The 56676-nt window shown below is 68.8% G+C and carries 55 protein-coding genes and 1 pseudogene (1 of these 56 running past the window's edge); 33 read left to right on the top strand and 23 right to left on the bottom strand.

All coding sequences use genetic code 11. From position 1 onward, the window contains the following. Window positions 1-709, top strand: partial view of an FKBP-type peptidyl-prolyl cis-trans isomerase gene (locus tag DDQ50_RS13600; protein WP_116757227.1) — the 3' portion only. It extends 266 nt beyond the left edge of the window; only the last 709 of its 975 coding nucleotides appear in the window; its start codon lies beyond the left edge, outside the window; the stop codon is at window positions 707-709. Between the two features lie 40 nt (window positions 710-749). On the opposite strand, the gene ybaK is transcribed toward DDQ50_RS13600, so the two are convergent. Both ybaK and DDQ50_RS13610 read right to left on the bottom strand, forming a co-directional pair. After that, window positions 750-1268: a Cys-tRNA(Pro) deacylase gene (gene ybaK / locus DDQ50_RS13605; protein ID WP_116757228.1), complete on the bottom strand. Its 519-nt coding sequence runs from the start codon at window positions 1266-1268 to the stop codon at window positions 750-752. Beyond that, window positions 1265-2977, bottom strand: a complete 1713-nt coding sequence (locus DDQ50_RS13610; RefSeq protein ID WP_116757229.1) for a long-chain-fatty-acid--CoA ligase — start codon at window positions 2975-2977, stop codon at window positions 1265-1267. The genes ybaK and DDQ50_RS13610 overlap by 4 nt, the downstream gene beginning before the upstream one ends. An 84-nt stretch (window positions 2978-3061) precedes the next feature. On the opposite strand from DDQ50_RS13610, the gene DDQ50_RS13615 reads away from it, so the two are divergent. From DDQ50_RS13615 to DDQ50_RS13640, 6 genes are all read left to right on the top strand, one after another. Beyond that, entirely contained in the window at window positions 3062-5602 is a 2541-nt protein-coding gene (locus tag DDQ50_RS13615; protein WP_165829822.1) for a carboxylate--amine ligase/circularly permuted type 2 ATP-grasp protein, read from the top strand. Between the two features lies 1 nt (window position 5603). Continuing rightward, entirely contained in the window at window positions 5604-7388 is a 1785-nt protein-coding gene (locus tag DDQ50_RS13620; protein ID WP_116757230.1) for an N-acetylglutaminylglutamine amidotransferase, read from the top strand. Further along, on the top strand, window positions 7385-9307 hold the full coding sequence (locus DDQ50_RS13625) for a S9 family peptidase (protein ID WP_240614393.1): 1923 nt from the start codon (window positions 7385-7387) through the stop codon (window positions 9305-9307). Before DDQ50_RS13620 ends, DDQ50_RS13625 begins: the two co-directional genes overlap by 4 nt. A 20-nt stretch (window positions 9308-9327) precedes the next feature. Next, complete coding sequence (locus DDQ50_RS13630) at window positions 9328-9612, top strand: GNAT family N-acetyltransferase (RefSeq protein WP_116757231.1); 285 nt, start codon at window positions 9328-9330, stop codon at window positions 9610-9612. A gap of 67 nt (window positions 9613-9679) precedes the next feature. Beyond that, the gene (locus tag DDQ50_RS13635; protein ID WP_116757232.1) at window positions 9680-10135 is read left to right on the top strand and encodes a nitroreductase family deazaflavin-dependent oxidoreductase; all 456 of its coding nucleotides are present in this window, start codon (window positions 9680-9682) and stop codon (window positions 10133-10135) included. 1 nt (window position 10136) lies between these two features. Next, on the top strand, window positions 10137-10769 hold the full coding sequence (locus DDQ50_RS13640) for a histidine phosphatase family protein (RefSeq protein WP_205663635.1): 633 nt from the start codon (window positions 10137-10139) through the stop codon (window positions 10767-10769). Between the two features lie 342 nt (window positions 10770-11111). Here the strand turns inward: DDQ50_RS13640 and DDQ50_RS13645 are convergent, their stop codons facing one another. After that, window positions 11112-12107, bottom strand: a complete 996-nt coding sequence (locus DDQ50_RS13645) for a ketose-bisphosphate aldolase (RefSeq protein ID WP_116757233.1) — start codon at window positions 12105-12107, stop codon at window positions 11112-11114. 158 nt (window positions 12108-12265) lie between these two features. Between DDQ50_RS13645 and DDQ50_RS13650 the strand changes: the two genes are divergently transcribed. The 4 genes from DDQ50_RS13650 (at window position 12266) to DDQ50_RS13665 (ending at window position 17099) form a co-directional block, all read left to right on the top strand. After that, a complete protein-coding gene (locus tag DDQ50_RS13650) occupies window positions 12266-13666 on the top strand; it encodes an FGGY family carbohydrate kinase (RefSeq protein ID WP_165829823.1) in 1401 nt (466 codons plus the stop codon). A 68-nt stretch (window positions 13667-13734) separates the two neighbouring features. Continuing rightward, a complete protein-coding gene (locus DDQ50_RS13655) occupies window positions 13735-14490 on the top strand; it encodes a DeoR/GlpR family DNA-binding transcription regulator (protein WP_116757235.1) in 756 nt (251 codons plus the stop codon). Window positions 14491-14818: 328 nt separating this feature from the next. Beyond that, complete coding sequence (locus DDQ50_RS13660; protein ID WP_116757236.1) at window positions 14819-16090, top strand: ABC transporter substrate-binding protein; 1272 nt, start codon at window positions 14819-14821, stop codon at window positions 16088-16090. An 85-nt stretch (window positions 16091-16175) separates the two neighbouring features. Beyond that, on the top strand, window positions 16176-17099 hold the full coding sequence (locus DDQ50_RS13665) for a ketose-bisphosphate aldolase (protein ID WP_116757237.1): 924 nt from the start codon (window positions 16176-16178) through the stop codon (window positions 17097-17099). Window positions 17100-17271: 172 nt separating this feature from the next. On the opposite strand, the gene DDQ50_RS13670 is transcribed toward DDQ50_RS13665, so the two are convergent. Next, window positions 17272-17538, bottom strand: a complete 267-nt coding sequence (locus DDQ50_RS13670) for a hypothetical protein (protein WP_116757238.1) — start codon at window positions 17536-17538, stop codon at window positions 17272-17274. 98 nt (window positions 17539-17636) lie between these two features. Between DDQ50_RS13670 and DDQ50_RS13675 the strand changes: the two genes are divergently transcribed. Then, window positions 17637-18224, top strand: a complete 588-nt coding sequence (locus DDQ50_RS13675; RefSeq protein ID WP_116757239.1) for a DnaJ family domain-containing protein — start codon at window positions 17637-17639, stop codon at window positions 18222-18224. A 17-nt stretch (window positions 18225-18241) separates the two neighbouring features. On the opposite strand, the gene epsC is transcribed toward DDQ50_RS13675, so the two are convergent. From epsC to DDQ50_RS17330, 3 genes are all read right to left on the bottom strand, one after another. Beyond that, window positions 18242-18781: a serine O-acetyltransferase EpsC gene (epsC, locus tag DDQ50_RS13680; RefSeq protein ID WP_116757240.1), complete on the bottom strand. Its 540-nt coding sequence runs from the start codon at window positions 18779-18781 to the stop codon at window positions 18242-18244. A gap of 7 nt (window positions 18782-18788) precedes the next feature. Further along, window positions 18789-19724, bottom strand: a complete 936-nt coding sequence (cysK, locus tag DDQ50_RS13685) for a cysteine synthase A (protein ID WP_116757241.1) — start codon at window positions 19722-19724, stop codon at window positions 18789-18791. 143 nt (window positions 19725-19867) lie between these two features. After that, window positions 19868-20005 carry a hypothetical protein gene (locus DDQ50_RS17330; protein WP_165829824.1) on the bottom strand — a complete coding sequence of 46 codons (138 nt, stop codon included), beginning with the start codon at window positions 20003-20005 and terminating at the stop codon, window positions 19868-19870. A 146-nt stretch (window positions 20006-20151) separates the two neighbouring features. Here DDQ50_RS17330 and DDQ50_RS13690 point away from each other — a divergent pair, with 146 nt between their 5' ends. Further along, window positions 20152-21309 (top strand): AI-2E family transporter, encoded by a 1158-nt coding sequence (locus tag DDQ50_RS13690; RefSeq protein WP_116757242.1) that lies wholly within the window; start codon window positions 20152-20154, stop codon window positions 21307-21309. 132 nt (window positions 21310-21441) lie between these two features. After that, the gene (locus tag DDQ50_RS13695; RefSeq protein WP_116757243.1) at window positions 21442-22119 is read left to right on the top strand and encodes an endonuclease/exonuclease/phosphatase family protein; all 678 of its coding nucleotides are present in this window, start codon (window positions 21442-21444) and stop codon (window positions 22117-22119) included. 55 nt (window positions 22120-22174) lie between these two features. Here the strand turns inward: DDQ50_RS13695 and DDQ50_RS13700 are convergent, their stop codons facing one another. The 8 genes from DDQ50_RS13700 to DDQ50_RS13730 form a co-directional block, all read right to left on the bottom strand. After that, window positions 22175-23278, bottom strand: coding sequence for a fatty acid desaturase family protein (locus DDQ50_RS13700; RefSeq protein ID WP_116757244.1), 1104 nt, complete (start codon window positions 23276-23278; stop codon window positions 22175-22177). 92 nt (window positions 23279-23370) lie between these two features. Beyond that, entirely contained in the window at window positions 23371-24042 is a 672-nt protein-coding gene (locus DDQ50_RS13705; protein WP_116757245.1) for a response regulator, read from the bottom strand. Then, entirely contained in the window at window positions 24039-25313 is a 1275-nt protein-coding gene (locus tag DDQ50_RS13710; RefSeq protein ID WP_116757246.1) for a sensor histidine kinase, read from the bottom strand. Before DDQ50_RS13710 ends, DDQ50_RS13705 begins: the two co-directional genes overlap by 4 nt. An 82-nt stretch (window positions 25314-25395) precedes the next feature. After that, on the bottom strand, window positions 25396-26694 hold the full coding sequence (locus DDQ50_RS13715) for an MFS transporter (protein WP_116757247.1): 1299 nt from the start codon (window positions 26692-26694) through the stop codon (window positions 25396-25398). Between the two features lie 84 nt (window positions 26695-26778). Then, the gene (locus tag DDQ50_RS13720; protein WP_165829839.1) at window positions 26779-27864 is read right to left on the bottom strand and encodes a Gfo/Idh/MocA family protein; all 1086 of its coding nucleotides are present in this window, start codon (window positions 27862-27864) and stop codon (window positions 26779-26781) included. Window positions 27865-27925: 61 nt separating this feature from the next. Beyond that, window positions 27926-28099, bottom strand: a complete 174-nt coding sequence (locus DDQ50_RS17335) for a hypothetical protein (RefSeq protein WP_165829742.1) — start codon at window positions 28097-28099, stop codon at window positions 27926-27928. A gap of 46 nt (window positions 28100-28145) precedes the next feature. Then, on the bottom strand, window positions 28146-29168 hold the full coding sequence (locus tag DDQ50_RS13725) for an NADPH:quinone reductase (protein WP_116757249.1): 1023 nt from the start codon (window positions 29166-29168) through the stop codon (window positions 28146-28148). Beyond that, window positions 29165-29737: a sugar O-acetyltransferase gene (locus tag DDQ50_RS13730; RefSeq protein WP_240614394.1), complete on the bottom strand. Its 573-nt coding sequence runs from the start codon at window positions 29735-29737 to the stop codon at window positions 29165-29167. Before DDQ50_RS13730 ends, DDQ50_RS13725 begins: the two co-directional genes overlap by 4 nt. 61 nt (window positions 29738-29798) lie before the next feature. Between DDQ50_RS13730 and DDQ50_RS13735 the strand changes: the two genes are divergently transcribed. The 11 genes from DDQ50_RS13735 (at window position 29799) to DDQ50_RS13780 (ending at window position 41315) form a co-directional block, all read left to right on the top strand. Next, on the top strand, window positions 29799-30461 hold the full coding sequence (locus DDQ50_RS13735; protein ID WP_116757250.1) for a hypothetical protein: 663 nt from the start codon (window positions 29799-29801) through the stop codon (window positions 30459-30461). A gap of 221 nt (window positions 30462-30682) precedes the next feature. Beyond that, the gene (locus DDQ50_RS13740; RefSeq protein WP_116757251.1) at window positions 30683-31327 is read left to right on the top strand and encodes an NAD(P)-dependent oxidoreductase; all 645 of its coding nucleotides are present in this window, start codon (window positions 30683-30685) and stop codon (window positions 31325-31327) included. Window positions 31328-31367: 40 nt separating this feature from the next. After that, window positions 31368-32321: an alpha/beta hydrolase fold domain-containing protein gene (locus DDQ50_RS13745; RefSeq protein WP_240614396.1), complete on the top strand. Its 954-nt coding sequence runs from the start codon at window positions 31368-31370 to the stop codon at window positions 32319-32321. A gap of 51 nt (window positions 32322-32372) precedes the next feature. Further along, window positions 32373-33047 carry a ribonuclease H family protein gene (locus DDQ50_RS13750; protein ID WP_116757252.1) on the top strand — a complete coding sequence of 225 codons (675 nt, stop codon included), beginning with the start codon at window positions 32373-32375 and terminating at the stop codon, window positions 33045-33047. A 125-nt stretch (window positions 33048-33172) separates the two neighbouring features. After that, window positions 33173-33928: an SDR family NAD(P)-dependent oxidoreductase gene (locus DDQ50_RS13755; RefSeq protein ID WP_205663637.1), complete on the top strand. Its 756-nt coding sequence runs from the start codon at window positions 33173-33175 to the stop codon at window positions 33926-33928. 5 nt (window positions 33929-33933) lie between these two features. Beyond that, the gene (locus DDQ50_RS13760; RefSeq protein ID WP_116757466.1) at window positions 33934-34851 is read left to right on the top strand and encodes a helix-turn-helix transcriptional regulator; all 918 of its coding nucleotides are present in this window, start codon (window positions 33934-33936) and stop codon (window positions 34849-34851) included. Between the two features lie 319 nt (window positions 34852-35170). Next, on the top strand, window positions 35171-35293 hold the full coding sequence (locus tag DDQ50_RS17620) for a hypothetical protein (RefSeq protein WP_276308406.1): 123 nt from the start codon (window positions 35171-35173) through the stop codon (window positions 35291-35293). Window positions 35294-35940: 647 nt separating this feature from the next. Then, the gene (locus DDQ50_RS13765) at window positions 35941-36297 is read left to right on the top strand and encodes a hypothetical protein (protein ID WP_133245977.1); all 357 of its coding nucleotides are present in this window, start codon (window positions 35941-35943) and stop codon (window positions 36295-36297) included. After that, a complete protein-coding gene (locus DDQ50_RS13770; protein WP_133245978.1) occupies window positions 36294-36743 on the top strand; it encodes a hypothetical protein in 450 nt (149 codons plus the stop codon). The genes DDQ50_RS13765 and DDQ50_RS13770 overlap by 4 nt, the downstream gene beginning before the upstream one ends. Window positions 36744-36825: 82 nt before the next feature. Continuing rightward, window positions 36826-37263: a hypothetical protein gene (locus DDQ50_RS13775; RefSeq protein ID WP_116757255.1), complete on the top strand. Its 438-nt coding sequence runs from the start codon at window positions 36826-36828 to the stop codon at window positions 37261-37263. A gap of 1508 nt (window positions 37264-38771) precedes the next feature. Next, window positions 38772-41315 carry an ATP-dependent Clp protease ATP-binding subunit gene (locus tag DDQ50_RS13780; RefSeq protein ID WP_116757256.1) on the top strand — a complete coding sequence of 848 codons (2544 nt, stop codon included), beginning with the start codon at window positions 38772-38774 and terminating at the stop codon, window positions 41313-41315. Between the two features lie 111 nt (window positions 41316-41426). Here DDQ50_RS13780 and DDQ50_RS13785 read toward each other — a convergent pair whose 3' ends face one another. The 3 genes from DDQ50_RS13785 to DDQ50_RS13795 form a co-directional block, all read right to left on the bottom strand. After that, window positions 41427-42359 carry an alpha/beta fold hydrolase gene (locus DDQ50_RS13785; RefSeq protein WP_240614397.1) on the bottom strand — a complete coding sequence of 311 codons (933 nt, stop codon included), beginning with the start codon at window positions 42357-42359 and terminating at the stop codon, window positions 41427-41429. A 55-nt stretch (window positions 42360-42414) separates the two neighbouring features. Next, the gene (locus DDQ50_RS13790; protein WP_116757258.1) at window positions 42415-42645 is read right to left on the bottom strand and encodes a hypothetical protein; all 231 of its coding nucleotides are present in this window, start codon (window positions 42643-42645) and stop codon (window positions 42415-42417) included. Between the two features lie 99 nt (window positions 42646-42744). Then, a complete protein-coding gene (locus DDQ50_RS13795; protein WP_116757259.1) occupies window positions 42745-43575 on the bottom strand; it encodes an oxidoreductase in 831 nt (276 codons plus the stop codon). A 139-nt stretch (window positions 43576-43714) separates the two neighbouring features. On the opposite strand from DDQ50_RS13795, the gene DDQ50_RS13800 reads away from it, so the two are divergent. The 6 genes from DDQ50_RS13800 to DDQ50_RS13825 all read left to right on the top strand — a co-directional run bounded on the left by DDQ50_RS13800 (window position 43715) and on the right by DDQ50_RS13825 (window position 50156). Then, a complete protein-coding gene (locus tag DDQ50_RS13800; RefSeq protein ID WP_116757260.1) occupies window positions 43715-44758 on the top strand; it encodes an NAD(P)-dependent alcohol dehydrogenase in 1044 nt (347 codons plus the stop codon). Between the two features lie 4 nt (window positions 44759-44762). Further along, window positions 44763-45452 carry an NADPH-dependent F420 reductase gene (locus DDQ50_RS13805; RefSeq protein ID WP_116757261.1) on the top strand — a complete coding sequence of 230 codons (690 nt, stop codon included), beginning with the start codon at window positions 44763-44765 and terminating at the stop codon, window positions 45450-45452. A gap of 433 nt (window positions 45453-45885) precedes the next feature. Further along, the gene (locus DDQ50_RS13810) at window positions 45886-47634 is read left to right on the top strand and encodes a DEAD/DEAH box helicase (protein ID WP_116757262.1); all 1749 of its coding nucleotides are present in this window, start codon (window positions 45886-45888) and stop codon (window positions 47632-47634) included. 47 nt (window positions 47635-47681) lie between these two features. Next, the gene (locus DDQ50_RS13815; protein WP_116757263.1) at window positions 47682-47882 is read left to right on the top strand and encodes a hypothetical protein; all 201 of its coding nucleotides are present in this window, start codon (window positions 47682-47684) and stop codon (window positions 47880-47882) included. Window positions 47883-47964: 82 nt separating this feature from the next. After that, window positions 47965-48735, top strand: a complete 771-nt coding sequence (locus DDQ50_RS13820; RefSeq protein WP_116757264.1) for a lysophospholipid acyltransferase family protein — start codon at window positions 47965-47967, stop codon at window positions 48733-48735. A gap of 59 nt (window positions 48736-48794) precedes the next feature. After that, window positions 48795-50156 carry a cryptochrome/photolyase family protein gene (locus tag DDQ50_RS13825; RefSeq protein WP_116757265.1) on the top strand — a complete coding sequence of 454 codons (1362 nt, stop codon included), beginning with the start codon at window positions 48795-48797 and terminating at the stop codon, window positions 50154-50156. Between the two features lie 84 nt (window positions 50157-50240). Here the strand turns inward: DDQ50_RS13825 and DDQ50_RS17535 are convergent, their stop codons facing one another. Then, window positions 50241-50789: an MDR/zinc-dependent alcohol dehydrogenase-like family protein gene (locus DDQ50_RS17535; RefSeq protein ID WP_240614399.1), complete on the bottom strand. Its 549-nt coding sequence runs from the start codon at window positions 50787-50789 to the stop codon at window positions 50241-50243. Between the two features lie 259 nt (window positions 50790-51048). Continuing rightward, window positions 51049-51462, bottom strand: a pseudogene (locus DDQ50_RS17540) (alcohol dehydrogenase catalytic domain-containing protein); the annotation flags it as partial. Window positions 51463-51521: 59 nt separating this feature from the next. Between DDQ50_RS17540 and DDQ50_RS13835 the strand changes: the two are divergent. After that, complete coding sequence (locus tag DDQ50_RS13835; RefSeq protein ID WP_165829825.1) at window positions 51522-52079, top strand: TetR/AcrR family transcriptional regulator; 558 nt, start codon at window positions 51522-51524, stop codon at window positions 52077-52079. 22 nt (window positions 52080-52101) lie between these two features. Here the strand turns inward: DDQ50_RS13835 and DDQ50_RS13840 are convergent, their stop codons facing one another. Continuing rightward, complete coding sequence (locus DDQ50_RS13840) at window positions 52102-53265, bottom strand: epoxide hydrolase family protein (protein WP_116757267.1); 1164 nt, start codon at window positions 53263-53265, stop codon at window positions 52102-52104. Beyond that, window positions 53265-54581 carry an MFS transporter gene (locus DDQ50_RS13845; RefSeq protein WP_116757467.1) on the bottom strand — a complete coding sequence of 439 codons (1317 nt, stop codon included), beginning with the start codon at window positions 54579-54581 and terminating at the stop codon, window positions 53265-53267. The genes DDQ50_RS13840 and DDQ50_RS13845 overlap by 1 nt, the downstream gene beginning before the upstream one ends. Window positions 54582-54796: 215 nt before the next feature. Between DDQ50_RS13845 and DDQ50_RS13850 the strand changes: the two genes are divergently transcribed. Beyond that, a complete protein-coding gene (locus tag DDQ50_RS13850) occupies window positions 54797-55417 on the top strand; it encodes a TMEM175 family protein (protein ID WP_165829826.1) in 621 nt (206 codons plus the stop codon). On the opposite strand, the gene DDQ50_RS13855 is transcribed toward DDQ50_RS13850, so the two are convergent. Continuing rightward, on the bottom strand, window positions 55405-56604 hold the full coding sequence (locus tag DDQ50_RS13855; protein WP_116757269.1) for a MalY/PatB family protein: 1200 nt from the start codon (window positions 56602-56604) through the stop codon (window positions 55405-55407). The two genes, DDQ50_RS13850 and DDQ50_RS13855, sit on opposite strands and share 13 nt — an antisense overlap. Window positions 56605-56676 lie beyond the last annotated feature (72 nt).

Raw genomic sequence — 56676 nt, forward strand, 5'->3', positions numbered from 1 at the left:
GACCGCCGGCGGCAGCGCGAAGGTCGCCTATGCGATCTACAACGGGACCTCCGGCGACATCATCGAGGCCTACGGCTACGACGAGGGCCAGGACCAGGCGGTCTTCGCCGCTGACGTGAGCCAGCTGCTCCCCGGACTCGCCAAGGCGATCGGCTGCCTCAACGAGGGCACGCGGGTCGTCGCCGTCATCCCCGCCGCCGAGGCCTTCGGCGAGGAGGGCAACGCCGATATCAACGTTGCAGGCACCGACTCCATCGTCGCGGTCATCGACATCCAGTCCGTCGTGCCCACCAAGGCCGACGGCGTCGATCAGCCCGCCACCGCGGGACTGCCCACCGTCGAGCTGGCCGATGACGGCACACCGACCGTGACCATTCCCGAGGGCGACGCCCCGACCGAGCTCGAGCTCGGCGTGCTGAAGAAGGGTTCGGGCGAGGTCGTTCCGGAAGGAGCGACCGTCACGGTGCAGTACCAGGGCGTGCTCTGGTCCACCGGCGAGGTCTTCGACCAGAGCTGGGGTCGCGGCCCGACCTCGTTCTCGCTCGACGGGGTCGTCCCCGGCTTCGCCCAGGCGATCCAGGGTCAGACCGTCGGCTCGCAGGTCATCGCGGTGATCCCGCCCGCCCTCGGCTACGGCGACACCGCGCAGAGCGCGATCCCCGCGGGATCGACCCTCGTCTTCGTGGTCGACATCCTCGCGATCGGCTGACGCGAACCGTCCGGCGACGAAGCGGCAGGCCGGTCGCCGATCAGCGGGATCGCTCGGCGCGCGCGATCGACGCCAGAGTCGCGCCGGTCACCTCGGCGAGGTCGGCGGGTGCGAGCTCGATCTCGAATCCGCGCAGGCCACCGGAGACGAAGACGGTGTCGTGGAGTTCGACGCTCTCGTCGAGCACCGTGGTGAGAGCGGTCTTCTGCCCCACCGGGCTGATCCCCCCTGCCAGGTAGCCGGTCTTCCTCTCGGCCTCGCGCTGATCGGCCATCTCCGCGCGCTTGCCGCCGACCGCATGGGCCAGAGCCTTGAGGTCGAGCGTCGCGCTGACGGGCACGACGCCCACGACGAGTCGGGCGTCGACGGAGGCGACGAGGGTCTTGAAGACCCGGTCGGGCGAGACCGCCATGGCCTCTGCGGCCTCGAGTCCGTAGCTCGGGGCTGCCGGGTCGTGCTCGTAGCTGTGCGTCTCGAAGCGCACTCCCCTGCTCGTGAGGAGCGCCGTCGCGAGTGTCGCGGCCGTGCGGGCCTTGTCCGTCCGTCGTGCGCCGCTCACCTCGCACGCTCCGCGATCAGCTCGTCGCGGACGCGCTTGCGCAGAACCTTGCCGATGAGCGACCGGGGCAGTTCGTCTCGTTCGACGATGTGCTTGGGCACCTTGTACGCGGCGAGGTGCGACTTGGCGAAGTCCCGCACACCGGCGACGTCGAGACGTGCGCCCTCGCGGAGCACGACAGCCGCGGCGACGTCCTCGCCGCCGCTGGGTCTCGGCAGCCCGATGACGGCAGCTGCGTCGATGTCGGGATGAAGGAGGAGCACGGACTCGACCTCGGACGGCGACACGTTGAAGCCTCCCGTGATGATCAGCTCCTTGCGGCGATCGACGATGGTCACGAATCCGTCGGCCGCGACCGTCACGATGTCGCCGGTGCGCAGCCAGCCGCCCTCGAGGAGCGTCTCCGCCGTCTCGGTGGGGCGGTTCCAGTAGCCGCCGAAGACCTGAGGGCCCTTGAGAAGCAGTTCGCCCGGCTCGCCCGGTGCCACGTCGACATCGGGGTCGTCGGGGTCCACGACGCGGATATCGGTGCTCGGGAACGGCACGCCCACGGTTCCGGGCCGCCGGGAGGGCCCGATGGGGTTGCCGAGTGCGACGGGAGAGCTCTCGGTCATGCCGTACCCCTCGACCAGGAGGCCACCCGTGACCTGCTCCCATGCGGTGACGGTCGACACGGGGAGGTTCATCGCGCCCGAGATCGCGAATCTGACGGTGGACAGGTCGGCGCCCCGGCGGCCGGCCGCTCTCGCGAGCTGGTCGTAGATCGGCGGGACGGCGGGCAGGAACGTGGGCGGGGATTTGCGGGCGGCCGTGAGGACGAGGTCGATGTCGAATTTCGGGAACAGCACGAGGCGCGCACCGATGCTCATGGCGAAGGTGAGGCACAGCGTCATCCCGTAGGCGTGGAAGAAGGGGAGCACCCCGTAGAAGACCTCGCGCCCGACCTCGAGCCCCGGGACCCATGCCCGTCCCTGGATCGCATTGGCGAGCAGGTTGCGGTGGCTGAGGATGACGCCCTTCGGCGACCCCGTCGTCCCGCTCGTGTACTGCAGCAGGGCGGTGTCGGAGGCGGCGGGGAACGGGTGGCGGCGCGGGAGTCGCGAGGAGTCGGCCAGCTTCTCCCAGCTCAGAACGCCGCGAGCGGTCGGCTTCGCGGTCAGGGCGGTCCTGCTCGCGCGCGCCTTGGGCAGCGGCAGACGGAGGGCGAGTCGGGTGCTCGCCCGCATCGACCGCGTGATGTCGACGGCGATGATCCGGGCCGGCCGGACGTCGGCCGGGAACGCGGCCACCGTGTCCGCCGTCTTGTCCCACACGATCGCGACCTGCGCGCCGTGATCCTCGAACTGGTGGCGCAGCTCGCGCGCGGTGTACAGCGGATTGTGCTCGACGACGATCGCGCCGAGACGGAGCACGGCGTAGAAGGCGATCACGTGCTCGGGGCAGTTCGGCAGGACCAGCGCCACTCTGTCGCCGGCGCGGACGCCGAGCCTGCGCAGTCCCCCGGCGACGCGGGCGATGCGCTCCCCCACTTCGCCGTAGGAGGTCTCCGCACCGAAGAACTCGAGCGCCGTCCGCTTGCGATGCTCGCGCACGGCGTCCTGCATCATCTCGGCGAGCGAGATGTCGGGGACGGCGACGTCGTCCGGCACCCCCTCCGCGTAGGCGGCGAGCCACGGACGGTCGGACAGGGGGCGGGGGTTCTCGGCCATCGCGGCCGATCCTATGGCCGCGCGCCGGGTGGAGGATGACCGGTTCCTGGGGTTTACCCACGCTTCTGCACTTAGATTGAGCGCATGGCCGCCGAGTTGACGCTGGGTGCCGAAGAAGAGCTGCACCTGATCGACCTCGAGAGCCTGCACCTGTCGGGCCGTGCGCCCCAGCTGCTCTCGAAGCTTCCCGGTGAGTTCTATTCGGCCGAGATACAACGCACCACCGTTGAGACGAACACCGCCGTCGTGAGGACTCTGTCCGAGCTGCGCGCCGAGCTGCTGCGTCTGCGCAAGGGGATCATCGACATCGCGGATCCCGCCGGGCTGGGCATCGCCGCCGTCGGCACGGCGCCGCGGTCGAAGTTCGCCGACTTCGAGCTGACGACGACCGGTCGTTACGGCCGCATGCAGGAGCAGTACCGGGTACTCGTCGACGAGCAGCTCATCTGCGGAACGCAGATCCACGTCGGGGTCTCCGACCGGGAGCTCGCCGTCGACATCGCCCAGCGGGTCTCCCGCGACCTGCCCGCCCTGCTCGCCCTCTCGGCGAGCTCCCCGTTCTGGAACGGCCACGACACCGGCTACTCGAGCATCAGAACCCTCGTCTGGCAGCGCTGGCCCAGCGCCGGAGCGACGGGCCCGATGGGCTCGGCGGCCGAGTACGACGAGCTGCTCGACGACCTCATCGCGAGCGGCGTGATCGCCGACGCGAAGATGGCCTATTTCGATGTGCGCCCGTCATCCCACGCGCCCACCCTCGAACTGCGGGTCTGCGACGCGTGCCCTCTCGTCGACGACGCGGTCCTGATCGCTGGCCTATTCCGCGCCTCCGTGCGTTCCGCCGAACTCGACGTCGAAGCCGGTCGCACCTACCGCCCCCTCCCCGCACCTCTTCATCGCGCAGCGATCTGGCAGGCGGCGCGGGGAGGTCTCGCCGGAGAGCTGCTCGAGGGCGCCCAGCATCCCCGTCCCACTCCGGCGGCGACCGCGGTGCGGAACCTCGTCGGCCGGCTCCGACCCCAGCTGGAGGAGCTCGGCGACTGGGACGACGTCAACGAGCTGGTCGAGCAGGTGCTGGCGCGCGGCAATTCCGCCGACCGGCAGCGCGCCGCCTTCGCGGAACGCGGCCAGCTCGACGACGTCATGCGCCTGGTGATCGACGAGACGCAGGGTCTCGCAGGCGGCCCCACCCCATCGGGCCCCGCACTGCGCGGCTACCCGGCCCGAGCGGGCGACGAGGCGATCGGGCTCGGCTCCCAACCGCGTCCCGCCTATCGCGCGATCACCGAGTTCTTCCGCGAGTCCGCCCCGAGCACCATCGCCACCCGCCAGAAACGGCGCGACGAGTGGGCGGAGCAGAACGGGGTCGCCTTCCGCGTCGGGGGCGTGGATCGTCCGTTCGAGGTCGACCTCGTTCCCCGCGTGATCACCGACTACGAATGGTCGGAGCTGTCCGCCGGCCTCGGCCAGCGAGCCCGCGCCATCGAGCTGTTCCTGCGCGATGTGTATTCCGATGCGCGCGTGCTGAACGACGGCATCATCCCCGCGGATCAGGTGCACACCGTGCCGGGTTGGCGCGACGAGGCGAGCCGCCTGCCCGCCGACGCCGTGCGCGCCCCGATCATCGGGTTCGATCTGGTGCGGAACGAGTTCGGCGGCTGGCGCGTGCTCGAGGACAACGTGCGGAATCCGAGCGGTATCGCCTACGGGGTCGCCGCACGGGAGCTGATGGACGCCGTCATGCCCGACCTCCCGCGACCCGACGGTCTCGTCGACCCGGCGCGCGCGTTCGCCGAACTGCGGGAGACCCTCGCGGCCGGCGGTCGCGACGGCACCGTCGTCCTGCTGACGAGCGGGCGCGAGAGCGCCGCCTGGTACGAGCACCGACGGCTGGCCGATGAGGCCGACCTCGTGCTCGCCGAGGCGAAGGACCTCGATATGCGCGACGGCCGCGTCGTCCTCCGCGACTCCGGGGAGCAGGTGGCGACGCTCTACCTCCGTCTGGACGGCGAACTGGCCGACCTCACCGGGTCCGACGGTCGGATGATCGGTGCCGAGATCATCGACATCGCGGCGGCGGGAGCCGTGTTCCTCGCGAACGCGCCGGGCAACGGCGTCGCCGACGACAAGGCCCTCTACTGCTACGTGCCCGAGCTCATCGCCTACTACCTCAAGGAGCGGCCGCTTCTCGAATCCGTCCCCACCTATCGCACCAGCGATGCAGCCGAACGGCGGATCGTGCTCGAGAGGGTGGGCGAGCTCGTCACCAAACCGGTCGACGGCTACGGCGGGAACGGCGTGCTGATCGGTCCTTCGGCGAGCGCCGCGGCCGTCGCGTCCCGTCGAGCCGAGATCGCCGACAATCCGGGCAACTGGGTGGCTCAGGAGGTCGTGGCGCTGTCGTCGCATCCGACGCTCTCGGGCGGACGGCTCGAGCCGAGGCACGTCGACCTGAGGGTCTTCGCGTTCCTGACGGGAACCGGCGAGGGCGATGTGAGGCTCGCGGATCTCGCGCTGACGCGGATGGCGGGGCCGGGCAGTCTCGTGGTCAATTCGTCGCGGGGCGGCGGGGCGAAGGACACCTGGATCGTCGACAACGGCCGGAAGGCCGAAACGGGAGGCTGACATGTGCGGATTGGCGGGTGAACTGCGCTTCGACGGTGCGGCCGCCGACGTCGCGAGCCTGGGGCGGATGAACGACTGCCTCGTGCATCGCGGGCCCGATGGCTCGGGTGTGTGGGCGCGGGGTCCCATCGCGCTGTCGCATCGTCGACTGTCGATCATCGATCTCAGCGCTGCGGGATCTCAGCCGATGGTCGATGCGCCACTGGGCATCACGGTGGCGTTCAACGGCTGCATCTACAACTACCGGCAGTTGCGGGCCGAGCTCGAGGCTGCGGGTCACCGGTTCTTCTCCGAGTCGGACACCGAGGTCGTCGGCAAGGCGTTCGCCGAGTGGGGCGGCTCCTGCGTGGAGCGCTTCTACGGGATGTTCGCCTTCGTGATCGTCGAGCACGCATCGGGTCGCGTGACCCTGGCGCGGGACCGGCTGGGCATCAAGCCCCTCTATCTCGACCAGACCTCGGCGCGGCTGCGCTTCGCGTCGACCCTCCCCGCACTGCTCGCGGGTGGCGGAACTGACACGTCGATCGATCGCACCGCGCTGTCCTATTACATGACGTTCCACTCGGTCGTGCCCGCGCCGCGGACGATCCTGAACGGCGTGCGCAAGCTTCCGCCCGCCACCGTCCGCACCATCGAGGCCGACGGCACGACGAGCGATCGCGTCTACTGGGATCCGCCGTTCGAGCGCGACCCCGAACGCGCCGACTGGTCGGCGACGGACTGGGAGCAGGCGGTGCTCACGAGTCTCCGCACCTCGGTGGAACGACGCATGGTCGCCGACGTTCCCGTCGGCGTGCTGCTGTCGGGCGGGATCGATTCGAGCCTCGTCGTCGCCCTGCTGGCCGAAGCGGGACAGCGCGACCTCAAGACCTTCAGCATCGGCTTCGAGTCGGCGGGCGGGGAGTCGGGCGACGAGTTCGAGTACTCCGACATCGTCGCGAAGCATTTCGGCACCGACCACACCCGGATCCGCATCGAGGGATCGCGCCTCCTCCCCGGCGTCGACGCTGCGGTGGCCGCCATGAGCGAGCCGATGGTCAGTCACGACGCCGTCGCGTTCTACCTGCTGTCGGAGGACGTGTCGAAGTCGGTCAAGGTCGTCCAGTCCGGTCAGGGCGCCGACGAGGTGCTGGGCGGGTACGACTGGTATCCGCCTCTGGCGGGCGTGCCGCGCGACCAGGCGGCGGAGGCGTACTCGAAGGTGTTCTTCGACCGCCGCTGGCCCGAGCTGCAGCACCTGCTCGCCGCCGAATGGCAGGTCGAGCACGATGCGCCGAGCGCGTTCATCGAGGAGCGGTTCGCCCGGGCCGGCGCCGAGACGGCCGTCGACGCCGCTCTCCGCAACGACACGACCATCATGCTCGTCGATGATCCGGTGAAGCGCGTCGACAACATGACGATGGCGTGGGGGCTCGAGGCGCGCGTCCCCTTCCTCGACCACGAGTTCGTCGAGCTGGCGGGTGCCATCCCGCCCGAGCTGAAGCTCGCCGACGGCGGCAAGGGCGTGCTCAAGCGCGCGAGCCGCGGCGTCATCCCCGACGCGATCATCGACCGCCGCAAGGGCTACTTCCCGGTTCCGGCGATCCGCCAGCTCGAAGGACCATTCCTCGGGCGCGTCCGCGAGGTGCTGACCGATCCCGTCGCCCGCGAACGCGGCCTGTTCGACACCGGCTCCGTCGAGCGTCTGCTCGCCGACCCGAACTCCACGCGCACGACCCTCGGCTCGAATGCGCTCTGGCAGTTGGCCCTGCTCGAGATGTGGCTCCAGACGCAGGGTGTGCGGTGACGGGCGCGCATCGGGGCGCCGCGGGACCCGGGATCGTGACCGGAGCGGTCGAGCACGCTGTCGAGCTCGGCGAGCGACTCGCGGGGGCATGGGGCAGCTGGAATCCCAGCATGACACCCGACGCCGCACGGGTGGCATTCGTCAGCGACCGGCGGGGCACGCCCGAGCTGTGGATCCAGGACGTGGTGCCCGGCGGCGAGTCGCCTCCCGCCCGGCGCATCCCGTTGAGCGACGACCCCGTGCTCTCCGTCTCCTGGTCGGCCGACGGCAATTGGCTCGCCTGCGCGGTCGCGACGGGCGGCGGGGTGCGCAGCCAGGTGTGGGTGGTGCGCCCCGACGGCTCGGATGCGCGACGCATCGCGGGGTCCGAGTCGCTTCACGCGGAGCTCGGCCCGTGGACCCGCAGCGGGCACCGCGTGGTCGTGACCTTCCCGCCCGGGTCGCCCGGCGACTCGACGCGGGCCCTTCTCGCGGATCCCGCCACCGGGGACCTGTACCCCCTCGCTCAAGGCGACCTCATCACCGTCCTCGACCTGTCCGTCGAGGAGCGCCTCGTGATCCTGCGCGACGGTCGCCGCGGTCACCAGTTCTGCGTCGTCGTCGACCGTGTGGCCGACCAGTCGGCGAGCCTCCTCCCCCACACGCAGACCGGAGCGACCGACGTCGCGATCCTCCGGCCCGCACCGCACGGGAGTCCCACCCCGCTCATCGCCTACCTCGTCACTGAGGAGGGCCGGCCGAGACGACAGCTCGTCTCCGTTCCCCTCGGCCCGGGAGGGGCCCGCGGACCGGTCGCGACACTCGCCGAGCGCGAGGACGCCGAACTCGAGGGCCTCGACGCCGACGACGCCGGCGACCTCCTGCTGCTCGTCTGGAACGTCGCCGGCCGCAGCGAGCTCGAGCTCTTCGACACGGTCGGCGGGACCCGCACCCCGGTGCCGGCGCTGCCCGGCTACGTCGCGACCCACCCGGTGCTGAGCCGTGACGGACGAAGCGTCGTGCTCTCGATCGAGGGCCCCGAGCGGCCGCGCGAGCTGTGGCACCTCGACACCGAGAGCCTCTCGTGGACCCGCATCTCCGAGGTGCCGGAACTGCCCGACGCCGTGCTCGTGCAACCCACCCTCGAGACGTTCACCGGGCATGACGGCCTTCCGCTCACCGGGTGGCTCTACCGTCCGCCGGCGAACGACTCCGACGACGGAGCGCCCGCCGTCCACGGTGCCGCCATGCTGCACCTCCACGGCGGTCCCGAGGCCCAGGAGCGCCCCACTTTCAGCGCGCAGCATCAGGCCGTCGTCGCGGCGGGCATCACCGTGTTCGCACCCAATGTGCGCGGCTCGTCCGGGTTCGGACGGGAGTTCGTCCACGCGGACGACATCGAGAAGCGCTACGACGCATTCGCCGACGTGGTCTCCGCAGCGGAGCACCTCGTCGCCACCGGAGTCGCCGACCCGAACCGCATCGCGGTCACCGGACGCTCCTACGGTGGATACCTGACCTTCGCGACGCTCGCCTTCTCACCCGGGGTGTTCGCATCGGGCGTCGCCGTGTGCGGCATGTCCGACCTCCACGGCTTCTACCGGGAGACGGAGCCGTGGATCGCCTCGGCGGCGTTCTCGAAATACGGGCACCCTCAGCGCGACCGCAAGCTCCTCCGCGACCTGTCACCCCTGCGGGCCGCCGGCCGGATCGAGGTCCCGCTCCTCGTCGCGCACGGCGATCTCGACACCAACGTCCCGGTCGGGGAGTCCCGCCGCATGGTCCGCGCCCTCACGAAACTCGGTCGGCCCGTCGAATACCTCGAACAGCCGGGCGAGGGACACGAGTACCGTCGCGTCGAGTCGCGGGCCTCCCTCGTGACCGCGATGGTTCGTTTCCTCGACCGCACTCTCGGGCGCCGTCCGGGGAGCATCCAGTAGTCCGGCTCTAGAATCACGGTGTGGATCTGACGTTCGAACATGAGCGCGACGCGCACCGGTACACCGTGCGGAACGGTCGCGAACTGCTGAGTGCCCTCGACTACGCGTTGAGCCCCACCGAGATCTCCTTCACCCACACCTTCACTCCCCCGCCCCACCGCGGCCACGGCTATGCCGGGCAGCTCGTCGACTACGCCATCGACGACGTCGAGAACACGACGGAGCTGCGGGTGCGCCCGATGTGCTGGTACGTCGGCGAATGGTTCGACAAGCACCCCGAACGCGCTGGACTGCTCACGCGCTAGCGGCGTTCCGCCCACCGGCGGTCCGCTCCGCGCGGTCGCCACTGTCCGACCGACGAGGAGCACCACCATGCCGTTGACAGGCGAATACGCACCGAGCACATCGGAATGGGCTCGCAACCAGGCCGAGACCTACGAGCGCACCGACGGACGTGAGGGCAACCTCCTCCAGGGCAAGCCCGTCATCGTGCTCACCTCGGTCGGCGCCAAGTCGGGCATGCTGCGCAAGACGGCGCTCATGCGCGTCGAGCACGACGGCGAGTACGTCGTCGTCGCTTCCAAGGGCGGTGCGCCCGAGCATCCGGTCTGGTACCACAACCTCGTCGCCGAGCCGCACGTCGAGCTGCAGGACGGCGCGACGAAACGCGACTACACCGCCCGAGTCATCAGCGGTGACGAGCGGGCCCGGTGGTGGGAGCGCGCGGCCGAGGTGTGGCCCCAGTACAACGAGTACGCGAACAAGACGGATCGTGAGATCCCGCTCTTCCTGCTCACCCCGTTCGACGACGCCGCTGCGTCGGCCTGACGTGGCGGAGCCGTCCCCTCTCGTCCTCGGTGAGAGCACCCGTCCGCACATCGTCCTCGTCCGTCACGGCGAGACCGAATGGAGCAGAACCGGCCGGCACACCGGCCTCACCGACATCCCCCTGACCGAGAACGGTCGACACCAGGCCCGCATGGCCGGCGTCGTGCTCGGCGACCGCGAGTTCGGCGCGGTGCTGACCTCTCCCCTGTCGCGCGCACGGGAGACCGCCGCTCTGGCCGGTCATCCCGAGGCGGTACCTGATCCGGATCTCGTCGAGTGGGACTACGGCGGATACGAGGGTCTGACGACGCCCGGGATCATCGAGGCGCTCGGCCACCCGTGGAGCGTGTGGACCGACGGAGTCATCCACGGCGAGAACACACCCGGCGAGACGGTCGACGCGGTTCGCCGCCGCGCCGCCGCGGTCATCGGGCGTGTCGCCCCCGTGCTGGATCGGGGTGAGGACGTCCTGATCTTCGCGCACGCCCACTACCTGCGGATCTTCGCCTCGGTGTGGCTCGCTCTCCCGGTCGCCGCGGAGCGCCTGTACCTCGGGACCGGCGCCGTCTCCGCCCTCGGCCACGAACACGGCACACCGGTGGTCGTCGAATGGAACGTCGTCGCCCCCCGCTAGTCCCCTCCCGAAGAGGGGCTGCACGCTACTCGACCTCCGAGGGAAGCCCGCCCACTGAGCCCGGCGAAGTGAAGGGGGCCTCGATACGCGCTGCGCGCTACTCGACCCCCGGGGGGACACCCGCCCACTGAGCGCAGCGAAGTGAAGGGGGTCTCGGTACGGCTTCGGCCCTTCGCCCCACCCGCCCACTGAGCGCAGCAAAGCGAAGGGGGGTCTCGGTATGCCGCTCCGCGACTACTCGACCTCCAACACCCCCCGGAACTCGAATACGCCCGAAGGGCCCTACCAAGGGGTTCTCGGACGGCACCTCGCCTCTCCCCGACGGAGCGGGATGCGCCGTCTCTAGAGGGCGGCGGGCTCGCGGAAGGGGACCGGGGTGTAGTCGGCGGTGCGACCGGCCTGGCCGAAGATGCGCATGCGCTCCGCGATCAGGTCGGACATGCCCTGTCGCCCGGCCTTCGCGGCGACCGCGGGGTCGACGGTGATCCGGTCCGCATCCAGCACGGTGCGCTGCGCCGCCATGAACGCCATGTGCGAATCCATGCCCTGGTTGATCTTCGTGACCCCGAGCTTCGTCGAGCGCACCTTCTCGTCCTCGGGCACACCCCACGACTCGGGAAGCTCCCCGCCGTGGGCGTTGATCGTGTCCCGCAGGTCGGCGGGCAGCGACGACGAGCCGTGCATCACGAGATGGGTGCCGGGAATGGTCTCCGCGATCTCCGTGATCAGGTCCATGTGGAGCACCGAGTCGTCGGGCGGGCTGCTGAACTTGTAGGCGCCGTGCGAGGTGCCGATGGCGACGGCGAGTGCGTCGACACCGGTGCGGGCCACGAACTCGCCCGCTTCAGCAGGGTCCGCCAGCACGATCGCGGCATGCGTCGAACCGTCCTTCGATCCGCCGATGGTGCCGAGCTCACCCTCGACCGACACACCCCGTTCCCGCGCGTACTCCACCACCTTCAGCGTGACCGCGACGTTCTGCTCGAACGTGTTCGGCTCATGCGTCTCCGGATCGAGGCTGCCGTCGATCATGACGCTCGAGAATCCGGCGTCGATCGCCCGGAAGCAGGTCTCGGCGTCGGGTCCGTGGTCGAGGTGCACGACGACGGGCACATCCGAGTAGTGGTCGACGGTGCGCATGATCAGATCCCAGTAGAGCTCGTCGGATGCGAACACCGAGGCACCGGCGATGGTCTGCACGATGACCGGCGATCCGGTGAGCCGCGCGGCGTCGAGCACCGCCTCGACCTGGGCGATGTCGGTCACGTTGAACGCCCCGATCCCGTATCCGCCCTCGCGGGCTCGATCCAGTGCCTGGCGCAGGGTGATCAATGTCATGCTCGCGGTTCGCCTCTCGTGCGGTGCGTGCGGCGGAGGCGCCTGATTGCCCCTGGCCGCATCGCCGGATAGTGTTCGGTGAGCATAACAGTTTGAATCCAATTGGGTTTGTTTTGGTTTCGTTTGGGCAGTGTTGCCCGCCAATTCGAGGAAAGAGCATGCGAACGGACGTCATCGTCGGAGTCGACTTCGGCAGCTCGCGGATCAAGGTCGCCGCCTACGACGGCGAGGGTCGTCCCGTCGCCTCGGCCGAATCGCCCACGCCCAAGCGCTCCGGCACGGAGGGCGACGGCTTCCTCGTGCTCGCGATGATCGATGCGGCCATCGACCTGGTGCGCTCCCTCGCACTCCCGCCCGGGTCGATCGCCGCTGTCGGGCTCAGCTCGATGGGCGAGGCGGGCACCCTGATCGACCACAGCGGGGCTCTCGTCGATCTCGCCTTCCCGACCTGGTACGACCCGCGTGGAGCCGACGTGATAGCCCGGATCGAGGACACCTTCGGGTCCGACGACCTCACCGTGCGGACAGGCCACCACACGCATGTCGCGTCGACGCTCGCCAAGCTCGGACATGTCGCCGCGCAGACGGACTCCCCGCTCGAAGGATCGTTCGTCGGATTGTGCGCCGCACTCGCCTGGCGGCTGACCGGTGAGATCACCCAGGAGGCGGGACTGGCCGTGACGAGCGGCGTCTACGACTCGGCTCGGGGCGAGTACCTCGACGACGTGTGGGCGGCCGCCGGACTCGGCGGGGTGGCGCTCCCCCGCGTCGCCCCGGCCGGATTCGGGCACCCCGCGCGGACACGGTTGGCGAAGGAGCTCGGACTCGCCGAGGGAGCGCCGGTCGTGATCGCGGGTCACGACCACCCCGTCGCCGCCGTCGGGGCGGGGATGCGGGCGAACGAGGTCGGCGACTCGATGGGAACCGGCGAGGCCCTGATCGCCGTCATGCGCTCCGATCTCGCCCGGGACGATGGGCACTGCGCGCGCGTCCTGCGCTCCGACCCCGACCTGACGTTCGAGGTCTGGCCGGCGACCGGTGAGCGGCTCGTCGTGTGGGAGAGGATGCGCCCGGGCCTCGCCATGCAGGCCTTCCTCGACCACAGCGGTCTTGACCGCAATACCGTCGACCGCGCGGCACCGCCGCCGCATCCGGTCGACAGGGTGGAGCACGCCACGGCGCGGATCCTCGAACTCGGCGGATCGGCCGATCTGCCACCGACACCCGACTCGTGGGCGGCCATCATCGACCACTACGTCCTCGTCGCGAATGAGGGGCAGAAGGCCCTTCGCGACGCGACGGGAGCCGACGGCATCACTCTTCTCACCGGGGGCGGCTTGCGATCCGAGCGATGGCGCCGGTCCAAGGCCCTGCTGGCGACTCCGCCCCTGGCGGTCCCGACGGTCCGCGAGACCGCGACTCGCGGCGCCGCCGCGATCACGGGCGCGACGATCGGCTGGTGGCCCGACGCCGAATCCATGCCGGGAGCACAGCGGATCGACCTGCGCCCCGGGTCGCTCGGCGACATGGACAGAGCCGTCGGCGGCATCTTCTCCTGACACGCGGCGCGGGGGCGCCTCCTTCCGAAAATCTCCGTTTGCCTGCGTTTCGGTGCTAGTGTCGGCCCGTGTTCGCCTCTGAACGGCGCGAGGCGATCCTCGCCATGATCTTCGAGCAGGGCAAAGCCCGCACGATCGACCTGGCTCGCAGCCTGGGCGTCTCCGAGGTGACGATCCGCACCGACCTCGAGGTGCTCGAGGATCAGGGTCGCGTCTCGCGAGTGCACGGCGGCGCCACGATGCCCGAGGAGCCGCTCGTCGGCTTCGACCAGCGGAGCACGCAGCGCGTCGAGGCGAAGCAGCGCATCGCCGCGGCCGCCGTTCGACTGATCGAGGACGGCATGACGATCGTCCTCGACTCCGGTACGACGAGCTTCGCACTGGCGAGGCAGCTCCCCACCGTGACGGACCTCGTCGTGCTGACACCGGGGGTCAACATCGCCCTGAGGCTCATGGACGTCGCGGGCGTCGATCTCCGTCTGCTCGGCGGCAAGCTGATGCCGCGCATCGCCGCCACCGTCGGCACCGCGCGCCAGCAGGGACTCGAGGGCGTCATCGCCCACGTCGCCTTCCTCGGCGCCGGCGGAGTGGATGCCGACAACGACATCGTCGAGGGCACATTCGACATCGCCGACTCGAAGCGCACCCTCGGCGCGGTCGCCCGACGCAAGGTGCTGCTCGCGGACGCGTCCAAGTGGACGACGACCGATCACCACAAGGTTTTGAACGTCTCCGATTTCGACACGGTCATCACCGACGACACGATGCCTCAGGCCATCCAGGATTCGATCCGGGCCTCGGGCTGCGAACTCATCGTCGTCTGACCCGAGCGTCACGTCGCCGCAGTGGTGGCGTCCGACCCGCGCGACACCGCGGCAGGGCGGAGGTTGCGGCATACCCGGCAGTCAGCACCGCCGAGCCCTCGGCTTCGGCGCGCCCGAAAGGTAACCGAGCAGTTACGTCGCTCTCTCCCGCGCTCGACTACCTAAGCGATGCAAAAAGAAAGTGTTCCGTTTTCGTATCTTGTCGAGTAGGTTGGCACTGCCGTCACCACGGCACCGCGATCCCCCGGCGTGCACGGGTGCTCGCACACTCTCAGATCAGTGTCGAGACGAGAGTGCTGACGGATACATCTCATTGAGGAGAGGCATTATGAAGCGCAGGATTCTGACGATGGTCGGCATGGGGGCGGCCGCGTCGCTGCTTCTCGCCGGCTGCGCGGGCGGCGGAGCGGGCTCCGACGGGTCCGCGTCGGGCGACGTCACCATCGAGTTCAGCCAGTGGTGGGAGGTCGAGCTCAAAGAAGGCGTCATGCGCGACCTCATGGACCGCTTCGAAGCCGACAACCCGGGCATCAAGGTCGAGCTCATCTCGAACCCCTACGCGGCGACCATGGAGCAGGAGATCGCAGGAGCGGCCACCGGCACACTCGCCGACGTCGTCTCGATCAACGGCACCACCGTGTACGACCTCTACGAGCAGGGCGCGATCACCGACCTCAGCGCCCTCATGGAGGACGCCGACTTCGACACCGACACTCTCGTCAGCAACGATCAGATCGACGGTTCGACCTACCTCGTCCGCGCCCTGAACTTCACCTACCCCATGTACTACAACACCGACCTCCTCGAGGCGGCGGGCATCACCGAGATCCCATCGACCCGGTCCGAGTTCGTGGCCGCCGCCGAGGCGGTGACCAACCCCGACACGGGCACCTACGCCTGGTCGTTGCCGATCAACGTGCAGAGCCCGGCCGGCTTCGACCCGCAGTCGTGGCTGTGGGCTTCGGGCGGCCGCTTCCTCGACGACGGCACCCCCGACTTCGAGAGCGAAGACGTGAAGGACACCCTCGCGTTCCTGCAGGACCAGTACCAGAGCGGCTTCATCACGCCGGGCGCGTTCACCCAGCAGGAGCAGGACAAGGTCGAGGAGTTCACCGCCGGTCGCAACGGGATGATGATCGGCTCGCTGGCCCACATCAACGGCATCCGCGAATCGAACCCCGACCTCAACTTCACCCTCGGCGCGGTCCCCGCCGAGGACGGCTACACCGGCACCCGCGGTCTCGCCGGCGCGACCTGGGGTCTCGGCATCGCCGAGAACAGCGAGCACAAGGCCGAGGCCTGGAAGCTGATCGAGTGGATCATGTCGACCGACGTCAACGCCGAACTGGCGACCGAGGCGATCGGATTCCCCGGAAACGTCGACTCCGTTCCCGGCTACCTCGACGGCGATGAGCTCTTCCAGCAGGCGTTCGACCTCTACCAGGACAGCGAGCTGGTCACCGAGCTCGACGGCCTCCCCCTCGGCACCGATCTGCTGCGCAACCTCAACGAGAACCTCGTGAAGCTGCTCGACGGCGACGCCGACGTGGACACGACGGCGGCAGCGCTGCAGGAGTACTGGACCGACGTCCTCAAGTGATGACGGCGCCGGTGCGGGCGGTGGACACCGTCCCGCACCGGCGTCCTGTCCCTGCACCATTCGACAACGAAAGAGGTAGACACGAATGCTCGTCAACGGAGTGCGGATCCTCGAGCCCGCATATGAGCGGGGCTTCGCGGTCCCTGCCTTCAACATCAGCGATTACGCGATGCTGCGAGGCTGTCTCGAAGCCTGCGAGGAGGTCCGCTCGCCGATGATCGTCTCGATCCATCCGTCCGAGTGGGAGCTGGTGGGCGACGAGTTCCTGGCCTCGGTTCTCGAGCTCGCGCGGTCCGCGACGATCCCCGTCGCGGTGCAGCTCGACCACGGGGCCACGTTCGAGCAGGTGATGGGCGCGATCCGTCTCGGTTTCACCTCGGTGATGATCGACGGCTCGCTCCTCCCCTACGACGAGAACGTCGCGATCTGCCGCAAGGTCGCCGAGGCCGCCCATGCGGTCGGCGTCTCGGTGGAGGGAGAGATCGGCACGATCGGCGCGCGGGACATCAAGTCGGCTGAGGAGATGGCCGACATCGTGTACACGACGCCGTCCGAGGCGCGCGACTTCGTCCGCGACACCGGCGTCGACTACCTCGCGGTCGCGGTCGGCACCTGCCACGGGGTCTACCCGGCCGGCGTCGAACCGAAGCTGAAGCTCGACCTGCTGCGCGAGATCAAGGACTCGACGCCTGTTCCGCTGGTCCTCCACGGCGGGTCGGGCACGCCTGACGCCGAGGTGTCCGAGGCGGTCACGCTCGGTATCGCGAAGGTCAACATCTCGGCCGACATCAAGGTGTCCTACTTCAATCGACTGCGCGAGGTTCTGCTGAACCCCGCCCAGCGCGAACCGCACGACATCTACCCGCTCGCACTCGAGACGATGATGGCGACGGTTCGGCACAAGGTCGAGGTTCTCGGCGCTGTCGGTTCGGCCGACTTCTACCCGGAGTCCGCTGCCGCACGCGAGGCATCACCCTTGCGCGATCTCCAGGCCGCAGTCCAGGCCTGAGACGCTTCCGCTGCAACTCTCGCGCCCGCCGGCCACAGCCGGCGGGCGCGCTGCTGTGCGGGCCAGCGGGAAGCGGCCCCGCCCACCGAGCGCAGCGAAGCGCCCGCCCACCGAGCGCAGCGAAGCGCCCGCCCACTGAGCGCAGCGAAGTGAAGGGCGCGGGTCGCCAGCTTCAGAGGTGCGCGGGGTGGGTGCTCGTCGGGGTTCGAGTCGGGTTCCTCGGTCGTGCTCTTCCGGCCAGCGACACGATCATCGCCCCCACCGCGGCCACGGCGAGGAGGCCGAGAGGAATCACGAACCACCACGAGACGGCCAAGGTCAGCGCCACCAGCCCTCCGAAGATCAGGAGGGCGGCCGCGAAGAACCGGCCGCGCCGATCCACCTCGATCTCGAGGTCGCGGTACAGCAGGCCCACCCGACGAAGTTCCTGCGGATCCATGGCTCAATAGTGCGCCGCTCCGCCGATGCCCGCCACCCTGCCGTCTCTCACTGGGGCGCGTTTACGCTGGTGGGACGCGTTCCGGGAGGTGTTCAGGCGTGAGTGACGATGCACGGCTGCGAGCGGCCCGCTACCAGCTCGACCCCTCCACTGCCGGGAACGGAGCAGCCGATGGGGACGAGGCGCCACCTGCGCCCAACGCCGAGCAGCGGGCCGCTTACGTCGAGACGGCGATCCAGCAGGCCATGCGTCGCGGTGACTTCGACAACCTCCCCGGGAAGGGCAAACCGCTTCCCGAGCTGGGCGCCACCCACGATCCCGACTGGTGGATCCGCCGCAAGATCCAGACGGAGCGTCTCACCGGCCTCGGTCCACCCGCGCTCACCCTGCGCACCGAATCCGCCGAGCTGCAGGGCCGCCTGGACGCCCTTCACTCCGAACAAGACGTCCGCGACGTGATCGCCGACTTCAACCGGCGCGTGCGCGAGGCTCGACGCCAGCTGCTCGGCGGCCCACCGGTCGTCACGCCGCTGCGCGATGAGGACGCGGAACTGGTCGGGTGGCGCGAACGCCGGCTTGCCCGCGCTGAAGCCCTCGATCGGGAGCGCCGAGCCGAAGCCGAGCGTCTCGCCGGGTTGACCAGGCGCGAACGCCGCAGACTGCGGCGATCCGGCGGAATAGTCTGATCAGGGAAGCGGCCCTCTCAGATCTGCCAGAACTCCGCCGTGTAGTCCTTACGCTGCGGGCGCGGTTTCGCCGGCACACCCACGAGCAGCGAATGCTGCGGGGCATCCTCGAGGACGACAGCCCCGGCACCGACGACGGAGTCATGACCGATCACGATCGGGCCGAGCAGAGTCGCGCCAGCACCGACGACCACGCGGTCACCGACGGTCGGGTGCCGTTTCGTGGGGAAGCTGCTGGTGCCTCCGAGGGTGACGCCGTGGTACAGCATCACATCGTCGCCCACGATCGCGGTCTCACCGATCACGACGCCCATACCGTGATCGATGAAGAAGCGTCTCCCGATGACCGCACCGGGATGGATCTCGACCCCGGTCAGAGAACGCGCGACCTGCGACACCACCCGTGCGGGCAGCCGCAGACCCGCACCCCAGAGACGGTGCGCGAAGCGGTACCACCAGATGGCATGCAGACCCGAATAGGTCAGCCATACCTCGAACGAACTGCGGGCGGCGGGGTCTCGACGACGAGCCTCCGCGATGTCCTCGCGAACCGACACCGACGCGTCAGACCTCGAGGTTCTCGTAGAGCACGGTCGACAGGTAGCGCTCGCCGTAGCTCGCGACGATGACGACGATGGTCTTGCCGGCGTTCTCGGGCCGCTTCGCCAACTCGAGAGCGGCGTGGACGGTGGCGCCCGACGAGATGCCGGCGAGGATGCCCTCCTCCGTCGCGAGACGGCGAGCGACCTCGACCGAGGTGGTGATGTTGACGTCGATCACCTCGTCGTAGACGGAGCGGTCCAGCACGTCGGGGACGAAGTTGGCGCCGATGCCCTGGATCTTGTGCGGTCCGGGAGCGCCGCCGTTCAGGATCGGCGACTCCTCGGGTTCGACGGCGACGACCTGCAGGCCAGGCTTCTGCTGCTTGAGGTAATTGCCCGCACCCGTGATGGTGCCGCCGGTTCCGACGCCCGCGACGAAGATGTCGATGGAGCCGTCGGTGTCCTCCCAGATCTCGGGCCCTGTCGTGGCGAAGTGGATGGCGGGGTTCGCCTCGTTCTCGAACTGACGGGCCAGCACGGCACCCGGCGTCGACTCGGCGATCTCGGCCGCACGACTGACGGCACCCTTCATGCCCTCGCTGGGCGGGGTGAGAACGAGCTCGGCCCCGTAGGCCTTGAGCAACTTGCGCCGCTCGATGCTCATCGACTCGGGCATCGTGAGGATGACCTTGTAACCGCGGGCCGCACCCACCATGGCGAGTGCGATACCGGTGTTGCCGCTCGTGCCCTCGACGATCGTGCCGCCGGGATGCAGCGCACCCGACTTCTCGGCGGCGTCGACGATGGCGATGCCGAGACGGTCCTTCACGGACGCGGAGGGGTTGTAGAACTCGAGCTTGGCGAGAACCGTGGCGCCGGCGCCCTCGGTCACGCGGTTGAGCTTGACGAGAGGGGTCCGTCCGAACGCCTCGGTGATCGACGAGTGGATACGTGACATTCAAGTGCCTTCAACGGTAGAGAGGTGATGAACGAGCCAACTCTAGAGGGCGGGGACCCGAGAGCCCCTGGAGGCCCGGGCGCACGTTACGCCGAGTTGCGACGCGACAGCGCCCGCCCGAGTCGGAACAGCGCCCGATCGGGTCAGAACGGTTCGAGCATGTACACGGCACCGTGCTCAGGACAGCGCAGTTCCATGGCGAGGTGATGGTTCGAGGACACGGGCTGCGCGTCCAGCTCGGACTGGCAATCGGGGCATCGTTCCGCGGCGTCGTCGACCATGGTTCAGACCCTACGCAGCCATGTTGTCGGCACGGTTTCGGTGAGCATCCGGTCTGCTGGGGGCCCGCTTTGAAGCGGCTGTGGATCTCGACCCGTCGGCCGCCCTCGTGCCTCGGCTGACAGTGGCGCTTCAATAGAGTGGCGCAATGAGACGACGCCCGATCGACCGCGCCGACGGCCCCTCGGGCCTCGACGCCCCGCCGCCCGCCTCGGCGTCCCGCCTCTGGTCCGATCACCTCGGCCGCTGGAGCACACGATCGCTGCAGATCCTGATCCTGCTAACCCTGGTCTCCGTCGTCATCTTCGCTCTCGTCCAGGTGAAGCTCGTCGTCATCCCCGTCCTCATCGCGACGATCCTCGCCGCCGCGCTCTCCCCCGTCGTGATGTGGCTGCGTCGCCATGGCATGAAGCCGATCATCGCGACCTGGATCACCCTCATCGCCGCTCTCGTCATCATCGGCGGCATCGTCACCCTGATCGTGTTCGCGGTGCGAGGCCAGTGGGATTCGCTGGCCACCGCCGCGGTCAGCGGTTTCGAGGACCTCCGCGACTACCTGTCCCACCTGCAGCTGCCCATCGACACCATCGACTGGGATTCCGTCGTCGCATCGGTGCAGGGCTTCCTGACGAGCTCGCAGTTCGGGTCCGGCGCCATCGCCGGCGTCTCGGCCGCGGCCGAGGTGGTGACCGGCGCGCTCCTCGTCTTCGTCCTGCTGTTCTTCTTCCTGAAGGACGGCGATGTGATCTGGAACTTCTTCCTCCGTCCGTTCCGGGGCGAGCGCCTCGCTCGCGGCAAGCGAATCGGCCACACCGCGGTCCGCACCCTCGGCGGCTACGTGCGCGGCACCGCCATCGTCGCTCTCGTCGATGCGACCGGCATCGGCGTCGGCCTCGCCATCATCGGGGTACCCCTCGCGCTGCCCCTCGCGGTCATCGTGTTCTTCACCTCGTTCATCCCCCTCGTGGGCGCAACGCTCGCCGGCGTGCTCGCCGCACTGGTCGCGCTCTTCACGAACGGGATCGGGGCGGCCGTCTGGGTCGTCATCATCGTCGTCGCCGTGAACCAGCTCGAGGGCAACTTCCTGCAGCCGGTCGTGATGGCGCAGTCGCTGAAACTGCACCCTCTCGTGATCCTCGTCGCGTTGACCGTCGGCACCATCCTCGGCGGCATCGTGGGCGCCATCCTCTCCGTGCCCATCGCGGCCGTGGGCTGGGCGGTGCTCAAGACCTGGAACCCGCCTCAGTCCCCCGCAGGACTCGGCAGAGGCGGACCACCGACCGCGACATCCACACCGGTCGCATGACGCGTCGGGCACCTGTGGCGTGACACGGGTGGAACCGGTGTCAGGGCATACTGGCGTGACGAGCCGCGCAGCACGTCCCGTCAGACGGGTCAGTATCACGTCGGGCGAGAAGGCGAGCGAGGGGAATCCAGGGTGAGGGTCGTCAGCTACAACCTGCGCAAGAACGCGGCAGTCGGGGAGCTCGCTCAGATCACCGAGCGGCACGAGGTCGACGTCCTGTGCCTGCAGGAGGTCACGACCGGTGAACTGCCCGAGCGGCTCGAGCATCTCGTGCTCGCCGACGCGACGAGGAACAACCGCCTCGGCCTCGCGGTCTACGTCCGCGAGTCCCGGTTCGAGGTGCGCGCCACGAAACTGCTCGCCGTTCACAAGTCCCTGCACGACCGGGTCCTCGCGCCGGCGAATGAGCGGCTGCTCGCCGCCCACCTGTACGACCGTCAGCGCGAGTGCGAGGTTCTCGTCGGCTCGTTCCATGCGGCACCGCTGACCGCGTCGAATTCACTGCGCCGCAAGCAGATCGCGGCCGCCCACGAAGGCATGCGAGCACTGGCCGCGGGCGTGCCCGCCCTGATGGTCGGCGACTTCAACTATCCGTGGTTCATCAACGGTCTCGAACGCCGGCTCGACGCCGAGGGGTACCGGCTGACCCGCACCACCGAGAAGACCTACCTGCGCTACAAGGTGTTCACGGGCTACTTCGACTTCGTCACATCGACCGGTTTCGACATCGAACGCGTCGACGTCCTCCCCGCCGGCGCATCGGATCACCGCGCGATCAGCCTCGAAGCGCACCTCAGCCCGGCTCGCTGAGCCGGGCTGAGGTGGTCCGCCGATCCGGCGGTGCGGTGCCCCGCAGGGCGCATGATCAGGCGGTGCGGTAGGAGGCTGCGGCCGGGCACTCGAACGGGTCGGCGCTGCCGATGCCCACACGGTGCAGGTAGCGGACGACGATCGCGTAGGACCGCACCAGCGTGGTCTCGGTGTACGGGACGCCGAGCTTCTCGCAGTAGGCGATCACGACCGGACGCGCCTTGCGCAGGTTGATGCTGGGCATGTTCGGGAACAGGTGGTGCTCGATCTGGTAGTTGAGCCCGCCCATCGCGGTCGCGATGCCGTAGCGGCCGCTGATGTTGCGCGAGGTGAGGACCTGACGTCGCAGGTAGTCGACCTTCTGGTCCTCGGCGATGATCGGCATTCCCTTGTGGTTGGGAGCGAAGCTGCCGCCCATGTAGAGGCCGAAGGTGAAGAGCTGAGCGAGCATGAAGGCCGTGCCGAACACCGGTCCGAGGGCGATGAAGACGAGGACGGGGAAGCCGATGAGGCGGACCGCGAGGAGCGAGCCCTCGACCCAGCGGTGCTTGATCCCGTCGCCGCGCAGCACCGACTTGACGGCGGAGACGTGCAGGTCGATGCCCGAGAGCATGAGGATCGGGAAGAAGTAGTAGCCCTGCTTGGCGGTCAGCCAGCGTGCCGCTCCGGTGCGGACGGCCGCGTCCTCCTTGACGAAGGCGATCGCGCCGGGGGTGATGTCGCCGTCCTTGCCGACCGTGTTCGGGTTGGCGTGGTGACGGGAGTGCTTGTTCATCCACCAGCCGTAGCTGAGCCCGACGAACAGGTTGCCGACGACGCGGGAGAACCATTCGTTGCGCTTGCCCGATTCGAACATCTGACGGTGCGCGCTGTCGTGGGCGAGGAACGCCGACTGGGTGAAGACGATCGAGAAGTAGACGCCGACCGCGATCTGCCACCACGAGGGGCCGACCGCGAAGAGGAGCACGAAGCCGAGGGCGTATGCGGCGATGAGCAGCGTGCAGCGGATCGCGTACCAGATCGGCCGACGCTCGAGGAGACCCATCGCCTTGATCTGCTTGGCGAGGTCGGTGTAATCGCTCGCGTGCCCGGCTTGAGCGGTCCCGGGCTTCTTGCGGCGGGCTTCCGTCGGGCGGAACGTCGCTTCGGTGAGGGTCATAATCCGACAGTACGAAACCGCCCGATCCGCCGCGTCACTCTGCGGAGCCCTTTAGCGCGTGCTACCGGGGTACGGGGCGGGCGGGGGCGCCGTCATTCGGGAGGAGCAGCGACGATGAGACCGGTCTCGTAGGCGGCGATCACGGCCTGCGCCCTGTCACGCGCTCCGAGCTTTCCGAGCACGCGGCTGACGTGGGTCTTGACCGTCTGCTCGGCGATGAAGAGGGTGCTCGCGATCTCGATGTTGGACAGTCCACGAGCCACCTCGACGAGCACTTCGAGCTCGCGCTCCGTCAGGTGCTCGAGCGAGACGGGCGTTCCGCGACGGGAGTCGGGCGCGGCCGCGAAACCCTCGATCACCCTCCGCGTGACGGCGGGCGCCAGGAGCGCGTCGCCCTGGGAGACGACCCTCACCGCGGCCACGAGCTCATCGGGCAGCGCATCCTTGAGCAGGAAGCCGCTCGCCCCCACGCGCAGGGCGGCGAACACGTAGTCGTCGATGTCGAACGTGGTCAGCATGATCACACGGGGTGTCCCGGACTCGGCGGCCCCGACGATCTGCCGGGTGGCCTCGATCCCGTCCATCACGGGCATCCGGACGTCCATCAGCACGACATCGGGCCGCAGCCGAGTGACCATCTCGACCGCTTCGGCGCCGTCGCGGGCTCCGCCCAGCACCTCGATGTCGTCCTGAGCGGAGAGCAGTGCCGAGAACCCGGCCCGCACCATCGCCTGGTCGTCGGCGATCACCACGCTGATCGTCATGACAGCACCACGCTCTCGTAGTCGGCCCCGCGCAGCGGCAAGATCGCGCGCACCACGAATCCGCCGTGTCCGTCCGCGTCCGCGGAGACGGTTCCGGCGACGCTGGCCGCGCGCTCGGCCATCCCGACGAGACCGAAGCCCGGCTCCCCCGACGGGGGAAGCGCTCCCGAGGGCGCGGTATTGGTGACCGTGATGCTGAGCGAGCGCTCGTCGCGACTGCCCACCACCGTCACCGCCGTGCCCGGGGCATGCCGGATCGCATTGGACAGCGCCTCCTGCACGATGCGGTAGGCGGCGAGTCCCACGACTTCCGTCACGTCGTCCATCTCCTGAGGTTCGAGCCAATCGAGGGTCACGGCCATTCCGGCGCGTTCGGCGGAAGCGACGAGCTCGCCGACATCGGAGACGCGGGGCTGCGGCTTGACCCCGCTCGGCACGTCGTCGCGCAGCACTCCGAGGAGGGCGCGCATCTCGCCGAGCGCCTGCCGCGACGACGCCGCGATCTCCTGGAACTCCTGCGCGACACGCTCGTCGAGGCCGGGATTGCGGTACGGAGCGGTCGTGGACTGCACGTTGATGATGGACAGTCCGTGCGCGATCACGTCGTGCAGCTCCCGCGCGATACGGGCACGGTCCTCGACGAGGCGGCGGCGTGAGTACTCCTCGATGCTGACGGAGCGCTCGCGGAGCAGCTGTGCCCGGATCTCGCCCCACTGAGCGAGGACGATGCCGATGATGAGAGCCGCGCCGGAGATCGAGGAGAACACGACGAGGTTGATCGAACTCGGATCGACGAGATCAGGACGCAGCACCCGCGACAGGACCGCCGACGACGCGACGGCGAGGATCCACGCGGACACGGCGACCAACCAGTTCGCGCGCACCGCGACGACGAAGAGGGTGAGGGTCTGGCTGATGATCAGCGCCACCCACCAGGGCCACGGCCCGCCGATATCCGCGTCGCTCAGCCATTGCAGGGTGAGCGCGGCGACGACCGAGAGAACGGCTCCGAGGGTGGGGCGCACGACCGCGACGGGGATCGAGCCGGCCTGCACGATGACGAGACCGAACGCCACGACGAGGGGCACCCCGTAGTAGACGACGGCACTGGTCGTCTCGACGGCGACGAGCGAGATGGCGGCGACGACCGCGAGGGTGGCCATCACGCTCGTCATGCGCAGCCTGCTCACCGCATCGAGGACGCGCGCCCAGAAACGCGCCGACGCCGGCTTCTCCGCCACGACGACGTCGGACCCGGCCGATGCTCGCATGTCTCAAGTATCCGGCAGGCGAGCGCTCCAGCGCTGAGAAGCTGCGTCGCCGCAGCCGGACGCGGAAGGCGGACGGTTCACATCAGGAGATCGGCGCGAGCGGTCTGCGGGTGATGGAGACGCTGACGACCGCTGCGACAACGCACAACGCGGCAGCGCCGAACCAGGCGATCGTGTACTCCCCCGTGCTGTCGCGGATGAAACCGGCGACGGTCGCCGCGACGGCCGCGCCGATCTGGTGCGAGGCGAAAACCCAGCCGAAGACGATCGGACCGTCGGCACCGAAGAGCTCGCGGCAGAGCGCGACCGTCGGCGGAACCGTCGCGACCCAGTCGAGCCCGTAGATGACGACGAAGACGATGATGGGCGGCTGCACCGTCGCGGACAGCAGGAACGGCAGCACGAGCAGACCGACGCCCCGGCCCGCGTAGTACACGGCGAGCAGGATCCGCGGGTTGACCCGGTCCGTGAGCCAGCCCGACGCGATCGTGCCGACGACGTCGAAGATCCCGACGACCGCGAGCAGGCCGGCGGCGGTCGTCTCCCCCATGCCGTGGTCGTGCGCACTGGGGATGAAGTGCGTGCCCACCAAGCCGTTCGTCGTCGCACCGCAGATCGCGAAACCCGCGACGAGAGCCCAGAAGGTGCGCACCTTCGCCGCCCGACCGAGGGTGCTCAGGGCCAGCCGGGCCGCGTTGCCCGACGAGCGCGGAGCGGGCCGCCAGTTCTCGGGGGCACCGAACGGTGTCACCTGCAGGTCCTCCGGCCGATTGCGGAGGAAGACGAGCACGAGAGGGACCACGGCGAGGGCGCATGCGGCTACGAGCAGCGTCGCGGGCCGCCACCCGTACGACTCGACCAGACCGGCGATGAGCGGCAGGAACACCAGCTGGCCGGTCGCGCCACCGGCGGTGAGGATGCCGACGACGAGGCCCCGGCTCTTGATGAACCAGGTGTCGGCGACCGTGGCCGCGAAGACGAGCGCCATCGATCCCGTGCCGAGCCCGATGAGCACACCCCAGGTCAGGACGAGCATCCAGGGCGCGGTGGCGAAGATGCTGAGGGCAGCGCCCGCGGAGACCAACGCGAGTGCGCCGCTGGTGATCGCGCGGAGGCCGAACCGGTTCATCAGGGCCGCCGCGAACGGGGCGGTGAGGCCGTAGAGAAGAAGGTTGACGGTCACCGACACCGAGATCTCGGTACGGGACCAGCCGAACTCGCCCTCGAGCGGCAGCATCAGCGCACTCGGCGCCGCTCTGAAGCCGGCGGCGCCGACGAGGGCGAGGAAGGCGACGAGAGCCACGATCCACGCGGGGTGGATGCGGCGGCTCCGCGGTCCCGACGCGCCCGTACCGGTTTCGGCGGTCTCGCGGCTGGTCACGACACGAGTATGGACGAGGTCAGGATCCCGGGTGCGACATCGGACGACGCGATTCGGCCATTGTCCGCCGACGCACCGTCCGACTCACCAGGTATCGGGCGTCGCTCCGAGAGGCACCGCCGCGGGACGCTCGACGGTGCTCTCGAGCGTCACCACCGAGTGCGTCTCCCCGGCACGGACGATGGCGTCCATGATCTCGAGCACGTGGAAGGCGAGTTCGCCGGAGGCCCGGTGCGGCCGATCCGTCGCGATGGCGTGAGCCATGTCGGCGAGCCCCACTCCACGGCCGGCGTCCTCGTACCCACCCGCGGTCGGGGCGAGCGTCCACTCCGGAGCGTCCTGGGTGTAGATCTCGACGGAGTCGGAGAACCGGTTGGGGTCGGGCACGGCGATCGTTCCCGCCGTGCCGTACAGCTCGATCGGGGGTGTGCGCGAAGCCCAGACCTCGAAGCTCACGGTGATGGTCGAGGCGAGACCACTCCGATGCTCGAGGACGGCGGTGACGTGGGTGTCGATGTCGACGTCGATGGGGGTGCCCTCGAGCGGTCCGGTCCAGACGCTCCGCTCGCGCGAGGAGCGGTAGGCGACGCCCGAGACCCGCACCACCGGGCCGAGGAGGCTGACCAGGGTGGTCAGGTAGTACGGGCCCATGTCGAAGAGGGGACCGCCGCCGGCCTGGTAGTAGAACTGGGGCGCGGGATGCCATCTCTCGTGTCCCGGTGCCGTCCAGTGCGCCGCGGCGCCGACGGGATCGCCGATGCGCCCCTCTTCGAGGAGGGCGAGCGCGGTCTGGATGCCCGTGCCCAGCACGGTGTCGGGCGCCGAACCGATGCGCAGTCCGCGCGATGCCGCGAGAGCGAGCATCGCCTCGGCGTCCGCGGGCGCGAGGGCCAGCGGCTTCTCGCCGTACACGTGCTTGCCGGCGAGGAGGGCCCGGGTGCCGATCTCCACGTGAGCCGCGGGGATCGTGAGGTTCAGGACGACGTCGATATCGGGCGAATCGAGCAGCTCGTCGACGGTGAGGGCCTTCACCCCCTGCTCGGCCGCGACGGCCTCGGCCCTCTCCCTGTTAACGTCGGAGACGGCGACGAGGCGGAGCCCGGGGAGCAGCGGGAACTGCGCGAAGTACTGCTCGCTGATCTTTCCGACGCCCACGACGCCGACCCTCATTGGTTCAGTCACGAAACCGATACTGCCATGTCGTATTCGAGGACGCGCCGCATCCGCCCCGTCACCTGCCGAATCCCGCCGTCAGTCCGGTGACGAGCTGGCGCCGGCCGACCATGTACAGGACGACGATCGGCAGGGCGACGATCGGAACTCCCGACAGGCCGACTGCCGCGAGAAAGGCGGGGATGCTGATCGTGAGGCGAGACCAGGTCCGGTGGACGCGAACAGGAGACATCTCGAAGCGTCGTCCGGAACCTGGACGAAGCGCGCAGGACCGCGACTCAGGCGGGCGAGACGTCGATCAGCACCTTGCCGACGACGTCGTCCTGGACGGCCGCATGCGCGTCCGCGGTCCGCTCGAGCGCGAAACGGTGGAGCGGCAAGCCGGCGCTCTCGCCGACCGGCAAGGCGCCGTCCCTCACAGCGGCGGTGACGTCTTCCGCGGCAGCCGCGAGTGCTTCACGGCCGACCGTGTAGAGCAGGATGAACTGGAATCGGGTGTTGAGCCCCATGTGGGCGCGCAGCGGCAGAGTGACCTCGTTGCCGCCCGTGTTCGCGTAGATCGAGACGACTGCGCGGGGCCTGATCACCTTGGCGATCAGGTCGGCGTTCGCGATGATCGCGACGTCGACGACGATGTCCACTCCGTCGGGTGCGATGCCGCGGATGACTCCTGCCGGGTCGCCCTCGCGGTAGTTCACGACGTGCTGCGCACCGGCGGCCCGTGCGAGCTCGGCCTTCTCGGGTCCGCTCACGGTGGTGACGACAGTCGCGCCGGCCCACCGGGCCAGTTGGATCGCCGCGTGGCCGACGGCACCCGCTCCACCGGTGACGAGGACGACGAGTCCGTCGAGCGCTCCGGGGTGGAGTCGACGGGGGCCGTCCTCCGCGACGGTGAGCGCGCGGTGCGCGGTCATGGCGGGCACACCGAGGCTCGCCCCCAGGTCGAACGACGCCGCGTCGGGCAGCGGCACCACACGGTCGGCGGGGAGCACGGTGAACTCCTGGGCTGTTCCCGTCGGGCGTTCGTGAGCGGACAGGTAGGTCCAGACGCGATCGCCGACGGAGATCCCCTCGACGCCCTCGCCGACGGCGTCCACGACACCGGAGCCGTCTTGGTTCGGCGTCACCTCCGGGAAGGGCAGCCCGTTCGGTGCGGCCGCACGGGATTTCCAGTCCGTCGGGTTCACGCCGGAGACGACCACGCGGACTCTGACCTCGCCGAGACCCGGCTCGGGAACGGGACGCTCGACCAGTTCGAGGACCGACGGGTCGCCGGGACGGGAGTAGACGATCGACTTCATGTGGTCTCCAATGCTCGGATGACTCGTGCGGGATTTCCCGCCGCGAGCACGCCCGCGGGGATGTCCTGGGTGACGACGGAACCGGCGGCGACGACGCTGCCCGCACCGATCGAGACGCCCGGGCAGACGACGACGCTTCCGCCGATCCAGACATCGTCTCCGATGCTGATGGGAAGCACCCGCTCCCACCTGTCGCGACGGGTTCGGACATCGAGCGGGTGGGTCGGCGTGTAGAGGCGGGCGCTCGGCCCGATGAGCACGCGCTCGCCGATGCGGATCTCACCGCCGCCGAGGGCGAGGAAGTCGGCGTTGAGGAACGAGCCGGCGCCGACGTGCAACCGGGATCCGTAGTCGAGGTAGAGCGGTGGACGGAATCCGACGCCGTCCCCGACGCTCCCCACCGTTTCGGCGAAGAGGGCGGCCGCAGCATCCTGGTCGTCGTCGAAGAGGGCCGTGATCCGACGGCAGGCGGCATGCGTCTCGGTCGTCATCGCGACGAGTTCAGGACCGACGCGGTACCAGTCCCCCGCAACCATCGCGTCGAAATCGGATGCTCCCTCGGTTGTCACAGTCGACCAGCCTAGAACCGCTCTCTCCGCACTCTCACGTTCTCTCCCTACCCTGGATGTCATGCGTCACAGCGCCCGGCCGGTCGCCGCACCTCACCCTCGTCGCGTTCTCGCGCTCGTGGCAGCGGTCGGCGCCTTCCTCCTGGTGGCGACGTTCGCGCTCGCTCCGCCTCCTCGCTCCGACGACGCCTTCGCCGCGCCGGGCACCGCGAGCACGGTCGGTGCGCAGAACCTCGACCTGTCAGGCAACATTGCGGCGATCGGGGTGACCCGCGACGGGTACGGGGCGACGTCGGGAGAGGAGTCGTTCATCGCGAGCGGCACCAACCACGACTGGGCGGCGCTCGTGATGCTGTCCGCCGGGTGGCCCGCGAGCGAGTCGAACATCACGGTGTTCACGCGCTGGATGCGGCAGGAGAACGGCCCCGACGATTGGTGGAATCGAAACAATCCGCTCAACAACGGGTATGGATCCGGCGGTGGCGCCGGCCTCGGCAGCTACCCGAACCTCGTGGTCGCCGCGCAGATGGCCGCTGAGAACCTGCTCCAGCACTCGGGTTATGCCGATATCCGCGCGGGTTTCGCGGCGTCGGCACCCACCGCGCAGATCGAGCAGGCGATCTGGGCCTCGCCCTGGGCGACGAGTCACTACGCCAACGGGTCGCACTGGGCGTACACCCCGGTGCCGGTCGTGAAGGCGCCCGCCGACGCCTGGGGCCAGTAGGCGCCGTTCGCCGGCCCGCCCGCTGAGCGCAGCGAAGCGAAGGTTCCGGTCTCGGTACGCGCTGCGCCACTCGCCCCCCGAAGACCGGCCCGCCCGCTGAGCGCAGCGAAGCGAAGGGCCTGCGCGGTCCCCGGGGAATAGCGTTGCCGCCGACACTGTCTATGACAGGGACCGGCGACGCACATCGCGCCCGGTGACTTCGAGGTGAAGAGGGAGGCGCCATGGCGCGCATCACGGTTCTGGGCGGCACGGGATATGCGGGCGGGCACATCGTCCAGGAGGCGGCGGCACGCGGCCATCAGGTCACCTCGTACAGCCGGAACGCCCCCGAGAACCCCGTCGACGGCGTGACCTACGAGACCGGGTCCGTCCTCGAGCACGACGTGCTCGCTGCCGCCGTCGCGGACACCGACGCCGTCATCGACGCGCTGTCGCCCCGCGGCGACATGGCGGGCAAGCTGGAGGGGATCGTCAACGACCTCGTCAACCTGCTGGAGGGCACGTCGACGCGTCTCGGTGTCGTCGGCGGGGCCAGCTCACTCCTGGTGTCGGAGGGCGGGCCGCGCCTCATCGACACCGCTCCCCCTGCACCCGAGGTCGCCGACGAGATCCAGACCGGCATCACCGTGCTCCAGCTGCTGAGCGACTACACCGGTCAGGTCGACTGGTTCTACGTGAGCCCCGCAGCCCTCTTCGGCTCCTGGGCGCCGGGCGAGGCGACGGGCACCTACCGCACGAGCGACGACATCCTCCTCGTCGACGACGAGGGGATCTCGCAGATCTCCGGCGCCGATTTCGCGAAGGCAATCGTCGACGAGATCGAGACGCCGAGCCACCACCAGTCGCGGTTCCACGTCGCCAACTGAGCCGTCGCATCCGGCAGGTCGGGGCTGAACGCTCGATAGAGTGGCGGCTCCGAACCTGCTGGAGGCGATGATGCCGACGTTCCATCCCGATCTGCGATCCGGACGCTTCATCCCCAACTTCTCCTGGGGACCGCGCACCACGAAGCTGGTGCGCAGCGCCGAGCTGACGCCGCGGGATCCGGGACCCGATGTGACGGTCCGCGAATTAGTCGTGCCCGGTCCCGCCGGCGCGCCGCAAGTGACCCTGCGGGTGTACCAGCCGACAGGGCTGAGCGCACCGGCTCCCGCCCTGCTCTGGATCCACGGCGGCGGACTGATCAGCGGGACCCCGTTGCAGGATGAGCGCACCAACCTCGCGTTCGTCCGGAACCTGGGCATCACGGTCGCCGCGGTGACGTATCGCCTCGCCCCCGACGCGCACGCTCCCGCCGCGGCGGAGGACGCGTACGCGGGCCTCGTCGGTCTCGTCGCCCGCGCGGATGAACTGAGGATCGACCCGACGCGCATCGCTGTAGGGGGTGCGAGCGCCGGAGGCGGTCTCGCGGCGGCCGTCGTGCTCCTCGCCCACGACCGCGGGGTCGTGACGCCTGCGTTCCAACTGCTCGTCTACCCGATGCTCGACGACCGCACCGTGACGCGCACCGACGTGGACCCTCGCAACGTGCGCGTCTGGACACCGGGCAGCAACCGCTTCGGCTGGACCTCGTACCTCGGCCAGGAACCGGGAGGCCCCGACGTGTCGCCTTACGCAGCTCCCGCCCGCCGCGGCGACCTCAGCGGCCTCCCTCCCGCCTGGATCGGGGTCGGGACACTCGACCTCTTCTACGACGAGGACATCGAGTACGCACGCCGACTCCAGGCGAGCGGGGTGGCGACGGAACTGGTCACGATCCCGGGTGCGTTCCACGGCTTCGACGCCCTGTACACGCGCAAGGAGATCTCGAAGGAGTTCTGGCGCATGCAGGCCCGAGCACTCCGCGCCGCGCTGCGCTGAGACGGGCCGGCCGGGAACAGGACGTGCTATCTCGGTCCGTACGATGGAGCGGTGACGATCACCGCAGCAGCCGACGGTTCAGCTCTCGGAAACCCCGGCCCGTCCGGGTGGGCCTGGTACATCGACGACGACCGCTGGGCGGCGGGCGGATGGAAGCACGGCACCAACAACATGGGCGAGCTCAAGGCCGTGCTCGAACTGTTCCGGGCGACCGAGCACACCGGCGAGGACCTGCTGATCCTGTGCGACAGCCAGTACGTCATCAATTCGGTGACGAAGTGGATGCCGGGCTGGAAGAAGAAGGGCTGGCGCAAGGGCGACGGCAAGCCGGTGATGAACCTCGACCTCCTACAGGAGATCGACGCGGCGATCGCGGGCCGCAGCTACCGGTTCGAGTGGGTCAAGGGTCACGTCGGCCACGTGCTGAACGAGGCGGCCGACGTCCGTGCGCGCGCCGCCGCCGAGGCCTACCAGCGCGGAACCGACGTTCCGTCCGGTCCGGGGTTCGGCCCCGGGTCTGAGGCGACTGTCCGCGTCACCGTGCCGCCGACCTCCGCACCCGCCCCGACCGAGCCCGCCTCGCTCTTCGACTTCGAGGAGGAGATCGACGAGCCCGAGACCATCGAGGTCGCGCTGCACCTCACGCCCGACGAGCACTCGCGCCTCCTCCTCCGCGCACGCGCCGAGGGTCGCAGTCCCGAAGATCTGCTCCGCGACCTGATCTGAGCGCTCGACTGACCTCAGACCGGGATCGGCGATCCCGGGATGACCGGGTCCTTGGCCCGATCCTCCGACGGATCGAGGCTTGATCCGTGCCGCCTGGAGACTCCACGGCGCGGAAAGGTCCGATCATGGCCACCACGATCTCTCTCATCACCGGCGGAAACCGGGGACTGGGCCGCGCGACAGCGCTCGCGCTCGCAGCCGACGGCTCCGACATCGTCATCACCTACCGCAGCAACCCCGACGAGGCGTCGGGCGTCGTCGCCAGCATCGAGGCGCTCGGTCGCCGCGCCGCCGCCCTGCAGCTCGACACGTCCGATGTCGCGTCCTTCGAGGCGTTCCGGGCTGCTTTCGCCGCGATCCTCGCGGGCTGGGGCCGCGACACGTTCGACAACCTCGTCAACAACGCCGGCCACGCCACCGCGACCCGCCTCGGATCGACGACCGTCGACGAGGTCGACCTGCTGTTCGCCGTGCACTTCCGCGGCCCCTACTTCCTCACCCAGACCCTCGCACCCCTGCTCGCCGACGGCGGCTCCATCGTCAACCTGTCGAGCGGGCTCTCCCGCTTCGCCGGCGACGGCTGGTCGATCTACGGCGCGATGAAGGGCGCGATCGACACCCTGACGCGGTACCTCGCGAAGGAGCTCGGCGCCCGCGGCATCCGCGTGAACGCCGTCGCCCCCGGCCCGATCGCCACCGATTTCGGCGGAGGCACCATGCGCGACAACGAGCAGGCCCGGGCCTTCATGTCGTCGCAGGCGGCGCTCGGTCGGGTCGGCGAGCCCGGTGAGATCGGCGACATCATCGCGACCGTTCTGTCCGATCGGGCTCGCTGGGTGACGGGTCAGCGCATCGAGGCTTCGGGTGGGACCCTTCTCTAGTGACGATGGACCGCGCTCAGCTCGCCGACTTCCTCCGCACCCGGCGTGAAGCGCTGCAGCCCGAGGATGTGGGACTGGGTCGTGGACCCCGTCGCCGCACCTCGGGGCTGCGACGCGAGGAGGTCGCGTCTCTCAGCGGCATGTCGAGCGACTACTACAGCCGCCTCGAGCAGCAGCGCGGTCCGCAGCCGTCGGAGCAGATGCTCTCGGCGATCGCCCGCGGACTGCGTTTGAGCCTCGACGAACGGGATCACCTGTTCCGCATCGCCGGGCACAATGCGCCCTCGCGAACGGCCCGCACCGACCACATCAGCCCCGGCATCATGCGGGTGCTGGACCGGCTGCAGGACACACCCGCCCAGGTGATCTCGGCGCTCGGCGAGACTCTCGTGCAGACCCCGCCCGCGGTGGCGCTCCTCGGCGATCAGACCTCGTTCACCGGTCTCCGTCGCAGCAGCATCTACCGCTGGTTCACCGATCCGCAGTCGCGTTCGGTGTATCCGGACGACGATCACGCCATGCATTCGCGCATCTACGCGTCGGACCTGCGAACCGCCCTGTCCCGGCTTCCGGGAGACACCCGCGTGCAGAGCATGGTCGAGGCGCTGCTCGTCGAGAGCTCCGAGTTCGCCACTCTCTGGGCAGACCACGTGATCGGCGACAGGCACGAGTTCAAACGCATCCAGCATCCCGAGCTCGGCGTGATCAACGTGCAGTGCCAGCTTCTGCACGACCACGATCGGTCGCAGGCGCTGCTCGTGTTCACGGCGACACCGGGCACCGAGGACGCCGAGAAGCTGAACCTCCTGGCCGTCATCGGCGCGCAGACGCTCGAGAGTCCCTCCGTCCGTTCGCGGCCCCCGGCCGCGGCGTCGGGGAACGGCGGGACTGGCGGGGTGGGCGGACCAGCGTCAGGGTCCTGATACGGCCTTCGGCCTACTCGACCGGTCTCGGGTTCCTGCGCCAGCTCGCCGCGTACAACCCGAGGCTCTACACCGGCACCGAGTCGGTGATGCAGAAGGCCAACGCGGAGAAGGCGTTCACCGCCCCCCACCTGGACCCTGCGGACCCGCAGGTTACAAAAAACAGCTCGACGAGCAGTGGCAATTGCTTATCATGTCGCTGCGATCGGGCGCCGGCGCCGACGGCCCGCAGAGGGTCGCATCGGTCGGTGTGTTCGCCGAGCTTCGACTAATCACCTCAGGTCCATGAGCAGGCCAACGGGGGATCCGCCGCGACAGGATGGGCGATGCACCCCCGGTCGCGCACTTCCTCGTCACCAAAGACGGCTCCGACCCGGCCCTGATGGAAGTCCTGGGCGTCAAGCGGCAGCAGTCCGAGCCCCTGATGTCGACGGATGGGTAGCTGCTAACGAACTCGACCGTCGATCCCGCGCGCGCCGGGAGGCTCGCGCGCCAAGTGCTCGGCCTTCTCGATGCATGAACATGGGTTGTGGGGAGCAACTTAGCCAGTAGTCTTTGATCCGCCGAACGCCACAAGGAGGAGCGTGTTCGATCTCGAGGTTGCGACCCCCGTAGGCACCCGTACGAGCGCTGACTTGCCGGCCAAGACTGGGAACGTCAGTCATCGGTGGCTCGAGGCAGATGTTCCTGAGTATGTCGCTGAGGATAGAGACGCTCAGAGCGGGAATTTAGACCCGAAGCTGACCCCGAGTCAGCATCTTGACGCTCTGGGGACTCTGCACTCCCTCAAGAGACGGGCAGCTCGCGGCCTCGTGAGAGTCGGCAAGGATTCGTCCTTCGAGGCCAGAGTGATGACGATTGTGCCGCACGTCCTCGAGTTGCGCCCCAAACTGGGGAGTGGTCCTAGACCGCCTCGCCTATTCCGTTTGTACTACGCTGAGCCAGCGGTCTTGCAGGACGCTCTCCTACCATTGGCCCTTCAGACCAAGCCTGACGGCCCCGATCCTGCTGGCGAACAGAACGCCTCGGCGATCGACGCGAGAACCCGTGGTCGCACCTGGCATCTCTACAACCGGAAGGACAAGTAGCGTGACCACCCCATCACCGTTCGGCCCCGAACGCGTCAGTCTCGCTGCTAGCAACTACGAGGCTCAAGAGTGGCTGAGTCGCCAGCTGGCTATCGAGTTTCAGATGTCCGGCCGATCCGTCGGTGAGTTGGCGGACGAGTTGGGAGTCTCAGTTGCGGACGCAAAGAGTTGGATTGACGGTGGCAACGATCTCACTCTTAGCGAACTCCGCCAATTGGCCAATGCGGTCGACGCACATGTCACGTACAAGGTGAGCCCGCTGCGTACTCGCCACCGTCGGATGTTTGACGACCTCGAGGACTTCACAGGGTGGGTCGACACCAACTGGGACGCGCATTCGTCCGCAGTCTCCGTATGACTGACGAAGCTAGGTTCTCGGTGATGCTTCACCGCTTGGAAACCCACGCCGGGCCCCACAACGAGGCCCTAGAGGAGCCGGTCTGGACCCTCACGGCGTTCCCCTCGGACGAGCTGTCGACGCCGGTGATCTGGGGTTACCTTCGGGCCGAGTCTCATGATGGGTTCGGGCAAGCGCAAGTGCTTGGCGTTGTGAGTGATCCGTCCCGCTCATGGCCAGCGATCGCTGCGAGCAATTCCGGAGAGGCGGATTTCGCCAAGTGGGTGGCCGAGCATCTCGCGGAGGTCATGTACGACACCTGTCGGCGGGCGCTTCAGGCTCAGGCTGCGAACATGGATTTCACCTTCCCTCTGGAGAAGGCCGCACCAAGCGCGACACTACAAATTGAGAAGCCGCGTGCTGCACAGCGGACCGCCCCCAAGAAGTCTCGTAAGGGTCGAGGCTAGGCGCGGATTTCGCTGGCGAGATCTCTCGCAAAGCCGAGAGCGTCGGCGCTCGCCGCAGAAGGCTCGTCGATAGGCTCGCCGCATGGAATGGCTCGCAGCCCCTATCGTCGGCCTGCTTGGGGCGCTCGCTGGGGCCCTCATTCGTCCCATCGCAGATGATGCCTGGAACCTCGGGATCAAGAAGCGATGGAGGCGTCGGGGATCCCGTTGGCAGCTCACGAAGGGGCGCGACGCGCTGTGGACCCTCCGATTTCTCGGCTCCCGCGAGGTGGTGGGGTGGCTCAGGTGGAAAGCGTGGGACGCAAACGGCTCGGTCATTGACTCCGGAGAGAGTTCTGTGGGTATGCCCGTATACGCCCGCGATGGCGTCGTTGTCGGCACGCTAGAGGGCTTTTCCAGCTTCCACGTCGACTGGATCGCCGATGGCCCCACCCATCAGAGAATCGAATTTCGACCGGGTGCTGAAGAGAATGTGATGTACCTCTTTCCCTACGGCAAGCGGTCGACTTTGATCGAATGACAGGCGGGTCGACCGTGCTGTGGGCGAGGCACTGGCCTCTACGGGCCAGGCGGTCTTAGGTCTACACCGCCAGGGCCCAGCTGACCAGGAGTCGCTCGTGCCCAGCGTCCTCGTCGCCGACGCGGCCAGATCCGCCACCTGTAGAGGCGCCACGTCGCGGGCGCTGTCCCGGGAAGTAGACCCCAGCGTACGCCGAAAACCTCAGGACGGTCATGACCTTCAGCTTCTAACCATTGGACGATGACCCACCTCTGACCGACAAACACTGTGGGGATTCCGACCGTCGTCTCAACCCACCCGGTACCTATCGACAGCGACGGGAGCTTCCAGAGCTCGACAGCATCCACCCCGTGGCCAACCAGGTAGGCGTGCACTTGATAGAGGGTCTTTGGCCCAATTGCCCGTACCCGGATGTCGACGTTCTCCATGCCGGGCTGGGGCGACGGGAAGTGCAACTGCGGGTTGAACTGAAGTCCCGGAATTTCTCGACGGGTCGCCGTAACGATCTCGTAGATGCCGAAGAACGCAGCTGTCACGAGGGCGGCCAACGCGATCAGCCCGCCGACGCCAGCCCACCCCGGCCACTCAAGCCAGCTGAGAGGACCAGAGGCGGGGTCGACTGGCGCGGTGGTGATCACAACGGGAACTCTGGCATTCACGCACCTCCTCAGCAAGCTTGGTGCGACACGCCGCTCGGGGTGTCAATGCGGAGGGTGCTTGACAACCGATATCACAGTTCCTCATAGGGTCTGGGACCCTATTCACCCGGATAACAATGATGGCCTCGCTCACGCGGGCCATTCTCATCTCTTCGTCGGGCCCGGGAAGGCTGTCGACGAATCGCGGCGGTTGTGCGCGCGGGCCGACGTCGCGCCGGTGTTGTCCCGTGCCGGAGCCCGGTAGCGACCCCCAGAAACTGCCTAGCAAACGGGACTCTCACTCTCGGCGACCACTGCACACGCACCTCACTCGCATGGCCCGTCCCGCCGGTAACCCATCGACCTCCAGGCGCGGCACCGGTATGGGAGGCCGAAACGCCTACCAGTGGCAGCGAGTCGCCAAACCCCCTCGGCAAGGGCGCCCGGTTTGCTTGAGGAACCATAAGCCGTTCATCTACACCTCGCGAGCCTGGGCGAACATCGGCCGCTTCCTCCTGCAGCGCGAGCGGGGCGCCCGGCTGACCGTCGAGCACGTGCGACGTGGTCCTCGTCTGCGAAGAGTGCGGCGCTCAGGTGCTCGGCTCTCGCGACGCACAGTCACGCGCCCGACGGGTCGCAAGCCCTCGAATGCAGGGCCCGTGCGCACACACTCATCTTCGCCTCACTGATTCTCGGCGCCGCACCAGCAAGCATCCAGTGAGACCGGTCGAATAGCGCGCCAGCGCGTATCGAGACCCCGAACTCGCGGGCCGGCGGGACGAGAGCCCAGAGCGAACACGGGCCGGGAATGTTTCGGGGTCCCGTACGTTGACTTGAGTCGAAGGCACTCAAGTTTTACAGGAGGTCTGAATGCCCGAATACACCGGACCCACGAACGGCGACGAATCGTTCGATGCGTTCCTCGCCCGGCTCATGGGCGCACAGCGCAGCGGAGGTTCCGCGCGCTCGATAGACGTCTCGCGGATGCTCAGCCGCCGCACCCAGGAACTCGTGACGGAGGCGAGCCGTTTCGCCATGTCGCACGGCCACGCCCAGATCGACGCGCTGCACCTGCTGCGCACGATGGTCCCCGAGCAGCCGGCAGCCGAGCTGCTGCGCCGCATCGGAGCGGACGGTGACGCGATCGCGCGTGCCGTCGAATCCCGCATGCCCGCCGACAGCGACGAGCCGAGCGACCAGCTGTCGCTGACGCCCGCCGCCCAGCGCGCACTCTTCGACGCCGCGCAGGTCGCCCGCGCGACCGGCTCGACGTACATCGATCCCGAGCACCTGCTCTTCGCACTGACGGTCAACCAGAGCGCCCTCCCGGGTCAGCTCCTGGCCGGCTTCGGCGTGACCCCGCAGGCTCTGCAGGAGGCCGCGATGCAGCCCGCGGGCGCGCCGGCCAGCGCGGAGGCATCCGACACCCCCATGCTCGAGACCTACGGCACCGATCTGACCGCCAAGGCCCGCGAGGGCGGGCTCGACCCCGTCATCGGTCGCGCCGAGGAGGTCGCCCAGACCGTCGAGATCCTGCTGCGCCGCACGAAGAACAACCCCGTTCTGATCGGTGAGCCCGGCGTCGGCAAGACGGCCATCGTCGAGGGTCTCGCCCAGAGCATCGCCGACGGCGACGTCCCGTCGCTGCTGCGCGACAAGCGCGTCATCGCGCTCGACCTGCCCGGAATGCTCTCGGGGACCCGCTACCGCGGCGACTTCGAGGAGCGCATGACGAAGCTCATGGCCGAGATCACCGCGCACAAGGACGAGCTGATCGTCTTCGTCGACGAGCTGCACACCGTCGTCGGCGCCGGAAGCGGCGGCGAGGGCGGAATGGACGCCGGCAACATCCTCAAGCCGCGCCTCGCACGCGGTGACCTGCACCTGATCGGTGCGACGACGCTGAACGAATACCGCCGAATCGAGAAGGACGCGGCGCTCGAGCGCCGTTTCCAGCCGGTCACGGTGGCCGAGCCGAGCATCGAGGACGCCGTCCTCATCCTGGACGGCCTCAAGCCGAGCTACGAGGAGCACCACGGTGTGACCTACACCGCCGACGCCGTGCGCGCCGCGGTGGAGATGTCCGCCCGCTACGTGAGCGACCGCTTCCTGCCCGACAAGGCGATCGACCTGATCGACCAGGCCGGCGCGCGCCGTCGCCTGAGCCTCGGGTCGGACCTCGACATCGCGGCCCTCGAGGAGAGGGTTGCCAACCTCGACGCGGAGAAGACCCGCGCCGTGGCCGAGGAGCGCTACGAGGAGGCGTCGCGTCTGCGCGACGAGCTCGAGGCGGTGCAGAGTCGCCTCGACGACGAGCGCGGTCTCGAGATCGAGCAGATGGCTCTGCGTCCGTCGACGGTCATCGACCGAGACGACATCGCCGAGATGGTCGCTCGGGCGACGGGAATCCCCGCCGCACGACTGAGCGCCTCGGATCGGGTGCGTCTCGCCGACCTCGAGAGCGAACTCCACGCTCGCGTCGTCGGCCAGGACGACGCCGTCGTCAGTGTCGCTAAGGCGATCCGCCGCAGTCGCACGGGTCTCTCCGACCCGCGCCGCCCGGTCGGTAGCTTCCTGTTCCTCGGGCCCACCGGTGTGGGCAAGACCGAGCTGGCGAAGTCCCTCGCGGTGTCGCTGTTCGGCGACGAGAACGCGGTGCTGCGCTTCGACATGAGCGAGTACGGCGAGCGGCACACCGTGAGTCGTCTCGTCGGCGCCCCTCCCGGATACGTCGGCTACGACGAAGCCGGGCAGCTGACCGAACAGGTCCGGCGCAACCCGTACTCGATCGTGCTGCTCGACGAGGTCGAGAAGGCGCACCCCGACGTGTTCAACCTGCTGCTGCAGGTGCTCGACGACGGTCGTCTGACCGACGGGCAGGGACGCACCGTGGACTTCCGCAACACCATCGTGATCATGACCTCGAACCTCGGTTCGGAGTTCCTCGCGAGCCGTGGCGGAGCGCTGGGCTTCGTCGCGTCGAGCGACGCCTCGGCCGGTGGGTACTCGTCGGAGAAGGATCTTCGCGACCGGGTGATGGGCAAGCTCCGCGAGGCGATGCGGCCCGAGTTCCTCAACCGCATCGACGAGATCGTGCTGTTCCGCAAGCTCGATCGGGTGCAGCTGCGCACGATCGTGAGCCTGATGCTCAGCGCGACGGCCGCACGGCTGCAGGGCCAGGGCATCGGGTTCGAGGCGAGCGACGAGGCGATCGACTTCATCGCGGATGCCGGGTACGAGCCCGAGTACGGCGCGCGCCCGCTGCGCCGCGTCATCCAGCGTCAGGTGGACGACCGGATCGCCGACCTGATGGTGACCGAGCAGCTCGCCGCCGGGCAGCACGTGCTGCTGACCGTGGCGGGCGGGTCGCTCGTCGCGACGACGCGTGAAGAGCAGGTTCTGCTCGCGGCCTGACCCGCGGCAACGAAACGGAAGAAGGGCCGTCCCGATGGGGCGGCCCTTCTTCGCGTACTGCCAGCGCCGTTGCTGCCAGACGTCCGCGGATTCGCCGACCCGCCGAGCCGATCAGACGACCAGCTCGGCGAGGACGGCACCCGGACGTTCGATCGCGGCGAAATGTCCGGCTCCGTGCAGAAGAGTCTCGTGGAAATCGGGGATCAGTGCGGCAAACGTGTCCGAATCGTGCTCTCCGACGAAGACGTCGCGCTCCCCGCGGACCGAACGGACACGGCAGCCGATCGACCGCCACCGCTGCTGGTCGTACCGGGCGGCGGCACGGGCGGCGAGCACGAACGATTTCGGCCGGACCTCGACCGCGAGCGCTTCGATCACCGTCGGGTCGACGCTGCGCGGGTCGACGAAGAGCGGGGACGCGAGCGGCGTCAGCGCACCGACGCGATGAAGAAGACGGACGAGCCCCGTTCCCGCGGGTCCGAGGAGACGCAGCACGCGCATCGCGACGAGCATCCCTGAGAACCAGGGAAGTCGGAGGCCGCCGCGGATCGGGCGCGTGATGGCGTCGATCTCGCCGGCTCCCGTTCCGGAGACGAGGCCGACCGACAGAGTCGCAGTGGGTTCGGCGACCGCGAGGTCGAGGGCGACGAAGCCGCCGAGGGAGTGGCCGAGCACATTCCAGGACTCGTAGCCGAGAGCGCGCGCCGCTTCGGCGACGGCGGTGCTGAGCAGGCCGACGTCCGGGTCGGCTCGATCAGGCAGAGGCGACTCGCCCCATCCGGGGAGGTCGAACGCGATCACGTCGCGGAGCGGACGCTCCTCAAGATCGGACTCGGCGAGAAGCGGCGTCCAGGTCGTCCACGACCCGGCAGCACCGTGGAGGAGGATCGTGGCGGGACCACCGGTCTCCCGCCCGGTGCGGACGACGACGGGTCCCGCGATCGTGTCGATGACGACGCGGCGTAGACCGAGGAGAGCGGCAGCTCGAATGAGCGCCGCTCCCCCGGTCGCCGATCCGGGCCGATCGGCGCGAGTTCTCGCCACGCGCTCCATGCTCGGAGTTCGTCGCGCCGCACGGGCCCGGATTGGGGAACGCCGGCTACCCGTTGGGGAAGAGTCCGGCGAGGATCGAGCAGACTCCGACGATGGCGAGGACTATCCCGCCGATCAGCATCATGGTCGGACTGAACACGGCGTTGGGGTTCGGATATACGCCGCTCTCACGACGGAGCGCGAGAGCCGAAAGGCGCCCGCGGGCGACGATGAAGGCGATGCCACCGGCAATCGCCGCGACACCCAGGATGAAGAACAACACGGTTGCAGCTGTCATGACTTCATGCTCCCGTGGGGCGGCAGGGGGTCACAATCACTCGTTCGGGGGCTAAACCGGTCCCGTTCGGGGGACGATCATCGCGAACGCCCCCGGGGATCAGTCGGTGAAGTCCGTGCTGAGGGCGACCTTCTGCCAGGCCTCGAGCTCCGAGCGCTGTTCCTTCAGAACACCGCTGAGCGAGGCGTAGGCGTCGCTTCCGAGCACCAGCAGAGTCGGCGCATCGGGCGAGTCGACCGCCGCGATGATGGCCTCGGCCGCCTTCGCCGGGTCTCCCGGCTGGGTGCCGTGAGCCGTGTCGTTCTCCTTGCGTCGCACGCCCGCCGTCTCGGCGTAGTCCGCGATCGCTTCGCGGGACTGGTGCAGGGAGCGGCCCGCGAACTCGGTGCGGAACCCGCCGGGCTCGACCGCCATCGCCGTGATGCCGAGCGGTCCGACCTCCTTGCGCAGCGACGCGGACATCGCCTCGAGGGCCGCCTTCGTCGCGGCGTAGTAACCGGATCCGGGAGGCGCGATACGGGCCCCGATCGACGAGATGGAGACGATCGATCCGCTGCGCTGAGCGCGCATCCCGGGGAGGACCGCCTTGATCATCGCGACGGCACCGAAGAAATTGGTGGCGAAGAGCTGCTCGACGTGGTCGTCGTCGCCCTCCTCGACCGCGGCCCGGTAGCCGTAGCCGGCGTTGTTGACGAGCACGTCGATCGATCCGAACCTCTCGAGCGCGTGGCCGACGGCCCGCTCGATCTGCGCGGAGTCGGTCACGTCGAGGGCGAGCGCGAGCGCCGAATCGGGGAACGTCTCGGCGAGGTCCTCCACCGAGGTCACGTCGCGTGCGGTGACGACGGCGTTGTCTCCGCGTTCGAGCACCGCTTCGGCGAGCGCCCGTCCGAGTCCGCTCGAGCAGCCGGTGATGAGCCAAGTGGACATGTGTGACCTTCCAGTCGTCGTCGATGAAGTCGCTACCCAGCGTAGGACCCGCCCGGGTCGCCGCCCTGTGCCGCTGAGCGAGGGCAGGTGGAGTGGGACTGGGCGACTCGACAGCTGGGACGCGAGACAATCAACTCACATGTCTACTGTGAAGGCCTACGCGGCCACCTCTGCCACCGAACCCCTCGTCCCCGTCACCATCGAACGCCGCGAGGTCGGCGCGAAAGACGTCATGATCGAGATCGCCTACGCGGGGATCTGCCACTCCGACATCCACACCGTCCGCGGCGAGTGGGGTCCCGTGACCTACCCGCTGACGGTCGGCCACGAGATCGTCGGCACCGTGACCGAGGTGGGTTCGGAGGTGACCCTGCACCAGGTGGGCGATCGAGTCGGCGTCGGCTGCATGGTCAACTCCTGCCGCGAGTGCGTGAATTGCCTCGCGGGCGAGGAGCAGTACTGCATCCCCGGCAACACGGGCACCTACGCTTCCGTCGACCGCGACGGCAGCATCACGCAGGGCGGGTACTCGACCCACGTCGTCGTCGTCGAGGACTTCGTGCTCAAGGTGCCCGAGTCGATCCCGTACGAGGCGGCCGCCCCCCTCCTCTGCGCGGGGATCACCACCTACTCGCCCCTGTCGCATTGGAACGCCGGTCCCGGAACACGGGTCGCCGTCGTCGGGATGGGTGGACTCGGGCACATGGCCGTCAAAATCGCCCACGCGATGGGCGCCGAGGTGACGGTGCTCTCCCAGACGCTCGGCAAGAAGGACGACGGGCTCCGCCTGGGTGCCGACCACTACTACGCCACGAGCGACCCGGCCACCTTCGACGAGCTCGCCAACTCGTTCGACCTGGTCATCAACACGGTCAGCGCCGTGATCGACATGAGCGCCTACCTGTCGCTGCTGGCACTCGATGGAACGTTCGTCAGTGTCGGAGCACCGCCCGAGCCCCTCCCCGTGCAGGTGTTCTCGCTGTTCGGGAACCGTCGTTCGTTCGCCGGATCGGGTATCGGCAGCATCCGCGAGACGCAGGAGATGCTCGACTTCTGCGCCGAGCACGGGATCGCACCCGAGATCGAGCTCGTGAACGCCGACTACATCAACGAGGCGTACGAGCGGGTTCTGAAGTCGGACGTCCGCTACCGCTTCGTCATCGACATCAGCACTCTCGCCTGATCGGATGGCGGCGCAGCGGACCATCGGCATCCTGGGTGCCGGCAAGGTGGGGACGGTGCTCGCGCGCCTGGCGATCGCGGCGGGCTACCGTGTGCTGATCGCCGGGTCCGGTGATCCGGAGCGGATCCGACTGATCGTCGACGTGCTCACCCCGGGGGCGGTGGCGGTCAGCTCCGAGGAGGCGGTGCGGGGTGCCGACGTCGTCGTCCTCGCCCTCCCGCTCGGCAAGTACCGGTCCATCCCGACCGGCGCTCTCGCCGGCAAGCTCGTCGTCGATGCGATGAACTACTGGTGGGAGGTCGACGGCATCCGGCCCGAGTTCACCGATCCGACGGTGTCGACGAGCGAACTGGTCCAGGAGTTCCTCCCCGAGTCCCGCGTCGTGAAGGCGTTCAACCACATGGGGTATCACGACCTCGATGAGGGACCGCGACCGGCGGGCGCCGCCGACCGGAAGGCGATCGCGCTCGCCGGCGACGACGCCGACGCGGTGGCCGAGGTCGCCGAGCTGATCGACGATCTCGGCTTCGACCCGGTCACCGCAGGGTCGCTCAGGGACAGCATCAGCATGCAGCCGTTCGCCGAGCTGTTCGGGGCGAACGAGGACGCACCCGAGGTCGCGGCCCTGCTGGAGCGCTTCCCGCAGACCGTCCGGGGCCGCGAGGTCGCCGCGGCGCGGACCGACGCCGAGTAGGCCTTCGTTTCGACGAGCTCAACGAGCGGCGGGGCGTCCCGCCCATTGAGCCCGTCGAAATGCGCGGGAACCCCTTACTCGCGGCCTTCGCTTCGCTGCGCTCAGCGGGCGGCGCCAACCCGCCCATTGAGCGAAGCGAAATGAGCGCCCCCTCTCGCCCACGGCCTTCGTTTCGACGAGCTCAACGAGCGGTCTCCGTGCGACTCACCTCCCGCGCGGCCTTCGCTTCGCTGCGCTCAGCGGGCGGCGCCACCCCGCCCATTGAGCGAAGCGAAATGAGCGCCCTCCTCTCGCCCACGGCCTCCGTTTCGACGAGCTCAACGAGCGGCCGGGCCGGCCGCCCATCGAGCCCGCCGAAATGAGCGGGACGCTCGCCCGCAGCCCCTGATTCCCGCGGCATCGGGCGGACGGGCGGGGCGAGTACCCTTGGTGAATGTCTTCACCTGATTCCAGCGCGCCCGAAGAGTCGGAAACGACCCCCGAGACGCAGACCTTCCAGGCGCTCGGACTCGGCGAACCCGTTCTCAAAGCGCTCAAGGACGTCGGCTACGAAACCCCGTCCGCGATCCAGGCGGCCACCATCCCGCCGCTCCTCGCCGGCCGCGATGTCATCGGCCTCGCCCAGACCGGTACCGGCAAGACGGCCGCGTTCGCGCTGCCGATCCTGTCGCAGCTCGACCTGACCCAGCAGACGCCCCAGGCTCTCGTGCTCGCACCCACGCGCGAACTCGCGCTGCAGGTCTGCGAAGCGTTCGAGAAGTACGCCGCCCACCTGCGCGGCGTCCGTGTGCTCCCCGTCTACGGCGGTCAGGGTTACGGCACCCAGCTCTCGGCCCTGCGTCGCGGAGTCCACGTGGTCGTCGGCACACCCGGCCGGATCATGGACCACCTGGATAAGGGAACCCTCGACCTGACCGAGCTCAAGTTCCTCGTGCTCGACGAGGCCGACGAGATGCTCAAGATGGGCTTCGCGGAGGATGTCGAGACGATCCTCGCCGACACCCCCGACAGCAAGCAGGTCGCCCTGTTCTCGGCGACGATGCCGGCGCAGATCCGCCGCATCTCGGCCAAGTACCTGCACGACGCCGAAGAGATCACGGTCAAGAACAAGACGACCACCTCGGCCAACACCACCCAGCGCTACCTGGTGGTGTCGTACCCGCAGAAGGTCGATGCGCTCACCCGCATCCTCGAGGTCGAGAACTTCGAAGGGATGATCGTCTTCGTCCGCACGAAGAACGAGACCGAGACTCTCGCCGAGAAGCTCCGTGCCCGCGGTTACACGGCTGCCGCGATCAGCGGCGATGTCGCCCAGGCCCAGCGCGAGAAGACGGTCAACCAGCTGAAGTCGGGCAAGCTCGACATCCTCGTCGCGACCGACGTCGCCGCCCGCGGACTCGACGTCGACCGGATCAGCCACGTCGTCAACTACGACCTCCCCATCGACACCGAGTCATACGTCCACCGCATCGGCCGCACCGGTCGCGCAGGGCGTTCGGGAGACGCGATCAGCTTCGTGACCCCGCGCGAGCGGCGCATGCTCACCTCGATCGAGAAGGCCACCCGCCAGCCGCTGACCCAGATGCAGCTGCCGAGCACCGAGGACGTGAACGCCACCCGCTTGGCCCGCTTCGACGACGCCATCACGGCGGCGCTCGGACAGACGGAGCGCATCGAGCGCTTCCGCGACATCATCAATCACTACGTCGAGCACAACGACGTGCCCGAGGCCGATGTGGCCGCGGCGCTCGCCGTCGTCGCTCAGGGCGACACCCCCCTGCTGCTGTCCCCCGAGGACGAGCGCGCTCAGCGCTTCGATCGGGACGACCGCGACGGAGGGCGGCCCGAACGCGGCGAGCGGCCCGAGCGTCGTCCGCGCGGTGACTCCAACCTCATCAAGTACCGCATCGCCGTCGGTCGTCGACACAAGGTGGAGCCGCGTCAGATCGTCGGCGCGCTGGCCAACGAGGGCGGCTTGAAGCGCGAGGACTTCGGTTCGATCGACATCCGTCCCGACTTCTCGCTGGTCGAGCTGCCCGCCGATCTGTCGGACGACACACTCTCCCGCCTGAGCGGTACCCGGATCAGTGGGAAACTCATCGAGCTGCGTCCCGACCGGGGTGCGCCGGGTGGACGACGCGACCGCGGCGACGACCGTCCGCCCCGCAAGCCCCGGCACTGATCGCACTCCGGCGCGGGCGTCGAGCCGACTCGGATAGGCTCCGCCGAATGGACGAGGACCAGCGCCGCCGGCGCGCCGCCGCGCAGGAGGCCGAGGCGCTGCACGCGCTCGAGGCGATCATGAACGGCGGCGACCTCACCGCGGAGTCGTCGCGACTGTCGAACGATTTCACGGATCGGCAGACGGGGGCGATCTCGGGCTGGTTCCGCCGGTTCAAGACTCCCCCGCGCGGCGACCAGACGGACTGATCACCGAACGGAAATCCGCGCCTCATCGGGCTCGCACAGAAGCTCAGCGGGGATGCACAGGGGCGGCCCCTACGTTTGAGCGGTGAAAACCCGCGAGCCGATCTACGCCGTCGCGATCGGCATCGGCCGGTCCCTCTTCGCTGCATGGCGACTCAAGCGCCGCGCGACCGGACTCGAGAACATCCCCGCCACCGGTGGCGCAGTCCTCGCCATGACGCATTTCGGCTACCTCGAATTCGCTCTCGTCGAATGGCAGACCTGGCTGCACAACCGACGCCGGATCCGCTTCATGGCCACCAAGCGCGCCTTCGACAAGCCGGGTGTGGGCTGGCTCCTGCGCGGTATGCGCCACATCGAGGTCGACATGTCCTCCGGCGGCGCCGCGTACGCGAACGCCGTCGCCGCGCTCCGCCGGGGTGAGCTGATCGGCGTGTTCCCCGAAGCAGGAGTCAGCGCCAGCTTCACGGTGCGCGATCTCAAGACCGGAGCGGTCCGCCTCGCCGCCGAGGCGGGCGTCCCCGTCATCCCCGTTGCGGTCTGGGGCGGCCAGCGCCTGTTGACGAAGAACCGCAAGATCCGGCTCCGGGATCGCTTCGGGGTGAACGTCGATTTCGCGTTCGGCTCACCCATTCAGGTTCGGCCCGATGATTCCGTCGCCCTGAGGACCGAGGAACTGCGCGACGAGCTCCAGTCGCTGACCGACCGGCTGCAGGCCGACTACCCGGTCGACGGGACGGGTGAGTGGTGGCAGCCCCGTCACCTCGGTGGAACAGCACCCACCGTAGAAGAGGCGGCGGCGGCGGAGACGGAACGCGCCCGCCGCCGGGCGCTCGCCGACGAGTCGACCGGCTGATATCGGGTCGCGGCACCGCGCCCAGGATCTCTCCTGGTTCGTGCTCATATCCTGACGCGATGGCGTCACCTTCACTCGTCTGGTTCCGCGATGATCTGCGCGTTGCGGACCATCCCGCCCTCGCCGTCGCCGCCGAACGCGGCGAGCCGATCGTCGCGCTGTACGTGCTCGACGAGGAATCGCGAGGCATCCGGCCCCTCGGTGAGGCGGCCAAGTGGTGGCTGCATGCCTCCCTGCTCTCCCTGCAGGCGAAGCTGGACGAGTTGGGCGGGAAGCTCGTCCTCCGCAGGGGCGCCGCTGCCGACATCGTGCCGGCGCTCGCGGAGGAGCTCGACGCGGGTCTGGTCGTCTGGAACCGACGTTACGGCGGGCCCGAGCGGGACGTCGACACCGCGATCAAGAGCGCGCTGAGGGAGGCGGGACGCGTCGTGCACAGCATGCCCGGGTCCCTCTTGATCGAGCCGTGGGAGGTCAGCACGGGAGAGGACAAGCCCTATCGGGTGTACTCGCCGTTCTTCAACGCACTGACCGAGCGCTTCAAGCGCGAACCTCCCCGCGACCCGATCGCCGTCCCCGCGAAGCTGACGAAGCCCCGCGGTTCGGCGGTGCCGGCGAGCGACGAGCTCGACGACTGGGGCCTCCTCCCGACCCGGGACTGGGGTGAGGGCCTGGCCGAGATCTGGACCCCCGGGGAGGACGCCGCGCACGAGCGGATGGAGCAGTTCCTCGCCGATGATGTGTCGGGCTACTCCGACGATCGCGACTTCCCCGGTCACGATGCGACGAGCCGGCTCAGTCCGCGTCTCCGGTGGGGCGAGCTGTCGTCCCCGCAGGTGTGGGCGGCCGCACGCGGACACACCGGGAAGGGCGCCTCGACGTTCCGGAACGAACTGGCCTGGCGCGACTTCGCCTGGCACACGCTCTTCTACTCCCCCGACCTGCACCGCGTGTCGTGGCGCGAGGAGTACGAGAAGTTCCCGTGGCCGCGACTCAAGCCGAGCCAGCTGAAAGCCTGGCAGCGCGGGGCTACCGGAATCCCCCTCGTCGATGCGGGGATGAGGCAGCTGTGGCATCACGGCTGGATGCACAACCGCAGCCGCATGGTCACGGCATCGTTCCTGATCAAGCACCTGCTCATCGACTGGCGTCACGGCGAGGAGTGGTTCTGGGACACCCTCGTCGACGCCGATGCCGCGAACAATCCCTTCAACTGGCAGTGGGTTGCCGGGTCCGGTGTCGACGCGGCCCCCTACTTCCGGATTTTCAACCCCGAGCGGCAGGCCGACAAGTTCGACCCCGAGGGCGCCTACGTGAAGCTCTGGGTCCCCGAGGCCGGCTCCGATGACTACCCCGACCCGATCGTCGACCTCAAGGAAGGACGCGAGCGTGCGCTCGCGGCGTGGGAGCAGGTTCGTCGCTGACGAGCGGGCTCGGGCTCGCGCTCGGGCATTCCCCGGACCGGGCGGCGCGCCGAGCCGGTAACGCGATGCTCCGGGAGACTCGACTCAGAGGGTGACGACAAGTTTGCGCGCGGACACGCCCGCGCGAAGCAGGTCGAGGGCCGGCTGCAGCTGCTCGAGTCCCGACCCGACGACCTGCGGTTCCGGAAGAGCGAGGTAGCGGCCCTCGGCCAGCGCGCCGGGCAGGAATCGCTCCCACAGCATGGGGCCGACCTCGTTGTTCATCAGGGTGCTCCCCCACACGAATCTCGCCCGGATCCCGTGGCGTGCGCAGCGCGCCTGCAGGACCGCATTGCTCGCCACGAGGCGAGCCATGACACGGAGGAACTTCACGCTGAGTCCCGGGCGCCTCGGGATCGACTCGAACGACACCGGGGGCGACGCCATCATGACGCGCTTCGTGCCCGTGGCAGCGGCGATCGCGACGGCCTTCTCCGCGGATCCCGTTCCGACGGCAAAGATCCCGGCGACCGATTCGCCCGCGACGGCGGACGCGATGTCGGCGACCGCGGTCGCGCTTGTGTACTCGAAGACGCGACTCGCACCCAGGCGGCGCATGAGGTCGTGGTTCTTCTTCGATGCTGTTGCGACCACGTCGTAGCCCGCGGCGACGGCGAGCTGGATCGCGTTGCTGCCGACGCTCGTCGAGCCACCCCAAACGACGACGGTCTCTCCGGTGGGCGCGGCCCCGGGAACGGGGGGGGCGGAGGCCGAGACCGTCGTTCTGGAACAGAGCGGATGCCGCCGTCGAGATCGCCAGCGGGAGGACCGCAGCCTGCTCGAAACGCATGGAGTCGGGTACGGGCGCCGCGAGATCCTCGCGGACTACCGTGTACTCCTGGAACCCGCCCTCGGCGGTGTGATTCCGCTTCTTCTCCATGCCGACCGCGTACGCCAGCACACGATCCCCCACCGCGAATCGTGTGACGCCGGCTCCGATCTCCACCACCTCGCCCGCGATGTCCTCGCCGAGCACGGAGGGATAGGGCAACCACCGATACATCAGATCCCCGCTCCACTGCTTGATCGAGTCGAGCGGGTTCACCGCGATCGCGCGGTTGCGGACGACGAGTTCGCCCGCGAGCGGTCGCGTGTAGGCGGCCGGCCCCACTCGGAGGTCGGCGCGACTGGACGGGAGCCACGCGGCCGAGTTGCGCGGAGTAGACTCCGCGGCGGCCTGGCTGCCACCAGCGGAATCGGGGGCGGGGATCGGCGCGGAGGGAACGGTCATGGGGGCTCCAGAGTCGAGGGCATGTCCTGATGACATGTTGTGTCATCACTCTAGTCGCTATGACACGAAGTGTCATCACGGCTAGAGTCATCCGTATGACCAGGTGGGCTCCCGATGCTCCGGCACGCCTCGAACAGGCGGCGATCGAGCTGTTCGCCTCTCGGGGCTACGCAGCGACGACGGTTCCCGAGATCGCCGAGCGCGCCGGGCTGACCACTCGCACGTTCTTCCGTCACTACACCGATAAGCGCGAGGTGCTGTTCCTGCGGGAGCGTGATTTCCCCCGCATCGTCAGTGAACTCCTCGCCGCCGCACCGCCTGCCCTCACCCCGTGGGGACTCGTCATGCACGGATTCGAGACGGTCGTCTCCCGAGACTTCGACGGCTGGCGCGAGGGGATGCGGCGTCGTCGCGCGATCATCCGCTCCGACCCGCACTTGCGGGAACGCGAGCTCCTCAAATCCTCGATGCTGTCGCGTGCCATCGAGGAAGCGCTCGTTGCACGCGGTGCGGAGGACGCCGAACTGCTGGCCCGGCTGGGATCGGCGGTTTTCGACACCGCGCTCGATGCCTGGCTCGACGACGATGCCGACCCGCCGCTGCTCCAGGTGCTCCGCGCAACCCGGGCTCGGATGCTCCGGCTCGTCGACTGACGCGAGTGCCGGCGGACTCCGCCTACCGGGTCGTGCGGTACGGGCGGAAGAAGTCGCGCAGTTCCTGCGCGTACAGCTCGGGCTCCTCGAACGGTGCGAAGTGGCCGCCCCGGGCCGGCTCGGTGGCGCGCGCCAGGTTGGTGGAGCGCTCGAGCCAGGGCAGCGGGGCGCGCACGATGTCGCCCTGGAAGATCGAGAATCCCGTCGGCACCTCGGTGCGGCGGGCGAGCTGCTCGGGCGGGATCCTGGAGTTCGCGTTGTACATCCGCATCGACGAGCCGATGGTCTGCGTCAACCAGTAGATGGTGACGTTGGTGAGGGTCTGGTCCTTCGTGAAGCGCGTCTCGACGTCGCCGTCGCAGTCGCTCCAGGCTCGCAGCTTCTCGACGATCCACGCCGCGAGACCGACCGGCGAGTCGTTCAGCGCCAGCGCCGCCGTCTGCGGTTTGGTGCGGTGCATCGCCGCGTAGGCGCCTTCGCTCGCATTCCAGTCGGCGGCTCCGGCGAGCCACGTCCGCTCGTCGGGCGTCAGCTCGCCGGGATCGAGTGCCGGCGACGGCAGGCCCGCGTCCATGCGATGCACCGCGATGAGACGGTCGGGGTAGTCGAGACCCAGGTAGCGCGTGACGTGCGACCCGATGTCACCGCCCGCGGCACCGAACCGGTCATAGCCCAGGACTGTCATGAGCTCTGCCCACAGGCCCGCGACCTCGATCGAATTCAGCGCCGGATCGGGATGATCGGAGTAGCCGAAGCCGGGTATGTCGGGCACGATCACATCGAACGCATCGGCGGGGTCGGCTCCGTGAGAGCCGGGGTCGGTGAGGAGCGGGAGGACCTCGGTGTAACGCCAGAAGGAATCGGGCCAGCCATGCGTCAGCACGAGAGGAAGCACGGGGCCGGACGGAGCTTCGGCCTTGGCGTGGAGGAAGTGGATTCCTCTGCCTGCCACATCGACCTGGAAGTGCGGGAACCGCTGAAGCTTCTCGCGCTGGGCCTCCCAGTCGAATCCGTCGATCCAGTAGGCGACCAGTTCGCGCAGGTAGTCGAGGTCGGTTCCGAGCGCCCACCCGGCGTCGGAAGGCGCGTCGGGCCAGCGGGTCGAGCGCAGTCGCGAGCGAAGGTCATCGAACTCGGCAGCGTGCGGCGGGAGTTCGAAGGGCTGGGGTGCAGCCCCTCTCGTCATTAGCGCGACACCTCCGACTCGGACGCCTCCCCGACGCCACCCGGTGCGGGAGGGTCGGCCTGCGTGGCCCGCGCCGCGGCGATCGCGGCACGCCCAGACGGAACCATGACGGCGATCACGAGGACGACGATCGTCAGCAGTCCGGCGCAGACGAGCAGCAGCTGCACGCTGATCACGTCGGCCAGCGGTCCGAAGATCGTCATTCCGATCGGAGTCGCGAGCGCCATCACGATGCCGACGTAGCTGAAGACGCGTCCGTGCTTGTCGGGGGGAACGGTCTCCTGCACGAGCGTCATGAACGGGGTCGAGAAGAGCGGGACGAGAAGCCCGATCACGAACATGAATCCGTAGAAGACCCAGAGGTTGGGGCTGAGTCCCAGTGCGATGGTGAAGACGGCGAAGCCGAAGATGGAGAAGAGGATGAGCCCGATCCGGCTGCGCTTCGCGAGGACCGTCGACACGAGCGCACCGCCGAGGAGCATGCCGACACTGAATGCGACCTCGAGGACGGCGACCATCCACACCTCGGTGCCGAAACTGCGGGCGACCATGAGGGGTGTGATGAACGAGGGCGCGACGGTGAGCAGGAAGATGATGGCGAACAGAACGAGCAGCCAGCGCACCACACCGTGGTTCCAGATGTACCGGAACCCCTCGACGAGGTCCTGGCGGTAGCTCGTGGTCTTCTCGGAGATGGAGGCCAGGGTCGGAACGGCGACGAGCGCGAGGAAACCGATGCCGATCGCCGCGGTGATCGTGTCGATAAAGAACAGCGGGATCAGCCCGAACAGGCCGAAGATCGCCCCAGCGGCCGCGGGTGCGAGCAGAGCCATCGCGGACTGGATCGTGCCGAAGATTCCGTTGACCCGCATCAGCTGATCGGGCGGGGCGATCTGCGGGATCATCGCCTGGACGGCGGGGGTCTGGAACCCCGCGCCGACGGATCTCGCCGCGACGGCGAGCAGGATGATCCAGAGATCGGTCACCCCGTTGAGCATGAGGAATGCCAGCACGAGGGTGACGACGGCGATGGTCCCGTCGGCCACCATGACGAGCACGCGGCGGTTCATGCGGTCGGCGATGACACCGCCGAAGATGGACACGATGCCCTGCGGGAGGAACGCGGCGAGTGCGTAGATCGCGACCGCGAGACCCGACCGCGTCTCGAACGTCACGTACCACATGACCGCGTACTGGACGAGCATCGAGCCGAACAGCGAGACCGTCTGCCCGCTGAGGAACAGGGTGACGTTGCGCTTCCAGTGCTCGCCCACCGGTGCCGTGCTCGAGGGCGCGGTGGGGTCGGACTCCGTCATCTCACCCTTCTTCATCTCGTGGGGTGTGGATCGCGTATCCGCGCGCCGCGGAGATCGCGTCGACGCCTCTCCTCGATGCTGTCATGCGCCCGTTCCCGCTGAAAGCTGTTTCCGAAGATTCTGTTCGGGGCCACCGACACCGGCTCGGTCTCACATCGGCGACAGTCGGCGGACAGCCCATCGATGAAGACCGGGGGAACGCCCATAATGGCGGGGTGAACCGGGAACGCAGCCTTGATCGCCTGATCACGTTCTGCGACGCGGTCGTCGCGATCGCCATCACTCTGCTCGGGCTGCCGCTCGTCGACCTCGCCGGCGACTTCGACTCGGACGGCTCGGAGACGGTCGGCGAGCTCCTCGCGTCGAACTGGCCGCGACTGTTCTCCTTCCTGCTCAGCTTCCTCGTCATCGCCGTGTTCTGGATGGGCCATCACCGCATCTACAACGGCGTCCGGACGGCGTCGCACGGACTGGTCTGGGTGAACGTGCTGTGGCTGATCCCGATCGTGTTCCTCCCATTCCCGACCGAGCTGCTCGCCACGACCGGCACACGCGATGTCGGGATCTCGGCCCTCTACATCGGGACGCTCCTGGTGATCGCGCTTCTGCTGCTGCTGCAGGTCGTCGTCATCAGACGATCTGCCGCGATCGTGACGGAAGAACCCGTCAGCGCGGTGCCCTCCATCGTCACGTCGACGCTGTTCGCAGTGGCACTCGTCATCGCGTTGCTCGTCCCGACGGTCAGTCTCTGGCCGCTGCTCATCCTGATCCCCGGAAACCTCATCAGCGGGGCCATCGAGAAGAGACTCGCGCGCCGTCGCGGTCAGGTGCGGTAGAGACGCACGGCCTCGCCCATGCGGGAGACCGCGTCGCGCAGGATGGGGCGGGGCATTGCGAAGACGAGGCGCACGAAGCCCTCGTATCCGCGCCCGCAGAGCGCCCCGTCGGTCAGAGCCACGCCGGCGTGCTCTCGGAAGAAGTCGGCCGGCGAGCCCGTGATGCCGAGGCGGCGGCAGTCGAGCCATGCGATGTAGGTCGCGTCGGGAGGCGTGTACCCGATCTCGGGAAGATGCTCGGCGAGCAGCCGCTCCAGCTCGCGCCGATTGCCGTCGAGGTATCCCACCGTGTCGAGGAGCCAATCGCGCCCCTCGGAGAAGGCGACGGTCGCCGCGATGACCCCCGGGGTGGATGCCCCGTGCACGACGGAGAAGCCGAAGTCCGCGTAGGCCGCTTCGTCCTCATCGTTCGACGTGATCAGCTGCGCGGCTTTGAGCCCGGGGAGGTTCCAGGCCTTCGACGCCGAGGTGGCGGTGATGGTGTGGCTCGCTGTCGCGGGCGAGAGCGACGCGTACGGGATGTGGCGACCGTCGTAGCGCAGCGCGGCGTGGATCTCGTCGGCGAATACCCTGCCGCCGTGCGCCTCGACGACCTCGGAGATGGCCTCGAGCTCGTCCCGGGTGAGTGCCGTGCCCGTCGGGTTGTGCGGATTGCAGAGCACGAGAGTCTCGGCGCCCGCGGCGAAAGCGGCGTCGACGGCTTCGAGATCGTGCCGCCAACGTCCGTCTTCGACGATGCCGGGGACTTCGATCACCTCCCGCCCGATCGCCGGGATGAACGTGAGGAACGGCATGTAGGCGGGGGTCGGCACGATGACCGCCGAGCCGGCCGCGGAGTATCGGGACACCGCGACGTTGAACGCGGCCATGACGTCCGAGACGGGGTGGACGTGGCGCGGGTGGAGATCCCAGCCGTATTCGACGCGGTACCAGTCGGCGACCGCCTCCGACATGCGCGCACTCGTCGCCGGCGCGAGATACCCGAGGTCGCCCCGATCGACGGCGTCGTGGAGGGCCCGACGGACCACGGGAGCGGTGCCGAAATCCATCTCGGCGACCCATGCGCCGATGGTGCCCTCGTGCAGGCTCCATTTGCGACTGTCGGGTCGGGCGAGGGAGTCACGCTCGATCGCGTCGTAGTCGTGAGGCAGCGGCGCAGCGCTCTCTGGCCTGGACTCGTCCGACATGGTCCCCCGACTCTGCCATGTCGGCGACGACCGCGGTCCGGCGAGGGAAACACGGAGTCACAGATCGGCGCC

Origin of the sequence: Amnibacterium flavum, from assembly GCF_003097495.1 — a bacterium.
GTDB lineage: Bacteria > Actinomycetota > Actinomycetes > Actinomycetales > Microbacteriaceae > Naasia > Naasia flava.

Bases quoted from the DNA above. Each gene is read 5' to 3' on its own strand.
- DDQ50_RS13650 (WP_165829823.1), top strand. From the start codon at position 12,266: ATGCGAACGGACGTCATCGTCGGAGTCGACTTCGGCAGCTCGCGGATC.
- DDQ50_RS13720 (WP_165829839.1), bottom strand. From the start codon at position 27,864: ATGAGGGTCGGCGTCGTGGGCGTCGGAAAGATCAGCGAGCAGTACTTC.
- DDQ50_RS13810 (WP_116757262.1), top strand. From the start codon at position 45,886: ATGTCTTCACCTGATTCCAGCGCGCCCGAAGAGTCGGAAACGACCCCC.
- DDQ50_RS13635 (WP_116757232.1), top strand. From the start codon at position 9,680: ATGCCGTTGACAGGCGAATACGCACCGAGCACATCGGAATGGGCTCGC.
- DDQ50_RS13825 (WP_116757265.1), top strand. From the start codon at position 48,795: ATGGCGTCACCTTCACTCGTCTGGTTCCGCGATGATCTGCGCGTTGCG.
- DDQ50_RS13805 (WP_116757261.1), top strand. From the start codon at position 44,763: ATGGCGGCGCAGCGGACCATCGGCATCCTGGGTGCCGGCAAGGTGGGG.
- DDQ50_RS17335 (WP_165829742.1), bottom strand. From the start codon at position 28,099: ATGTCTCCTGTTCGCGTCCACCGGACCTGGTCTCGCCTCACGATCAGC.
- DDQ50_RS13645 (WP_116757233.1), bottom strand. From the start codon at position 12,107: ATGACATTGATCACCCTGCGCCAGGCACTGGATCGAGCCCGCGAGGGC.
- DDQ50_RS13840 (WP_116757267.1), bottom strand. From the start codon at position 53,265: ATGACGAGAGGGGCTGCACCCCAGCCCTTCGAACTCCCGCCGCACGCT.
- DDQ50_RS13710 (WP_116757246.1), bottom strand. From the start codon at position 25,313: ATGCGAGCATCGGCCGGGTCCGACGTCGTCGTGGCGGAGAAGCCGGCG.
- DDQ50_RS13670 (WP_116757238.1), bottom strand. From the start codon at position 17,538: ATGGATCCGCAGGAACTTCGTCGGGTGGGCCTGCTGTACCGCGACCTC.
- cysK (WP_116757241.1), bottom strand. From the start codon at position 19,724: ATGTCACGTATCCACTCGTCGATCACCGAGGCGTTCGGACGGACCCCT.
- DDQ50_RS13800 (WP_116757260.1), top strand. From the start codon at position 43,715: ATGTCTACTGTGAAGGCCTACGCGGCCACCTCTGCCACCGAACCCCTC.
- DDQ50_RS13795 (WP_116757259.1), bottom strand. From the start codon at position 43,575: ATGTCCACTTGGCTCATCACCGGCTGCTCGAGCGGACTCGGACGGGCG.
- DDQ50_RS17620 (WP_276308406.1), top strand. From the start codon at position 35,171: ATGGGCGATGCACCCCCGGTCGCGCACTTCCTCGTCACCAAAGACGGC.
- DDQ50_RS13855 (WP_116757269.1), bottom strand. From the start codon at position 56,604: ATGTCGGACGAGTCCAGGCCAGAGAGCGCTGCGCCGCTGCCTCACGAC.
- DDQ50_RS13735 (WP_116757250.1), top strand. From the start codon at position 29,799: ATGCGTCACAGCGCCCGGCCGGTCGCCGCACCTCACCCTCGTCGCGTT.
- DDQ50_RS13660 (WP_116757236.1), top strand. From the start codon at position 14,819: ATGAAGCGCAGGATTCTGACGATGGTCGGCATGGGGGCGGCCGCGTCG.
- DDQ50_RS13665 (WP_116757237.1), top strand. From the start codon at position 16,176: ATGCTCGTCAACGGAGTGCGGATCCTCGAGCCCGCATATGAGCGGGGC.
- DDQ50_RS13620 (WP_116757230.1), top strand. From the start codon at position 5,604: ATGTGCGGATTGGCGGGTGAACTGCGCTTCGACGGTGCGGCCGCCGAC.
- DDQ50_RS13845 (WP_116757467.1), bottom strand. From the start codon at position 54,581: ATGACGGAGTCCGACCCCACCGCGCCCTCGAGCACGGCACCGGTGGGC.
- DDQ50_RS13780 (WP_116757256.1), top strand. From the start codon at position 38,772: ATGCCCGAATACACCGGACCCACGAACGGCGACGAATCGTTCGATGCG.
- DDQ50_RS13770 (WP_133245978.1), top strand. From the start codon at position 36,294: ATGACTGACGAAGCTAGGTTCTCGGTGATGCTTCACCGCTTGGAAACC.
- DDQ50_RS13700 (WP_116757244.1), bottom strand. From the start codon at position 23,278: ATGACCCTCACCGAAGCGACGTTCCGCCCGACGGAAGCCCGCCGCAAG.
- DDQ50_RS17330 (WP_165829824.1), bottom strand. From the start codon at position 20,005: ATGGTCGACGACGCCGCGGAACGATGCCCCGATTGCCAGTCCGAGCTG.
- DDQ50_RS13725 (WP_116757249.1), bottom strand. From the start codon at position 29,168: ATGAAGTCGATCGTCTACTCCCGTCCCGGCGACCCGTCGGTCCTCGAA.
- DDQ50_RS13815 (WP_116757263.1), top strand. From the start codon at position 47,682: ATGGACGAGGACCAGCGCCGCCGGCGCGCCGCCGCGCAGGAGGCCGAG.
- DDQ50_RS13835 (WP_165829825.1), top strand. From the start codon at position 51,522: ATGACCAGGTGGGCTCCCGATGCTCCGGCACGCCTCGAACAGGCGGCG.
- DDQ50_RS13775 (WP_116757255.1), top strand. From the start codon at position 36,826: ATGGAATGGCTCGCAGCCCCTATCGTCGGCCTGCTTGGGGCGCTCGCT.
- DDQ50_RS13790 (WP_116757258.1), bottom strand. From the start codon at position 42,645: ATGACAGCTGCAACCGTGTTGTTCTTCATCCTGGGTGTCGCGGCGATT.
- DDQ50_RS13755 (WP_205663637.1), top strand. From the start codon at position 33,173: ATGGCCACCACGATCTCTCTCATCACCGGCGGAAACCGGGGACTGGGC.
- DDQ50_RS13610 (WP_116757229.1), bottom strand. From the start codon at position 2,977: ATGGCCGAGAACCCCCGCCCCCTGTCCGACCGTCCGTGGCTCGCCGCC.
- DDQ50_RS13690 (WP_116757242.1), top strand. From the start codon at position 20,152: ATGAGACGACGCCCGATCGACCGCGCCGACGGCCCCTCGGGCCTCGAC.
- DDQ50_RS13740 (WP_116757251.1), top strand. From the start codon at position 30,683: ATGGCGCGCATCACGGTTCTGGGCGGCACGGGATATGCGGGCGGGCAC.
- DDQ50_RS13615 (WP_165829822.1), top strand. From the start codon at position 3,062: ATGGCCGCCGAGTTGACGCTGGGTGCCGAAGAAGAGCTGCACCTGATC.
- DDQ50_RS13705 (WP_116757245.1), bottom strand. From the start codon at position 24,042: ATGACGATCAGCGTGGTGATCGCCGACGACCAGGCGATGGTGCGGGCC.
- DDQ50_RS13760 (WP_116757466.1), top strand. From the start codon at position 33,934: ATGGACCGCGCTCAGCTCGCCGACTTCCTCCGCACCCGGCGTGAAGCG.